This window comes from Ruegeria sp. O6 (assembly GCF_056535045.1).
The window spans coordinates 1-57671 of record NZ_JBQERM010000004.1; the positions used below are offsets into that span (position 1 = coordinate 1).

The 57671-nt window shown below is 57.3% G+C and carries 52 protein-coding genes (1 of these 52 running past the window's edge); 27 read left to right on the forward strand and 25 right to left on the reverse strand.

Going from position 1 to position 57671, the window contains the following annotated elements:
- Nucleotides 1–98: 98 nt before the first annotated feature.
- The 6 genes from ACR0DY_RS06790 to ACR0DY_RS06815 all read left to right on the forward strand — a co-directional run bounded on the left by ACR0DY_RS06790 (nt 99) and on the right by ACR0DY_RS06815 (nt 3902).
- Complete coding sequence (locus ACR0DY_RS06790) at nt 99–290, forward strand: hypothetical protein (protein ID WP_480897987.1); 192 nt, start codon at nt 99–101, stop codon at nt 288–290.
- Nucleotides 287–1150 carry a carbohydrate ABC transporter permease gene (locus ACR0DY_RS06795; protein WP_209595792.1) on the forward strand — a complete coding sequence of 288 codons (864 nt, stop codon included), beginning with the start codon at nt 287–289 and terminating at the stop codon, nt 1148–1150. Before ACR0DY_RS06790 ends, ACR0DY_RS06795 begins: the two co-directional genes overlap by 4 nt.
- On the forward strand, nt 1147–1944 hold the full coding sequence (locus tag ACR0DY_RS06800) for a carbohydrate ABC transporter permease (RefSeq protein ID WP_155139158.1): 798 nt from the start codon (nt 1147–1149) through the stop codon (nt 1942–1944). Before ACR0DY_RS06795 ends, ACR0DY_RS06800 begins: the two co-directional genes overlap by 4 nt.
- A gap of 8 nt (nt 1945–1952) precedes the next feature.
- Nucleotides 1953–2357 carry a DUF2160 domain-containing protein gene (locus ACR0DY_RS06805; protein WP_480505706.1) on the forward strand — a complete coding sequence of 135 codons (405 nt, stop codon included), beginning with the start codon at nt 1953–1955 and terminating at the stop codon, nt 2355–2357.
- A 65-nt stretch (nt 2358–2422) separates the two neighbouring features.
- Nucleotides 2423–2818, forward strand: coding sequence for a BlaI/MecI/CopY family transcriptional regulator (locus ACR0DY_RS06810; RefSeq protein ID WP_209504337.1), 396 nt, complete (start codon nt 2423–2425; stop codon nt 2816–2818).
- Entirely contained in the window at nt 2805–3902 is a 1098-nt protein-coding gene (locus tag ACR0DY_RS06815; protein ID WP_480481607.1) for a M56 family metallopeptidase, read from the forward strand. The genes ACR0DY_RS06810 and ACR0DY_RS06815 overlap by 14 nt, the downstream gene beginning before the upstream one ends.
- A gap of 9 nt (nt 3903–3911) precedes the next feature.
- Here the strand turns inward: ACR0DY_RS06815 and ACR0DY_RS06820 are convergent, their stop codons facing one another.
- From ACR0DY_RS06820 to xylF, 5 genes are all read right to left on the reverse strand, one after another.
- The gene (locus ACR0DY_RS06820; protein ID WP_480897989.1) at nt 3912–5249 is read right to left on the reverse strand and encodes an MATE family efflux transporter; all 1338 of its coding nucleotides are present in this window, start codon (nt 5247–5249) and stop codon (nt 3912–3914) included.
- Nucleotides 5250–5464: 215 nt separating this feature from the next.
- Nucleotides 5465–6772: a xylose isomerase gene (gene xylA / locus ACR0DY_RS06825; RefSeq protein WP_480481609.1), complete on the reverse strand. Its 1308-nt coding sequence runs from the start codon at nt 6770–6772 to the stop codon at nt 5465–5467.
- 10 nt (nt 6773–6782) lie between these two features.
- Complete coding sequence (locus ACR0DY_RS06830; protein WP_480481611.1) at nt 6783–7580, reverse strand: ATP-binding cassette domain-containing protein; 798 nt, start codon at nt 7578–7580, stop codon at nt 6783–6785.
- Nucleotides 7580–8878, reverse strand: coding sequence for a sugar ABC transporter permease (locus tag ACR0DY_RS06835; protein ID WP_267364641.1), 1299 nt, complete (start codon nt 8876–8878; stop codon nt 7580–7582). The genes ACR0DY_RS06830 and ACR0DY_RS06835 overlap by 1 nt, the downstream gene beginning before the upstream one ends.
- Nucleotides 8879–8954: 76 nt before the next feature.
- Complete coding sequence (gene xylF / locus ACR0DY_RS06840) at nt 8955–9974, reverse strand: D-xylose ABC transporter substrate-binding protein (RefSeq protein ID WP_267364640.1); 1020 nt, start codon at nt 9972–9974, stop codon at nt 8955–8957.
- Nucleotides 9975–10126: 152 nt separating this feature from the next.
- On the opposite strand from xylF, the gene ACR0DY_RS06845 reads away from it, so the two are divergent.
- Both ACR0DY_RS06845 and ACR0DY_RS06850 read left to right on the forward strand, forming a co-directional pair.
- Nucleotides 10127–11344, forward strand: a complete 1218-nt coding sequence (locus ACR0DY_RS06845; RefSeq protein WP_480537525.1) for an ROK family transcriptional regulator — start codon at nt 10127–10129, stop codon at nt 11342–11344.
- On the forward strand, nt 11334–12845 hold the full coding sequence (locus tag ACR0DY_RS06850; protein ID WP_480897991.1) for a CRTAC1 family protein: 1512 nt from the start codon (nt 11334–11336) through the stop codon (nt 12843–12845). The genes ACR0DY_RS06845 and ACR0DY_RS06850 overlap by 11 nt, the downstream gene beginning before the upstream one ends.
- Here ACR0DY_RS06850 and ACR0DY_RS06855 read toward each other — a convergent pair whose 3' ends face one another.
- Genes ACR0DY_RS06855 through xylB form a run of 3 tightly spaced genes read right to left on the reverse strand, consistent with a single transcriptional unit; the run spans nt 12846 to nt 16545 of the window.
- Nucleotides 12846–14144, reverse strand: coding sequence for a cytochrome-c peroxidase (locus ACR0DY_RS06855; protein WP_480897992.1), 1299 nt, complete (start codon nt 14142–14144; stop codon nt 12846–12848).
- Entirely contained in the window at nt 14141–15091 is a 951-nt protein-coding gene (locus ACR0DY_RS06860; RefSeq protein ID WP_480897994.1) for an aldose epimerase family protein, read from the reverse strand. Before ACR0DY_RS06860 ends, ACR0DY_RS06855 begins: the two co-directional genes overlap by 4 nt.
- Nucleotides 15088–16545 carry a xylulokinase gene (gene xylB / locus ACR0DY_RS06865; protein ID WP_480545699.1) on the reverse strand — a complete coding sequence of 486 codons (1458 nt, stop codon included), beginning with the start codon at nt 16543–16545 and terminating at the stop codon, nt 15088–15090. The genes ACR0DY_RS06860 and xylB overlap by 4 nt, the downstream gene beginning before the upstream one ends.
- A gap of 342 nt (nt 16546–16887) precedes the next feature.
- On the opposite strand from xylB, the gene ACR0DY_RS06870 reads away from it, so the two are divergent.
- On the forward strand, nt 16888–19317 hold the full coding sequence (locus ACR0DY_RS06870; RefSeq protein WP_480481623.1) for a GcvT family protein: 2430 nt from the start codon (nt 16888–16890) through the stop codon (nt 19315–19317).
- A gap of 28 nt (nt 19318–19345) precedes the next feature.
- A complete protein-coding gene (locus tag ACR0DY_RS06875) occupies nt 19346–20359 on the forward strand; it encodes an Ldh family oxidoreductase (RefSeq protein ID WP_480481625.1) in 1014 nt (337 codons plus the stop codon).
- A gap of 164 nt (nt 20360–20523) precedes the next feature.
- On the opposite strand, the gene ACR0DY_RS06880 is transcribed toward ACR0DY_RS06875, so the two are convergent.
- A complete protein-coding gene (locus tag ACR0DY_RS06880; RefSeq protein ID WP_480897996.1) occupies nt 20524–22452 on the reverse strand; it encodes an FAD-dependent monooxygenase in 1929 nt (642 codons plus the stop codon).
- A gap of 135 nt (nt 22453–22587) precedes the next feature.
- On the opposite strand from ACR0DY_RS06880, the gene ACR0DY_RS06885 reads away from it, so the two are divergent.
- The 12 genes from ACR0DY_RS06885 to speB all read left to right on the forward strand — a co-directional run bounded on the left by ACR0DY_RS06885 (nt 22588) and on the right by speB (nt 35468).
- The gene (locus ACR0DY_RS06885; protein WP_480481629.1) at nt 22588–23031 is read left to right on the forward strand and encodes a MarR family winged helix-turn-helix transcriptional regulator; all 444 of its coding nucleotides are present in this window, start codon (nt 22588–22590) and stop codon (nt 23029–23031) included.
- Between the two features lie 337 nt (nt 23032–23368).
- On the forward strand, nt 23369–24409 hold the full coding sequence (locus ACR0DY_RS06890) for a TRAP transporter substrate-binding protein (protein ID WP_480476338.1): 1041 nt from the start codon (nt 23369–23371) through the stop codon (nt 24407–24409).
- Between the two features lie 58 nt (nt 24410–24467).
- On the forward strand, nt 24468–25052 hold the full coding sequence (locus tag ACR0DY_RS06895; RefSeq protein WP_480486114.1) for a TRAP transporter small permease: 585 nt from the start codon (nt 24468–24470) through the stop codon (nt 25050–25052).
- Nucleotides 25049–26362 (forward strand): TRAP transporter large permease, encoded by a 1314-nt coding sequence (locus ACR0DY_RS06900; protein WP_209504353.1) that lies wholly within the window; start codon nt 25049–25051, stop codon nt 26360–26362. Before ACR0DY_RS06895 ends, ACR0DY_RS06900 begins: the two co-directional genes overlap by 4 nt.
- Before the next feature lie 91 nt (nt 26363–26453).
- Nucleotides 26454–27218, forward strand: a complete 765-nt coding sequence (locus tag ACR0DY_RS06905) for an SDR family NAD(P)-dependent oxidoreductase (RefSeq protein ID WP_480481633.1) — start codon at nt 26454–26456, stop codon at nt 27216–27218.
- Nucleotides 27219–27228: 10 nt separating this feature from the next.
- Entirely contained in the window at nt 27229–27996 is a 768-nt protein-coding gene (locus ACR0DY_RS06910; RefSeq protein ID WP_480897997.1) for a crotonase/enoyl-CoA hydratase family protein, read from the forward strand.
- Nucleotides 27997–28000: 4 nt separating this feature from the next.
- Nucleotides 28001–28483, forward strand: coding sequence for a MarR family winged helix-turn-helix transcriptional regulator (locus ACR0DY_RS06915; RefSeq protein ID WP_480897999.1), 483 nt, complete (start codon nt 28001–28003; stop codon nt 28481–28483).
- Nucleotides 28484–28485: 2 nt separating this feature from the next.
- Nucleotides 28486–30303: a feruloyl-CoA synthase gene (locus tag ACR0DY_RS06920; protein WP_480898001.1), complete on the forward strand. Its 1818-nt coding sequence runs from the start codon at nt 28486–28488 to the stop codon at nt 30301–30303.
- Between the two features lie 15 nt (nt 30304–30318).
- Nucleotides 30319–31194 carry an amidohydrolase family protein gene (locus ACR0DY_RS06925; protein ID WP_480481641.1) on the forward strand — a complete coding sequence of 292 codons (876 nt, stop codon included), beginning with the start codon at nt 30319–30321 and terminating at the stop codon, nt 31192–31194.
- A 118-nt stretch (nt 31195–31312) separates the two neighbouring features.
- The gene (locus tag ACR0DY_RS06930) at nt 31313–32842 is read left to right on the forward strand and encodes an acyl-CoA dehydrogenase family protein (RefSeq protein WP_480486125.1); all 1530 of its coding nucleotides are present in this window, start codon (nt 31313–31315) and stop codon (nt 32840–32842) included.
- 69 nt (nt 32843–32911) lie between these two features.
- A complete protein-coding gene (locus tag ACR0DY_RS06935; RefSeq protein ID WP_480486127.1) occupies nt 32912–34201 on the forward strand; it encodes a flavin-dependent oxidoreductase in 1290 nt (429 codons plus the stop codon).
- A 289-nt stretch (nt 34202–34490) separates the two neighbouring features.
- Complete coding sequence (gene speB / locus ACR0DY_RS06940) at nt 34491–35468, forward strand: agmatinase (RefSeq protein ID WP_480481699.1); 978 nt, start codon at nt 34491–34493, stop codon at nt 35466–35468.
- A 30-nt stretch (nt 35469–35498) separates the two neighbouring features.
- Here speB and ACR0DY_RS06945 read toward each other — a convergent pair whose 3' ends face one another.
- The 9 genes from ACR0DY_RS06945 to ACR0DY_RS06985 all read right to left on the reverse strand — a co-directional run bounded on the left by ACR0DY_RS06945 (nt 35499) and on the right by ACR0DY_RS06985 (nt 45710).
- Nucleotides 35499–36719: an aminopeptidase P family protein gene (locus ACR0DY_RS06945; protein WP_480545703.1), complete on the reverse strand. Its 1221-nt coding sequence runs from the start codon at nt 36717–36719 to the stop codon at nt 35499–35501.
- A gap of 162 nt (nt 36720–36881) precedes the next feature.
- Nucleotides 36882–38093, reverse strand: coding sequence for an ABC transporter permease (locus ACR0DY_RS06950; protein ID WP_209504363.1), 1212 nt, complete (start codon nt 38091–38093; stop codon nt 36882–36884).
- A gap of 5 nt (nt 38094–38098) precedes the next feature.
- Nucleotides 38099–39373, reverse strand: a complete 1275-nt coding sequence (locus ACR0DY_RS06955; RefSeq protein ID WP_209504364.1) for an ABC transporter permease — start codon at nt 39371–39373, stop codon at nt 38099–38101.
- A 70-nt stretch (nt 39374–39443) separates the two neighbouring features.
- Nucleotides 39444–40535: an extracellular solute-binding protein gene (locus ACR0DY_RS06960; protein WP_480481704.1), complete on the reverse strand. Its 1092-nt coding sequence runs from the start codon at nt 40533–40535 to the stop codon at nt 39444–39446.
- Nucleotides 40536–40638: 103 nt separating this feature from the next.
- Entirely contained in the window at nt 40639–41739 is a 1101-nt protein-coding gene (locus ACR0DY_RS06965; RefSeq protein ID WP_480486135.1) for an ABC transporter ATP-binding protein, read from the reverse strand.
- A 136-nt stretch (nt 41740–41875) separates the two neighbouring features.
- The gene (locus tag ACR0DY_RS06970; protein WP_480545704.1) at nt 41876–42586 is read right to left on the reverse strand and encodes a maleate cis-trans isomerase family protein; all 711 of its coding nucleotides are present in this window, start codon (nt 42584–42586) and stop codon (nt 41876–41878) included.
- On the reverse strand, nt 42583–43728 hold the full coding sequence (locus ACR0DY_RS06975; protein WP_480481710.1) for a M24 family metallopeptidase: 1146 nt from the start codon (nt 43726–43728) through the stop codon (nt 42583–42585). The genes ACR0DY_RS06970 and ACR0DY_RS06975 overlap by 4 nt, the downstream gene beginning before the upstream one ends.
- The gene (locus ACR0DY_RS06980; protein WP_480481712.1) at nt 43725–44768 is read right to left on the reverse strand and encodes a pyridoxal-phosphate dependent enzyme; all 1044 of its coding nucleotides are present in this window, start codon (nt 44766–44768) and stop codon (nt 43725–43727) included. Before ACR0DY_RS06980 ends, ACR0DY_RS06975 begins: the two co-directional genes overlap by 4 nt.
- 69 nt (nt 44769–44837) lie before the next feature.
- Nucleotides 44838–45710, reverse strand: a complete 873-nt coding sequence (locus ACR0DY_RS06985; RefSeq protein WP_480898003.1) for a LysR family transcriptional regulator — start codon at nt 45708–45710, stop codon at nt 44838–44840.
- A gap of 107 nt (nt 45711–45817) precedes the next feature.
- Between ACR0DY_RS06985 and ACR0DY_RS06990 the strand changes: the two genes are divergently transcribed.
- From ACR0DY_RS06990 to ACR0DY_RS07010, 5 genes are read left to right on the forward strand one after another with little or no spacing between them, the layout of a single operon-like run.
- Complete coding sequence (locus ACR0DY_RS06990) at nt 45818–46417, forward strand: amino acid synthesis family protein (RefSeq protein WP_480481716.1); 600 nt, start codon at nt 45818–45820, stop codon at nt 46415–46417.
- Nucleotides 46389–47177 (forward strand): alpha/beta fold hydrolase, encoded by a 789-nt coding sequence (locus ACR0DY_RS06995; RefSeq protein WP_480481718.1) that lies wholly within the window; start codon nt 46389–46391, stop codon nt 47175–47177. Before ACR0DY_RS06990 ends, ACR0DY_RS06995 begins: the two co-directional genes overlap by 29 nt.
- Nucleotides 47174–48091, forward strand: coding sequence for a flavin reductase family protein (locus ACR0DY_RS07000; protein WP_480481720.1), 918 nt, complete (start codon nt 47174–47176; stop codon nt 48089–48091). The genes ACR0DY_RS06995 and ACR0DY_RS07000 overlap by 4 nt, the downstream gene beginning before the upstream one ends.
- A gap of 3 nt (nt 48092–48094) precedes the next feature.
- Nucleotides 48095–49129: an LLM class flavin-dependent oxidoreductase gene (locus ACR0DY_RS07005; protein WP_480481722.1), complete on the forward strand. Its 1035-nt coding sequence runs from the start codon at nt 48095–48097 to the stop codon at nt 49127–49129.
- Nucleotides 49130–49138: 9 nt separating this feature from the next.
- Nucleotides 49139–50617 (forward strand): aldehyde dehydrogenase, encoded by a 1479-nt coding sequence (locus tag ACR0DY_RS07010; protein ID WP_480898005.1) that lies wholly within the window; start codon nt 49139–49141, stop codon nt 50615–50617.
- A gap of 61 nt (nt 50618–50678) precedes the next feature.
- Here the strand turns inward: ACR0DY_RS07010 and ACR0DY_RS07015 are convergent, their stop codons facing one another.
- From ACR0DY_RS07015 to ACR0DY_RS07045, 7 genes are all read right to left on the reverse strand, one after another.
- On the reverse strand, nt 50679–52415 hold the full coding sequence (locus ACR0DY_RS07015; RefSeq protein WP_480481726.1) for a SulP family inorganic anion transporter: 1737 nt from the start codon (nt 52413–52415) through the stop codon (nt 50679–50681).
- A gap of 135 nt (nt 52416–52550) precedes the next feature.
- Nucleotides 52551–54233, reverse strand: a complete 1683-nt coding sequence (locus tag ACR0DY_RS07020; RefSeq protein WP_480481728.1) for a bifunctional protein tyrosine phosphatase family protein/NAD(P)/FAD-dependent oxidoreductase — start codon at nt 54231–54233, stop codon at nt 52551–52553.
- Nucleotides 54234–54248: 15 nt separating this feature from the next.
- Nucleotides 54249–55133, reverse strand: coding sequence for an MBL fold metallo-hydrolase (locus tag ACR0DY_RS07025; protein WP_209504912.1), 885 nt, complete (start codon nt 55131–55133; stop codon nt 54249–54251).
- A 92-nt stretch (nt 55134–55225) separates the two neighbouring features.
- Nucleotides 55226–55846 (reverse strand): hypothetical protein, encoded by a 621-nt coding sequence (locus ACR0DY_RS07030; RefSeq protein ID WP_480545707.1) that lies wholly within the window; start codon nt 55844–55846, stop codon nt 55226–55228.
- 150 nt (nt 55847–55996) lie between these two features.
- Nucleotides 55997–56662, reverse strand: a complete 666-nt coding sequence (locus ACR0DY_RS07035) for a Crp/Fnr family transcriptional regulator (protein WP_480481734.1) — start codon at nt 56660–56662, stop codon at nt 55997–55999.
- Nucleotides 56659–57129, reverse strand: coding sequence for an Rrf2 family transcriptional regulator (locus ACR0DY_RS07040; RefSeq protein ID WP_480537509.1), 471 nt, complete (start codon nt 57127–57129; stop codon nt 56659–56661). The genes ACR0DY_RS07035 and ACR0DY_RS07040 overlap by 4 nt, the downstream gene beginning before the upstream one ends.
- Nucleotides 57130–57425: 296 nt before the next feature.
- A protein-coding gene (locus tag ACR0DY_RS07045; protein ID WP_480486156.1) for an IS6 family transposase crosses the window boundary here: on the reverse strand, nt 57426–57671 show its 3' portion. The gene runs 462 nt beyond the window's last position; the window shows 246 of its 708 coding nt (coding positions 463–708); its start codon lies off the right edge, out of view; its stop codon occupies nt 57426–57428.

Below are 57671 nucleotides of genomic sequence, written 5' to 3' on the forward strand. Positions count from 1 at the left end.
CGCCGATCCTGATCGTATCGCTGGTGAAACGGCCAACCGAGACCAGCGGCACACCTGCCTGACCCGCCGCGATCATCAACGCCTCGGCCTGATCAAAGTTGCACGCGACCAAGGTCGCCGATATCGGCCGCCACTATGTGGTCAGCGCAGTGGTCGGCAACACCGCCCTCAAGGTCGTGACCGAACACAGTGTACCGGAACCGGGATCACAGGTCTTTTTGCAATTCAAACCCGAACAATCCCGCGTCTACCGCGACGGCTGGATTGCAACTCAGGAGCGGGCGCAATGAGAACGGAAAACCAAAAAGCATGGTTCTTTGTCCTGCCCGTTCTTGCACTGGTGGCGTTCAACGCGCTGGTGCCCATGATGACGGTGGTCAACTACTCGGTGCAGGAAACCTTCGGCAACAACCAGTTCTTCTGGGAAGGTTTGGGCTGGTTCGAACAGATCCTGCGATCCGACCGTTTTCAGGCAGCACTTGGACGGCAATTCCTGTTTACCTTCCTGATCCTGCTGATCGAGGTGCCCTTGGGCATCATCGTCGCCCTGTCGATGCCGCGCAAAGGGTTCTGGGTGCCGGTCTGTCTGGTGCTGATGGCCTTGCCGATGCTGATCCCTTGGAATGTGGTTGGCTCGATGTGGAACATCTTCACGCTGCCCAAGATCGGATTGCTGGGATATTTCCTGAATGACGTGCTGGGTATCAACTATGATATGACGCAACAGCCGCTGTCGGCCTGGATAACCGTTATCGTCATGGACGTCTGGCACTGGACCTCGCTGGTCGTGCTGCTGTGCTATGCGGGCCTCGTATCGATCCCGGACGCCTATTATCAGGCCGCCAAGATCGACGGCGCCAGCCCATGGTCGGTGTTTCGTTACATCCAGTTGCCCAAGATGAAGACGGTTCTGACCATCGCGGTTTTGCTGCGGTTCATGGACAGCTTCAACATCTATACCGAGCCCTTTGTTCTGACCGGGGGTGGTCCCGGCAACTCGACCACCCTGCTGTCGATTGACCTTGTGAAAATCGCGCTGGGACAGTTCGACCTTGGCCCAGCGGCAGCGATGAGCCTGATCTACTTCGCCATCACTCTGCTGGTGTCGTGGCTCTTCTACACTCTGATGACAAAGGACGACGCAGAATGAAAAAGCGGTCCATCATCCCGATCCTCTATATCGCGTTCCTGATGCTGCCGATCTATTGGCTGGTGGCGATGTCCTTCAAGACAACGAACGAGATCCTGTCGGGCTTTTCCCTGTTTCCCCAGACTTTTACGCTGGAAAACTATATCACCATCTTCACAGACCCAACCTGGTACTGGGGTTACATCAACTCGATTACCTATGTGACTCTGAACACAGTGCTTTCCGTCTGCGTTGCCCTGCCTGCGGCTTATGCGTTCTCACGCTATCGGTTCCTCGGTGACAAGCAGCTGTTCTTCTGGCTGTTGACCAACCGTATGGCTCCGGCGGCCGTGTTCGCCCTGCCATTCTTCCAGCTTTATTCGTCGATCCACCTTTTCGACACGTATCTGGCCGTGGCTTTGGCCCATACGCTGTTCAACGTGCCACTGGCGGTGTGGATTCTGGAAGGCTTCATGCGTGGCATCCCAAAGGAGCTGGATGAAACCGCCTATGTGGATGGATATTCGTTCCCGCGTTTCTTCGTGACGATCTTTCTGCCCAACATCAAGGCAGGTGTCGGTGTCGCGGCGTTCTTCTGCTTCATGTTCTCATGGGTAGAAATGCTGCTGGCCAAGACCCTGACCGCGGTCGAGGCCAAACCCATCGCTGCCGTGATGACCCGCACAGCATCCAGTGCCGGGTACGAATTGGGGCTGCTGGCCGCCGCGGGCACCCTGACCATCATCCCCGGTGCCATCGTCATCTGGTTTGTTCGCAACTACATCGCGCGTGGCTTCGCGATGGGACGTGTGTGAGGTTCAATATGCGAAAACTGCTTCTCACCCTGCCCTTCCTGCCCTCAGCAGCCTTTGCCCAGGCCAAGGCCGGATGGGGCAATGTCGGACAAGAGGCCGAAAAAGGGTTCTCGTGGACGGACCCCCTTTGGCCCGATTTCTGGATGGCATGGACACCTGCCACGCTGGCCGTGTTTGTCGGTATCTTCTCGGCCATTGCATGCATTGGCTTGCTGGAAGGCTTCAAATTCCGCGACGGGATCGAGCGACGCGGGGTTCTGGGGCTGACGACCACGCTGGGGGATCGCCTGTTCATCACCCTTCTGGGGGCCGCATATATTTTCCTGGCGTGGCTTGGATTGATTGGGCAACCCGTCTGGACACCACTATTCCTGTCCATTGGCTGGGGCGTTTTTGTGTTCTGGAAAGTTTAGACTTTGAGAAATCGCGAAAGGATGCTTGTCTGTCAGGCATAATAACGATGACGACACCGAGACCGATGCGAAAGAAAAAGACAACAAATCTGCTGACCGAGGTCGAACTGGAGTTCATGAACGAGCTCTGGGCCCTCGGGCAAGGCTCGGTGCGTGATGTCCTGGACCGCCTGCCGTCAGAACGCAACCTGGCCTATACATCCGGGGCCACGATCCTGCGCATTCTGGACGAGAAGGGTTTTGTGGAAAGCCACAAGTCGGGAAAGACCCTGATCTATACGCCGCTTCTGGAAAAGGACAGATATCAGGCCCGTTCGCTTCAAAATCTGTCGCGCACGCTTTTCGACGACACCCCCGCCACACTGGTGGCGCGGCTGGTCGACGACGCGGGGCTGAGCGAAGCCGACCTGGAGGAAATTCGAGCACTGGTAGAGAGGAGACTGCAAAATGACAGCGGTTAGACCGGTTCTCGACGCATTCATCGAACTCAACATCGTGCTGGCCTTTTCGGCGGTGATCTGGCTGGTGACCCGCACGGCCCTAAGCCGCACCGCCCTGCGCAATGGCTATGTCGCACAGTTGCGGGCGCTCAAGACCTTGTGCATCTGTGTTCTTGCCAGTCCTTTTCTCGCGGTTTGCGTGTCGTCGCTGGCGACTTACGCTTGGCCGGGCAGTGCCGTGGCCCTTGGCGATATCGCCGTTGCAGCCTATCTGCGCGGTGACATCGCAATGCCTGCCACGCAGTTCGAAGCACTGCTGAACACCCGCGAAAGGTGGGTTGATCTGGCATTGTCCGGACAGCAGCCTGTGATCACCCTCGTTGCCGCCATACTTGCCTGTATCGCAGCCGTGTACGCTGCGCGTGCCTTGCGGGACGCAATGACGATCCGTCAGACTGTCAATTCCAGTTTTCTTTGGCGGCGGTCCGCCAAGGTGGATATTCGACTTTCCGATCGCATCACTGTGCCCTTTGCCGTGCGAGGACTTCGCCGCCGCCACGTCGTTCTACCCAGCCATCTGCTGGACACCCCGCGCGAGTTGCGTTTTGCACTTGCCCACGAGTTTCAGCATATCCGTACGGGTGACGTCGAATGGGAACTGGGGTTTGAGCTGCTGCGTCCGCTGTTGTTCTGGAACCCCGCCTATCTGATGCTCAAGTATCAGTTCGGCCGGCTGCGCGAGTTGGCCTGCGACCAGTCGGTTGTTGCGCGCAAACGGATTGATGCGCGGGAATACACGGCGTGCCTGCTGGACTATTGCGCCCGGACAATCTCAACCAACAGCCCACGCGTTCTGAATGTTGCCTTTGTGACAGGCGGCAAGGCAAAACGCGTGTTGCGGCAACGTGTAATCGCGCTGACCGATGTTCAGCCATCGGTACCTGCCCTACCGGCAGTGTTCCTTGGAATGACGCTGATCTTTGGTGCGCTTTTGGCTCTGGGGTCGGCCTCAATCCAGCAGACACGGGATTGGAGCCATGACCGCCTGATGCTGTCGACAGTGGTCAACCTGGAACGGCTGGAAGCGCGCAATCAGGGGAACTGACCTGATCGCTTACCAGCCGCGACGCCCGAACAGCGAGTGAAGCCGCCCCTGATCGGCAAAAGGCTCGGGCGTTTGCACGCGTTCCAGCCGTGCCACTACGCGCGCGACAAGAACCCATCCTATGACAGCAAAGATGACGCCCCCAAAAGCCTGACCCAGCAGAACGCCCGAGGCCCCGGCGATTTGTGAGCCAATCATGGCAAACACCCATGTGCCAATAGTGTGACGACCCCAGTTTATCCATGTGGAATAGACCGGATGGCCCAGATTGTTGAAACTGGCATTTGTCACAAAAATCACACCGTTGAAGAACGAAGCCAATGCCAGCGGGCCGCAGAACAGATAAATCAGTACGCGCGTTTCCCCCTGGGCTGCGAACAAATTCGCAATTGGCGAACGCAGTAAAAACAAAATGGCCGACATGCAAAGAACGTAGATTGCGGTGAACTTGATCCCGGCCAAAAACGCGGCACGCACGCGATCAAATTTTTCTGCCCCGAAATTCTGCCCGATGATTGGCCCTATCGCGCCGGACAGCGCAAAGATGACCGAAAACGCCACCGGCAACAGCCGCCCAATCACCGCCATGCCCGCAACCGCATCCGTTCCAAACTGTGCAATTTCCCGCACTACGATGGCATTCCCGATCGGCGTGGCGACATTCGTCAGAACGGCAGGGATTGCGATGGCCCGCACGGGCCGAAAATCCTGTGCCACCTGTTTCAGCGATGGGCGTGCAAATCCCTGATGCACCCGCAGCGCGGGCCACAATGCTGCGCCTAACATACATAGCCGCGCCAGGACCGAGGCTATCGCGGCCCCATCCAACCCCAGCCCGACGGCAAAGATCAAAATCGGGTCAAGAACTGCATTCACAACGCCGCCGTAAATCGTTGCCATCATTGATCGGCGCGCATCGCCGTGCGCGCGCAGCACAGCCATCGCCGCCATCGCAATCGACATCACCCACATGGTCGGCAGAATGATCGACACATAGCGCGTCGCCAGCCGCAAAACCTCGCCTTCTGCGCCAAGCAGCGACAACAGAAAGCTGACGTTCAGCAACACTAGAACAGAGGTAACCAACCCGACGATCAGCCCCAGAACGGCGACACTGGATGCGTATTGCCTTGCCTGTTCGGCCCGCCCGCCGCCCAACTCACGCGCGACCAGCGCCCCGGCAGAAATCGACAGACCGATATTGATTGCGTTGGTGAAAAACAGCAGCGTCCCGGCATAACCTACCGCTGCGGCCAGCGCGTCGTTGCCCAGCATCGAGATAAAGACCATATCGACAAAATCGACAGCAAATATCGCCATCAATCCAATGCTCGTGGTCAGCGACATGCGCGTCACATGTAGCATCAGGTTGCCACTTAGAAAGATTGCCTTACCTGCCGATTTTTCCACCAAGTCTTTGGTCGTCCCACCTGCGCGACCCGGACGGGCCCATGATGCCACTGCGTTCGACAAGGGAAAGCCCCGGACAACGCCTAAGTAAACTCACGCGTTTCCGGGGCTTTGTACATCGAATATTTCAGTTCAGGCTCAGCCGATCGGAATTACACAAAGCGGTTCACGTAGTTCTCAAGCACTTCCTGACGCCCCGAGCGTGGCTGAGGATTGAGGTCTTCGGCAAGTACCCGCGCTGCAATCTCGTCGAGGCCAGAGGTTAGCATCGCCTGAGCTTTAGGCGTTTTCCAGCCTGCATACCGGTCGGCCAGCGCCTGTTCCAGACCACCATCTTCAAGCATCGCAGCTGCCGCCTTCAGGCCCCGGGCGCAGATATCCATCCCGCCCACATGCGCCGCGATCAGGTCTTCGGCATCGATGGATTGCCTGCGAAGCTTGGCATCGAAATTGGTACCACCCGTGGTAAACCCGCCCGCTTTCAGGATGTGATAATAGGCCAACGCAACCTCGGGCGTGTTGTTGGGGAACTGATCCGTATCCCACCCGGACTGGTAGTCGTTCCGGTTCATGTCGATGGATCCAAGCATACCTTCGGCCGAGGCAACAGCGATCTCATGTTCAAAGCTGTGTCCTGCCAGGATTGCGTGCCCTTGTTCCAGGTTCAGCTTGACCTCATCCTCAAGGCCGTACTTGCGCAGGAAACCGATGCAGGTTGCCGCATCGAAATCATATTGATGCTTGGACGGCTCCTGCGGTTTGGGTTCTACAAGGATCGTGCCTTTGAAGCCGATCTTGTGCTTGTACTCGACCACCATGTTCAGGAACCGGCCCATATGATCCAGTTCAGCCTTCATGTCGGTATTGAGCAGCGTCTCGTAGCCCTCGCGCCCGCCCCAAAGCACATAGTTCTCGCCGCCCAGCTTGTGGGTCGCGTCCAAACAGGATTTCACCGTTGCGGCGGCAAATGCAAAGACATCAGGGTCGGGGTTGGTGCTGGCACCGCCCATCCAGCGACGATGGCTGAACATATTGGCTGTACCCCACAGCAGCTTGGTGCCGGACACTTGCATCTTTTCACCGATATAATCGGTGATCTCGTTCAACGTGCGCAGATTGTCGGCGAAGTTCCCCTGCTCAGGGCGGATATCGGCATCATGCCAGCAGAAATAGGGTTGGCCAAGGATCTCGAACATCTCAAAGGCGACGTCGGCCTTCACTTTGGCGCGGCCCATGTCGTCTTGCGGATGCCATGGGCGCTCAAAAGTCGAGCCACCAAACGGATCCCCTCCTTCCCAGGCAAACGAGTGCCACCACGCCACGGCAAAACGCAGGTGATCCTCCATACGCTTACCCATCACGATCTCGTCCGGGTTGTAGTGACGGAATGCGAGCGGGTTCTTACTGTTCTCGCCCTCGAACTGGACCTGCTCGATCCCCTGAAAGAAACCGCTCGTCATCTCGTTTACCTCATTCCGTCTTTTCGCCGGGCTTCTTGCCCAAAATGATCATCGACAACAGATCGTCATCCGTGACATCGGCGATGTCGACAGTGCCAACCAGTTGCCCGTTTTTCATGACCGAAGCCCGGTCGCACAACTCCATCACTGCATGCACATCATGGTCGATCAGGAATATCCCGATCCCCTGCGCCTTGAGCTGTTGGATCAGGTCCGCCACCATCTGAGTCTCGTGCGGGCCAAGCGCGGCTGTGGGCTCGTCCATGATCAGGATACGCGCGTTGAAGTATACCGCCCGCGCGATGGCCACCGACTGCCGCTGACCACCGGATAGCGCCGACACCGGGTCATTGAACTTCTGAAAGTTCGGGTTCAGCTGTGCCATGATCTTGCGGCATTCGGCCTCCATCGCGGCATCGTTGACCAACCCGAAGGGCGTGACCATCTCCCGCCCCAGGAAAAGGTTCGAACTTGCATCCAGATTGTCCGCCAAGGCCAGCGTCTGATAGATCGTCTCGATATTGTTTGCACGCGCATCGCGGGGGTTGTTGATCTCAACCCTCTTGCCGTCGATCAGGATCTCTCCGTGGTCCTTCTGATAGGCACCCGAAAGCACCTTGATCAGCGTAGATTTACCGGCCCCGTTGTGGCCCAGAAGGCCCACAACCTCGCCCGGGTACAAGTCGACCGAGACACGGTCCACCGCCTTGATGCCGCCGAACGAAATCGAGATATCGCGCATTTCGACAAGCGGAGGCTGGCCGGACCCACGGCCCGAAGTTTGGTTCTGTGTTTCTTGTGCTTGCATCATTTCGCTCCCAGACGTTTGCGATAGACGATGTCGATATAGACGGCCAAAACCAGAACGGTGCCCACGACGATGTTCTGAAAGGGTGCGTCCACGCCAACCATGGCCATGCCCGATTGCAGCGCCTGCATGATCAGCGCGCCTAGGATCGCGCCGTAGATCGTACCAATACCGCCGGACAAGGCGGTGCCGCCGATCACGGCCGCAGCAATCACGCGAAGCTCATCCAATGTGCCGATATCGTTCGAGTGGTTGGCCAGACGGGCCGAGGCCACGACCGCCGACAGCGCACACAGGAACCCCATCAGCGCAAAGATCTTGACGGTCATCATGCGGGTATTGATGCCCGACAGTTCCGCCGCATCCGGGTTGCCCCCCGTGGCAAAGATATAGCGGCCAAATCGGGTTTTGCGGGCCACAACAGTCAAGGTTACTGCAACAAGGATCAGGATCAGAACCGAGATCGGGATACCGTAACCCACAACAAGCCCTTCAGGCATGGTCTCGCCCCGCGCTTCGAACATACGTTCCAGCCTGCGTGTGGGGATCGAGTAACTGTTGACGATCAAGACATAGCCCATAATGGCGATGCCAATGATCCCCGCCAAAGTTGTTTCGGCCCAAACCGGTTTCACAGGGAACCCATGGGCAGCCTTGGAGCGGCGTCCGCTCCACAACGCCCAGACCGCAATAGCGGTGGCGGCAAGGCCGAACAGAAGGCTGACCGTTGTTCCCAACGTCCCGTTGGTTCCGCCAAATATCAGGAACGTGCTGTCCAGCGGGCCGATTGTCTGGCCGTCTGTCATGTACCAGGCGACGTTGCGCCAGACCAGAAAACCGCCAAGCGTCACGATAAAGGCCGGTATCGTCAGATAGCCTACCATCCAACCGTGGAATGCGCCGATCAAGGTTCCGACTGCGAGACCGACAACAAGGGTGATTGCCCAAGTCGCCGGGTGATTTAAACCTAACCCCAGCACGTTCGGCAAAAGCTCGGTTTGTGTCATCGCCATGACGGCGGATGTGGTCGCCAGCAGCGCGCCGACCGAAAGATCAATGTGGCGCATCACGATAATGAACACCATGCCGCAGGCCATTATCGCGACCGAGACGGTCTGGATCGACAGGTTGAACAGGTTTCTGGGCGTCAGAAAACGGCCATCCGTTACGATGTTGAAGCCGATGCAAAGGATGATAAAGGCGCCGATCATGCCCAATAGCCGCATGTCCAGTTCCAGTTGCTGGAACAGGTTGGCCTTTGCTTTTTGGGGTACCGGCTGAGACGAAGTTTCGGTCATATCCGATCTTTCATGTTCAGCTATGGTCTCTGGCCCGGCCTTGCGGGCCAGAGACGTTATGGTTTGGAGACTTGACTTAGTTGCAGGGTGCAGGGCCGTTTTCGACGCCCTGGCACAGGTCTTCCAGCGGAATCCAGCCAGCATCGACCACAACGGAAAGGTTGTCTTTTGTGATCGGCACAGGCGCCAGGAAGACAGACGTCATCTCAGTCCCACCGGGCGAAGTCCAACTGACCGCGCCTTCGACGTCCGCCGCAGCCGTTCCACCGCTCAGCGCGACCGCGATTTCACCTGCGGCCTTGCCCAGCTCACGTGCGTCTTTCCAGACCGAAACGGTTTGCGTGCCTTTGGCCACCCGGTTCAGCGCCGCATGGTCGCCATCCTGACCCGACACCGGAATGCCGTCCATACCTTGTGCGGTCAGTGCAGCAACTACACCGCCTGCGGTTCCGTCATTTGACGCGACCACAGCATCAACTTTGTTTTCGTTGGCGGTCAGGATCTGTTCCATGTTGCGCTGCGCGTTCGCAGGCAGCCAGCCGTCGGTATAGGCTTCGCCCACGATCACAATGTCACCACTGTCAACAGCGCCCTGAATGATCTCCTGCTGACCACCGCGCAGGAAATCCGCGTTCGGGTCGGTGGGCGAGCCCTTGATCATCACATAGTTGCCCTTGGGCATGGCGTCGAACACCGCGCGCGCCTGCATACGACCGACTTCGACATTGTCAAAGGTCAGGTAGAAGGCCCGATCATCTTCGATCAGACGGTCATACGCGATGACTGGGATACCTTCGTCGGCCGCTGCCTGAACAGCTGGACCGATGGCCTGGGAATCCTGCGCCAGAATGATCAGCGCATCAACGCCCTGGGCGATCAGACTTTCAATATCCGACAACTGCTTGGCCGACGACGATTGCGCATCTGCCGAAATATATTCGGCACCGCCCGCCTCAAGCGCGGCTTTGATTGCCGCTTCGTCGGTTTTCCAGCGCTCTTCCTGGAAGTTCGACCAGCTGACACCGACCGTGGTTTCTGCAAACGCAACCGTCCCCATCAGGACGGCCACAGCAGAAGCGCTGAGAATTCGTTTCATGATTTCCTCCCGGTTTATCGAGCCATCGCTTCATGATTCGTGGCTCTCACAATTCTGAGTAGCATATTTATTTCAGTCAGTAAAATATTTATGCTACCCGAAAGAAGAAAAACCGCTTACGCTTGGGAAATCATCAGATTCGCGAGGGCAGGATGCTGAAAAGCAAGGTTTCTTCAAACGCTACGGATCAACGAAACATCACCCGTTTGCGCGTGCTGGAACAAATCCGATCGACCGGATCGATATCGCGGATCGACATTGCAAGCGCTCTTGAGACCAGCCCGGCGACAGTGACAGCGGCAACGTCAGACCTGCTTTCAGCTGGTTTGATTCAGGAAATCGAAAGCGAAACACCGTCAAAATCCGCGCGCCGCGGCAGACCACGTGTGTTGCTGAAACTGCATGGCGGAAGTCACCTGATTGCCGGTGTGAAAGTGGCCCGGCACCAGATTTCAGTCATCCTGGTCGATTTTGAAGGCACTGAGATCACCTCTTACACTCATCCGCTGGAAGAGGCCCGGATGGCCCCGGAGTCTTTTGCAAAAAAGATATACGCGGCGCTGGAACAGGCCTGCACCTCTGCAAGCAGGTCCCTGACAGAGGTTTCCGGCGTCTGCATCGGAATTGCCGGACTGGTCGACGCAGAGCGGAATTTTGTACATTGGTCATCTTCGCTGACAGTGCGCAATGTGGATCTGAGCCCGCTTCTGTCCCAAGTGCTCCCCTGCCCTGCGTTTATCGAGAATGACGCCAATCTGGTTGCAAAGGCCGAACAGCTTTTCGGGCTTGGCAAAGGGCTGAAGAACTTTCTGGTTGTCACGATAGAACACGGCATTGGTCTGGGCATTGTGTTGGATGGCAAGCTTTATCGCGGCGAGCGCGGTTGCGGCGCGGAATTCGGGCATGTCAAAGTTCAGCTGGATGGCGCATTGTGCCAGTGCGGGCAACGCGGATGCCTTGAAGCTTATGTTGGGGAATATGCCCTGATCCGCGAGGCAACCATTGCCAGCCAGGCTACTGACCCGCACACTCTTGCTGATATTCACGCCGCCGCCCAATCCGGTGATGCCCGGTCCATTTCAGTTCTGTCCCGCGCTGGACAGATGTTTGGAATGGGGCTTTCCAACTTGATCAATCTGTTCGATCCGGAATGTATCATCCTGTCCGGCACCCGAGGCAGCTTTGAATACCTGCATTCTGAGGCAGTGATGACCCGTATCAAAAACGGTGTCGTCAGCGTTGACGCGCCACTGCCTGAAATCAACGTAAACCATTGGGGGGATTCAATGTGGGCAAAAGGGGCAGCAGCCTATGGGATCGAACAAGTCTCGATCCTGAAAGTCAGGGAACTGGCGGAAAATGCGAGTTGAACTGACGATCCTGCTAGCGACAGCGTCTGCCGCCACGGCCGACATCAACCTTCCGCAGTTTCACAGCATCGACGTCCCCAGCCATGTTTACGACGGCGGATGGGAGCACTTCGTGGGCGGAGGCATCGCCGTTTTCGACTGCAATGGCGATGATCGGCCCGAACTGTTTGCCGCAGGGGGAACCAACCCGGCGCAATTGTTTGTCAACACATCAGGACCCAATGTCAGTTTTCGGCCAGAAACGCCAAGCGCGCTATCCCTGACCGGCGTGACCGGCGCCTACCCAGTGGATATCGACGGGGACGGATTTGTGGACTTGGCGGTTTTACGCGTTGGCGAAGACGTTTTGTTGCGTGGCAAGGCGAATTGCGCATTCGAACCGTTCACCTCGTTGAATTTCCAGTCTCAGGAACACTGGACCACCGGTTTTTCCGCCACTTGGGAAAGCGGTCAATCCCTGCCGACACTGGCTTTTGGAACATATGTCGACCGAACCAATCCCGATGGCCCGTTTGAAGCCTGCGGGCCGACGCTTTTGTATCGCCCCGAAGGGACGGCCTATGGCCCACCTCTCCACCTGGTACCGGGACATTGTTCCTTGTCCATACTGTTTTCCGACTGGGCGCGCAGCGGGCGCGCGGACCTGCGTGTCAGTAACGACCGCCATTACTATGTACGCGGCGGGCAAGAGCAGCTTTGGGCTATGGAAAACACGCCACGCCTTTACGCGCCGGAAGATGGGTGGCTGCCCTATTCGATCTGGGGCATGGGGATTGCATCAAGGGATATTTCGGGGGACGGCTTCCCGGATGTTTACCTGACCTCGATGGGGGATCAGAAGTTTCAGATCTTTGATCCCACTGCAGAGGGGCCGACATGGCGCGACGCGACTTATGACCGGGGGACAACGGCGCACAGGCCGCATGTCGGTGGCGATGGTCGCCCCTCAACCGGCTGGCATGCGCAGTTCGGCGACGTCAATAACGACGGGCGCGACGACATATTTGTCGCCAAGGGCAATGTCGAACAGATGCCTGATGCGGCGCAAACCGACCCCAACAACCTGTTGCTGCAATCCGCAAATGGTCAGTTTTTCGAAGCTGCCTCAGCGGCGGGTGTCGCCTCAATGGGAAAGTCCCGCGGTGGCGCCCTGGCGGACCTGAACGGGGATGGATCGCTTGATCTGGTCGTGGTCAATCGCGGGTCAGCGCTTGAGGTATTTCAGAACGAACAACAGCTTGGAAACTGGATTCAGGTTGATCTTGGCCAGGATCGACCCAACCGCACAGCTGTCGGCAGCTTCATCGAGGTCAAAACCACCGACGGAATTCAAACGCGGGAAGTGACCATTGGCGGCGGTCATGCAAGCGGAATCTCCGGGCTTCACCACTTTGGCTTGGACCAAGCGGACGAACTGGAGCTGCGGGTTACCTGGCCAAACGGCACGGTTGGTGATTGGCAGACCTTCAGAAGCAACCAAGTGCTTCGCATCGACCGCTGATCATTGATCAACAGGCAAACCGCTGGGAACATGCGCTGGCACACCCAGCCGGACCGCCGGGTCTTCCAATGTGCTGAGAAAGCTCAAAATGGCGTTTACTTCATCATCACTCAGGCTGATTGGGGCCAGATCATTCGACACGGCAATCGCCTCGGTCAGCGTGGGGTCGAGCAAGGCTTTTTGATCTTCCGCGCCCGGAAACTCTGGCAACGCTGCTTTTTCGACCGAATAGCTGCGCAAAGCTGCGACCGGATCCAGATGATGACGGACAACATCTTCAAGCCGCGCGTAGGCTCCGTTGTGACCATAGGGTGCCGTAAGGGTCACATTGCGCAAGGATGGCGTGCGAAATGTGAAGGCGTCATCCGCATTGCCCGTCACACGCAATCGCCCGTCATCGCGAACATGGTTCTCGAACCGGGCGGCTTTTCCCGGCCCGATTTGCGGCATGGCGATAGAATGAAATCCATGATCCGTCTGGAACCAGCCGGAATGGCAGGTGCTGCACCCGGCTTTGCCGTAAAAAAGGTCGAGCCCCATCTGTGCCTGCTCGGGCAGCGCTTCTTTCCCCTGCATCGCGCGATCAAACAGGCTGTTGTCAGCGCGCCATTCAAAGGCGATGAAATCGGCAATGATATTGGCGATTGCGGTAAAAGTAATCTCTTCTCCGGGCGCGAGCTGGTCAAAGCGCGCCCTGTATTCCGGGATTGCGGCAACACGCGCCGCGATAAGGTCCCATGCGCCGTCCTTTTGGGTCAGCAAACCAAGACGTACGGCTTTGCTCACTTCGTTTTCCGAATAGTGGCCGGCCATTTCGTCAGCCGACAAGACCGGGAACATTGCTTGCGCGGCCAGTGCAGATTGGAAGCCCGGCCTCATATCTGTGCCCAAGGGCGTTCGGAACCCGTCAGGCTGGGACGGGTCTGCCTCAAGACGCCCGTCATGAAAGAAGGTGGTGAATTCCAGCGCCCCAAGGTTCCACAGCCCTGGTGCATTTCGGGGAATGCGCTGCTCGGGCCTGTTTTCCTGATCAAGCCTGCGCGCGGCCCCCAGCCCCACACCGCCCTCGCCGATACCCAGAGACAGCGCATCTGACGTTCCCAGTTTAGGATGATGGCAAGTGGCGCAGCTGATGTTTTTGTTCCCCGACAGGATCGGGTCGTAAAACAGCAACTGCCCCAGTTCGACCTTGGCAAGATCCGGTTCTACAAATTGAGGAAGCGGCCCGAGGTCTTGCGCCTGCGCCGCCTGTAGTGTCACGCAAAGGGCTAGAGCGTATACCGATATCGCAACTTTCATACCTGATCCTCTGGGATTTCCAACGTCAGAACTTGTTTATACGGACGGTCCGGAGAATAGATGACGGACGGAAACAAGGGGTGGTTCACAGCGTCCGTGTAACCGGAAGGCTCAATGCAAAGCCCTGCGCATGGTGTGAAAGGATCAGACAGGTACGACGCGGAATAGACCTGCGCGCCGGGCTGATCAGAGTAAACATTCATGCGCAAACCTGACGGTGTTTCAACCGTTGCAACCGGTCGATTTAATTTGCCCGCCTCTTCAAACACGAAGTAGTGGTCAAGGCCACGCCCCTCATCACCGATAACGCGCACGGATGAGAAATCCAGCCCTTGGTTTTCGATCTCATTCACGACGCCTGTCGGAATGGAGCTGTCGTCCAACTCCAGTACCCGCTTGGAATTCAGTGTCAATCGGCTGTCAAGAATACCGCTTTGGCGCCCAAGAGTATAGTAATTGTGCTGCGCAATGCTGATCGGCGTAGGCCGGTCCGGCCATGCGGTGATCGTGTAAGTCAGCCGTGGAAAAGCCAGCTCGACATGAATCACGAACCTGATTTCTCCGGGAAAACCGTCAGCGCCGTCAGGTGACGTCAAGGACAGAACCGCACGGTTCGACTTGGTCTTCCTGATAATCCAGTGGCTGCGTGACAGCCCGACCACACCGCCATGCAGCGTGTTTTCCCCCTCATTCGCCGTCAAGCGATAAGCGGCATCCTGCATATTAAACTTTGCGCCACCGATCCGATTGGCGACGCGACCCACGATTGCACCCAGATAATATGGGTCCGTCAGATATTCCTGCGGGTTTTGATAGCCCAGGATCAAGGGCGTTTCACCGATCCACCACCCTTGTGTGATCGCCCCATAGCTCAGCAGGGAAACCGACATCGCACCATCTTCCAGAACAACCTGTTCGATGGGTAGGGAAGTGACGCCCTTCATCATGGCGCAGACAAGGGGGATAGTGCCGCATAAAACTGGCGGTATCTTTGATATTCAGCCTCATAGGCGTCGAATAACCCCGCGCGCGGCTGAACAATTTCAGAGATTTCTGGCGATGTCATGAGCTCCACCGGGTCTGCGCCGTTTACTGCACAGGCAGCAAGGCGTGCCGCGCCTATGGCGGCTCCGAATTCACTGCCTTTAGGCAAGGCAAGCGGGACGCTCAGAACAGTTGCCAGCGTCTCGACCCAGAACCGGGATCGTGCGCCCCCGCCCACGACCATCAGGCTTTCAGGTTTTGTTCCCGTGCTCCTGAGAGCCTCAAGGCAATCGCGCAGCGCGAATGAGACACCTTCCATCACGGACTGTGCAAGATCCGCTGGATCCGACGCAATATCCAACCCAAGAAACGCCCCCCGGATGGCGCTGTCATTATGAGGGGTACGTTCCCCCGACAGGTATGGCAGGAACTTGGTCTTCGACGGCCCGGTGACGGTATCCGGCAAAGCCGATGCGAGTGCACCAACGGATTGGCCGAGATTCCGGGACAGCCAGTTCAGGCTGTTGGTCGCCGACAGGATGACGCCCATTTGAATCCAGCGCTCCGGCACCGCGTGGCAGAAGCAATGAACCGCCGTTTCTGGTGCGGGCGCGTAACTGTCCTTGGCAACCAGCAGCACACCCGACGTTCCCAGTGATAGAAAACCGCTGCCTTCGGCGATGCTTCCAATACCACAGGCCGCCGCCGCGTTGTCGCCTGCCCCGCCGGCAACAACAACGGGTCCGGTCAGGCCCCAGTGCTGCAAAATCTCCGCCCTCAGCTCGCCCCCGGCGGCGCTGCCTTCGACCAGTACGGGCATCTGATCCCGACGCATGTGGCTGAGTTCAAGCGCTGTTTCCGACCATTCGCGGCATCCGACGTCCAACCACGCGGTACCCGCGCTATCGGACATGTCGCTGATGTAATCTCCGGTCAGCCAGAAGCGCAAATAATCTTTGGGGAGCAAGACTTTGGCCGTCTTTTCAAAAACGTCAGGTTCATGCCTGCGCACCCATTCCAGTTTAGGCGCAGTGAAGCCGGGAAAAACGATGTTTCCGGTGATCGATCGCATCGCGGAAAGCGCATCCAGTTCGGCAGCTTCACGGGCAGACCTTGTGTCGTTCCAAAGGACACAGGGCCTCAATACGCTACCATTTCGGTCCAGAAGCGTTGCGCCATGCATATGCCCGCTCAGACCTATGCCCCGCACTGCCGAAAACGCAGCGCTGTTTTGCCCCTGCAACTGGGCAACGACCTTTTGACACGCTTCAACCCAATCCGCAGGTTCCTGCTCTGACCAGCCCGGATGCGGTGTCGATGTGTTCACGCTCGCTTCGGCCTCGGCAACGACGTCACCGCCTTCACTGACCACAATTCCTCGAAGACCTGACGTCCCCAAATCAAGACCGAGATACACCTGCTCCTCCCATTTGTAGGCCGCAATACTGTAGGCAACAGAAACCTAGTTTTGCAAAGGCATCAGGTTTCACTGGCACAGTTTGCGCTAACATCACAAGGTGAAACAAGACAAGGAATAAAAAAATGATGTCGTCCTGGACAGCACTGAATGACCCGGACCCAGACAGCGACCAATACGAAGGTGCCCGATAAGAGGTGACCTGAACTAAGCCGCGGGAGAAATTTTTTGCGATTGTCTGGCAACATGTTTCCGTAAAAACTTCGGAACGTTCTCATCTTACTGATTTCGGGCAGGCAGAGCGTCTGACACCATGATCAGTCGCAAGAAGGAAATCGGCGAATGAAATCACATGCCAAAGTTGTTGTCGTTGGCGGCGGATGTGTGGGCTCGTCCATTCTGTATGGGCTGACACAGCACGGCTGTAGCGATGCGGTGATGCTGGAACGAACCACGTTGACCTCAGGCTCGACCTGGCACGCCGCAGGTCTGCTGGTCACCTTCGTGCGGTCCCGAAACGTGTCGAAGATGACGATGGAAACCATCCGCATCTATTCCGAAGTCGAACAGAAGATGGGTGCGTCGGTAGGCTTGCGCAAAGTGGGTCAGCTGCGCGTTGCCAACACCCAGGAACGTTGGGATGAATTCCAGTCATATATCTCGATTGCCGAGGCCGCCGGTGTGCCCTGCAAACTGTTGACGCCGGCGGAAATTGCCGATGTTCACCCCCTTTTGAGCCAGTCCGAGCATATTCGCGGCGGTATCCTGCATACCGAGGACGGCTATGTGAACCCGGCCGACATCACCATGGCAATGGCAAAACTGGCGCGGGATGCAGGCGCCACAATCTGTCAGAACACCGAAGCACAGGCGTATGAAAGGCTGGAAAGCGGTCATTGGAAAGTGACCACCAATCAGGGTGAGATCACGTGCGAGCATCTGGTTTTTGCCACCGGCAACTATGCCCGTGAAAATGCCCGGCGCGTTGGGCTGGACCTGCCCTGCATTCCTATCGTTCACCAGTACTGGACCACGGAAACCGTTCCACTGCTCAAGGAACGTCGCGCGCAGGGTTTGCCCGAGTTCCCGATCCTGCGGGATGAGGATTACGGCGCATATCTGCGCGAAGATGTCGGTGGCATTCAGTTCGGGCCCTATGAATTCACCAAGGACCTGAAACTGTTTGCCGAAGACCGCGTGCCACCTGACTTTGGCGCAGACCTCTTGCCCGAGGATTTCGATGCCGTGGAAACCCAATGGGAACGGGCGATCGAACGGGTGCCAGTGCTTGGCGAGGTGGGCATCAAGGCGAACACGCGCGGCCCCTTCCAAATGACGCCGGACGAATTGCCACTTGCCGGGCCAGCGCCGGGGCACAAAAACCTGTGGTTGGCCGAAGGGATGCCCGGTGGCATTCTGTGGGGCGGCACCGTGGGCGAACGGCTGGCCCGCTGGATCGTCGACGGTGATCCGGGCATGGACATGTCGGAACTGGACCCGCGCCGTTTCTCTGACTACGCCTCCAAACGCTGGACCATGGATAAGGTTCGCGAAACCTGGGGCACACATATGAACGCGCATATCCCCGGCGAAGATTTCCCGGGCGCGCGCCCAATGAAAACCGTGGGGTCTTACGATCTGCTGACGGCGCATGGCGCAGTCTGGACCAGCTTCAACGGCTATGAATTCCCGCGCTGGTTCGCCAAATCGCCGCAAGAGGCGATCCCCGAACATTCTTTCCGCCGCACCAACCACATGGAACGCGTTCAGGAGGAAGTGCACACCACCCGCGAAGAGGCCGGGTTCATCGAGATGTCGCCGATGACCAAGTTTACTATACGCGGTCCCGGCGCTGCGCGGTGGCTGGATGGTCTGATGGCAAACAAATTGCCCAAAGTGGGCCGGATGAACCTGTCGCTCTTGTTGAATCCAAAAGGTGGCATGGATGCGGAATACACAGTTGTCCGCTATGCGGAGAATGATTTCTATCTGGTCTCGACCCCGAATTGGCGCGCCTATAACTGGGATCAGCTGCAACGTCTGTTACCACAAGATCAATCGGTTATCCTTGAAGACGTTTCGGAACAGTTGGGTGTGATCGCTCTGGCCGGTCCCAAGGCGCGCGAGATTTTGCAACCGCTGACCGACAACGATTTGTCGAATGCTGCTTTTCCCTGGCTCTCTGCGCAAAAGGGTGAAGCGGGCTATGCCAAAGACGTAAACCTGCTTCGGGTATCTTACACAGGCGAGCTGGGTTGGGAACTGCACCATCCTGTCGGGTATAACCGACACCTTGTCGACCTGCTTTTGAAAGCCGGTGTAAAACCCTTCGGGCTTGAGGCGTTGGAGTCCATGCGCCTTGAAAAGTCCTATCGCGCCATCAACCGCGAGATTTGCAAGGACATGACACCGTATGAGGCCAGCCTTGATCGGTTTGTCGTCACCGAGGGGCGAGAGTTCATCGGAAAAGCGGCGCTGGAGAAGCAGAGAAGCGAGGGCAATCACAAACGGTTGGTCACGTTGAAGCTTCCCTTTGGCGAAACATCGGTGATGTTCGATGAGGGTGTTTATGCAAACGGTGAACTGATCGGGCGCGTTACGTCGGGTGGGTTCTCTTATTATTGCAACCACGACATAGCGATGGCACTTGTACCAAACGATATGACCGCGCCGGGTACAAGGATGCAGGTGTTGGTCCATTACGAAATGCGCGATGCCGAGGTGATCGATACTTGCGCCGTTGATCCCACCAACGCGCGTGCGCGTGCCTAACCCCTGAAGTAAAAAGACTGGATTTGAAATGATGACCGAACAATCGACCAAAACGCTTACTCTTGCCGAGGTTCGGGCGCTGGCGAAATCCGTACTTGTTTCTGCCGGAGTTAATGCACAGGGCAGCGATATTTTGGCCGACATTGTTACCCGGTCCGAGCGGGACGGACCGCGCAGCCACGGATTGCGTATGCTACCGGTCTATGTCCAAAGCTTCACCTCGGGCTATGCAAACGGCAATGCGAAACCCAAGGTAGAAAAGGCTGCCCCGGGCGTTTTGCGCGGTGATGCCGATAACGGATATTATCAGGTCGCCGCAGCAGAAGCCCGCGACACGTTGATCGAAATGGCGCAGGAATACGGCATTGCCGCGTTCACCTGCGCAAATTGCCACCATCTGGGCGCGTTGCGGTTTGACACCGAACCGCTGGCCGAGGCTGGTCTGGTAGCTTTCGCCGTGATCAACTCATTGTCCATGGTGGTGCCGCAAGGCGGGGTGCGCCCGGTTTTTGGCACCAACCCGATGTCTTTTGCCTGCCCGCGCGAGGACGGTGCGCCGATAGTCTGGGATCAGGCGTCTTCAATGGTTGCTTTGATGGATATCCGCATGGCCGCAGCCGAGGGGCACGACCTGCCCCGCCCCGCCGGGCTGGATCCTGACGGCCAACCCAGTACGGACCCGAACGCCATCCTGGAAACCCGTAGCCTGTTACCTTTTGGCGAGCACAAGGGCGCCGCAATCGCTTTCATGGTTGAGGTGTTGGGTGCCGCCCTGGCTGGTGGAACCCTTTCCGTGGACAATCAAGAACGCGAGACGTTCGGAGCCCTTAACATCAAAGGCGGTGCGACACTGATTGCGATTGATCCGACGAGGTTCGGCAACGCGGCCTTCAATCAATATATCACGCGCATTTGCGCAGAAATTGTCGGCAATGGGGAAGCCCGTGTTCCGGGTGACGGGCGTCTGGCCAAACGGGCGGCAGCCGAAGCTGACGGTGTTGTGGTCAGCACCGAGGTTCTGGCCGCGTTAAACGCGTCCTGAAATACCCGCGCTTAGCTTCCTGGCTAGAGAGCCTTCCTGCGACATGGGCGGCTTCAGGCGCCAATCCAGATTTGCCCAGGCGGCAATCCTGCAGAACCAAGCACGGATGCGACAAACCATTCTCCCCTCGGAACGGCGGTCCGTTGTGACCTGAGACGTCGTACTTATCGACCGCCGCCCGAAACAAATAGTCTGGAGAAGAAATCAAACAGGTCAGCGTGACACTCCAGAGGCAAAACATGCGCCACATATTGGTCCGGTCTGACGACGACCATACAGCCCTTTGTCCGGTCAATTCCGCGCATTTCGTAGATGTCTTCGCGCCTCTTGTGATCAACGCAAAAAACCTTCTCGAAGTCGCGCAGACCATACCTGCCTTTCTCGGGTTTCAAAAGAGACGGCATATCCTCATAGGCCAGCGATTTGAAATCCTGTGGGAAGATGGCCCGTAGATCTATCAAACCGTCGATGTCTTCGTCAGGGCGCGTAAACCGTCGCAGAGGAGAGTTCGGATCGCTTTGCAAAGCCTCGCAAAGGTGATGGATCGATCCGTCTTGCCTACCTGCGTCTCCCTGTTCTGCGAAGGCATAGAGCCTCCAGCGCGCATCCGCTTCGGCCACATGTCCCAATTGCATAGGCATGGCATCCGCAAGCCGGACAACTGGTGCGGAATGAAATCGCTTGCCTATAACCAGCCCACGCGCCAGATGCTGGTGAACCGGTTCGGCGACCAAGTCCGAAGGCCCATAGTGAACCGAAAGCCCGCCGGTGAATTCCAGATTTTCGATAAACTGTTTTTGAAATCGGGGCATGTCGGTGCCGTCAAGCTCTGACTCGCCCGGTGGCGCACTCATGATCCGGGCCCATTTATGGTCGGTTTCGACCAGTCTTTTGGCCTCTTGCAAACGCTCGGCCGAGTAGCTGTGAAGAAGGTCAGGCATTGACCTTCCTGTCAGCACATGCACCAGTTTCCAACCCAGGTTGAATGTATCGCCCATCGACACGTTCATCCCCTGACCCGCCTTGGGGCTATGGGTGTGGCAGGCGTCGCCCGCCGTGAACACGCGTGGGGTACGTGTTGCAATTTCATGCTGCGGGACATCGTCGAACTTGTCGGTCAACCTGTGGCCGATCTCGTAGACCGACCACCAAACGACTTCTTTTACGTCGATGGAATAAGGACGAATGATCCGGTTCGCGGCAGCGATGATATGGTCAGCCGTTAGATTGCGGTTGGCGACCCGCTCATCCGGGTTCAGCTTGTCAAGCTCGACATACATTCGGAACAGGTATCCGCCTTCGCGTGGAAGGATCAGAACGTTTCCCTCCGAAGCCGATTGAACAAGGCATTTCCGCCGCAAGTCGGGGAAATCGGAATTCGCCAATATGTCCATAACGCCCCACGCCTGGTGTGCGGCGTCGCCTTGCAGCTTACCCCCGATAGCCCTGCGCACATTGCTGCGTGCACCGTCACAGCCTACGACATAGTTCGCACGTACTGTAAGCCGTTCAATCACGTCGCCATCATCGCCCAGGCGTTCAAGCTGGGCTGTGACGGAGTGATCTGTGGAACCGGCATCAATCGTCAAATCGCTGACACGAAGCCCGTAATGGGGTTGCAGCCGCGTTGGAGCGTTTCTCATCACCTCCAGAAACAGCTCATGAATCCGGGCCTGATTCATCAAGGTATGTGGCATCTCGGATTGATCGTCGGCCACGTCCTGCACCGTGCCCGCCCGGCGGATGTGGTCCGGGTTTGCGGGATTGGGCGTCCAGAATGCCGTTTGGTTGACCCAATACGCTTCGCGCTTCACTTTCTCAGCGAAACCAAACGCCTGAAACATCTCCATCGAACGGACGTTGACACCGTCCGCCTGGCCTTTCTCCATCGGACCCGGTTTTTGATCCACGATCATTGTCGAAATTTCGGCGAACCCGGCCAGTTGCGCCGCAAGGCAAAGCCCGGCCGGTCCACAACCCGCGATCAGAACATCAACCTTTTCGGGGAGGGTTGTGGGGTGGATGTGGTGACCGAACGCAGCCGGTTTGATATCCGGATCACCCGGACGAAATCCATCAACGTAATATTGCATTGTCCCCTCCTCCGCAGGTTCACGCAATTTTAATAACTATACTTACTAATTCCTGTCAACAAAGATATGTACACTCACTAATTGCCGCGGTAGTTCTGAAAAAGTGACGGCGTAAAGTGATTTCGGAGGTTTTGAATGAGTATTTACGGAATGGCGGGGCACCTCATCCGAAGGCTCAATCAGATTTCAACCCACGTGTTCTCGGTCCGGATGCAGGAGGCCGGGATCGACCTTACATCCGTTCAGTACGCAGCACTTGAAACAATTCGCGCCGAACCCGGCATTGATCAGGCGACAGTCGCAGCGAAAATCGCCTATGACCGCGCAACAATCGGCGGGGTTATCGACCGGCTGGAGCAGAAAAACTATGTCAAACGCTCGGTCAGTCAACGTGACAGACGCGCGCGAGAGGTCACCTTATCCGAAAAAGGAAAAGACATCCTAGCGGCAGCTGCGCCAGTCGTAATTGACCTGCAAAACGAGATCCTCGAAGGGCTAACTCCGAATGAACGCGAAACTTTCCTGAAGCTCGCAGGCAAGGCAGTTGAAGCTGTCACCAACGATAACACACGGTCTTGAATTCCACCGCGGGCGCTGGTCCAATTGAAACAGGGAAAGCAAATCCACCGTTTTCGCGCTTTAGTTACCGAAAACAGAAACTAAAATCTAAGAAATCTCAATTTACCTTTGAGCCAACCGAGGGCAATGTAATCCTGAGAGGATAACTTGGCGTCCGCGCATAACCTGTCTGTTGCGTAGCGTTTCGACGAAAAGGTTCACATGTGTGAGCATTCTGTTTTCCGAAAAGGACCTGAAACCAAACACTAAGAAAGTGGATCAAAATCGTTATAAAACATAACTAATATGAGCAATCATGAACAGGGATGATACTCATAGGTCATCTAGGGAGGAGACCATGACCAACTTGCGCAGAACCATACTCAAATCTGCAGTGGCGGCGATTGCTTTTGGCGCCATGTCAACCACTGCCATTGCGGCCGAAGTGACACTGCGGATGCACCAGTTCCTGCCGGCACAAGCCAACGTACCCAAGAACGTTCTGGATGTCTGGGCCGACAAGGTCGAAGCGGATTCGGATGGCCGGATCGAAATTCAAAGGTTTCCGTCCATGCAGCTTGGGGGCAAACCCCCCGAACTGATCGACCAGGCCATTGATGGTGTGGCCGACATTGTCTGGACGGTGTCCGGATATACGCCGGGCCGCTTTCCCCGGACCGAAGTGTTCGAACTGCCGTTCACCATGACGAATGCAGAAGCCGTCTCACGCGCCTATTGGGATCTGGCCGAAGAAACTATGATGGACGATGACTTCAAGCAATTCAAAGTTCTCGGGCTCTGGGTGCACGGGCCCGGTCTAATCCATTCAAAGGAGCCGATCGAAAGCATCGAAGATCTGAACGGTGTAAAGCTGCGCGCACCGACACGCGTAACGAACGGCCTTTTCAGCTCGCTTGGGGCAACCCCCGTTGGCATGCCTGTTCCCGCGGTACCTGAAGCGCTGTCTAAAGGCGTGATCGACGCAACTGTGATTCCCTGGGAAGTGACAGGCGCCCTGAAGGTCAACGAGCTGGTCGGGAACCACACGACCTTTGGCGACGACACGCTATATACCACCACCTTCATCTTCGCGATGAACAAGGACCGCTGGGATGCACTGCCGGATGATCTGAAGGCCGTCATCGACGCCAACTCGGGCGCTGAATTCTCGGCCTTCGCAGGCAAGCAGATGCAGGCCGATGATGACGGACCGCACAAGCAGGCAATGGAACGCGGCAACAACATCATCACGCTGAGCCCGGAACAGGTTGCGGAATGGAAGGCAGCATCACAGCCGACCACTGACGCCTGGATCGCCGAGATGGATGAAAAAGGTCTGGACGGAACCGGCTTGCGCGCCCGCGCGCTCGAACTGATTTCGCAATACTCCGGCAACTGATCCGGTCGCTCTTCCGGCGCTATTTCCCGCTGGGAGAGCAATCCCTTTGGAGTTGATCATGCAGAAACTGGTTGAGCGCATCGCGCGCTTCATGGCCGTTCTCGGCGGTGTGGTTCTGACTGCGCTGGTCCTGCTGACCTGTGTCAGCGTGCTGGGGCGCGGCTTGAACACGCTGGGTCACTCGGACATTCTGACGTCACTGTCGGAAGCAGCGGCAAATGCGCTGATTGCATCGGGCGTCGGGCCGGTGAATGGCGATTTTGAACTGGTCGAAGCCGGCGTTGCATTCGCCATATTCTCGTTCCTGCCGATCTGCCAGCTCTACGGCTCTCACGCCACGGTCGATGTATTCACAAACGCCCTTCCGGCTAAGGTGAACAAGGTGATCATCACGTTCTGGGAAATCGTCCTGTCGCTTGTCATCCTTTTGATTACATGGCGCCTGTTTGTCGGCATGCAAAACAAGCTGGACTATGGTGAAACGACCTTTCTGCTGCAATTTCCTGTTTGGTGGGCCTATGGGCTAAGCTTTGTTGCCGCCCTTGTCGCATCACTTGTTGCTGTCTATTGCGCCGTCGCGCAGGTCATCGAGCTTGTCACCGGGCGTCATATCCTGCCCTATCGCGGGGAGGCCGCACATTGACCATGCTCGAACTGGGCTACGTGTCCTTTCCCGTACTTCTTATAATGATTTTCCTGCGCGCACCGATTGGCCTTGCCATGTTGCTGTGCGGGATTGGCGGGCTGTATTTTGCCATGGGTGGCACCAGCATGTTCATGGCCAAGCTCAAAACCGAAACCTACTCTACCTTCTCCAGCTATTCGCTGACGATCATTCCGATGTTCCTGCTGATGGGGCAGTTCGCGACATTATCGGGCATGTCTTCGGCCTTGTTCAAAGCGGCCGAAAGCTGGTTGGGCCACCGTAAAGGGGGCGTCGCCATGGCGGCAGTTGGCGCTTGTGCCGGATTTGGCGCAATCTGCGGGTCCTCCCTGGCCACCGCCGCGACGATGAGCCGTGTCGCGCTGCCCGAACTGCGCCGCTACGGCTATTCCGGCGGGTTTTCGACCGCAACGCTTGCTGCTGGCGGCACATTGGGCATTCTGATCCCGCCTTCGGTGATCCTTGTGATCTATGCAATCCTGACGGAACAGAATATCGCCAAGCTGTTTCTCGCGGCCTTTGTCCCCGGCATTCTGGCAGCGCTCGGCTATATCATCACGATTTCGATCTATGTGCGCATGTATCCTGACGCCGCCGGCACCCGCGAAGCGATCCCTTATCCTGAACGCGTACGGGCACTGCTGGATGTCTGGCCTGTCCTGCTGGTTTTTGGCCTTGTTGTTGGTGGCATCTATCTTGGCTGGTTCACCCCAACCGAAGGCGCAGCCGTGGGGGCGGCGGGAACCGGGTTGATCGCTCTGATCTCGGGCAATCTGAACTGGCAGGTCTTCGTCGAAAGCATCATTGCCACGGCCTCAAGCACGGCGATGATCTTCTTCATCGTGTTGGGCGCAGGGCTGTATAACAGTTTCCTAGCGCTCACTCAGGTACCGCAGGAACTGTCTGGCTGGGTCGTTGGACTTGGGCTCAGCCCGTGGATGGTGTTGTGCCTGATCCTGGTGTTCTATCTGATCTTCGGATGTCTTATGGACAGCCTGTCAATGATCCTGCTGACAATCCCGATCTTCTTTCCGGTCATCAGCGCACTGGATTTCGGCATGAGCCCCGAACATGTGGCCATCTGGTTCGGTATTCTGGTTCTGATCGTTGTCGAGGTCGGGCTGATCACCCCTCCGGTCGGAATGAATCTGTTCATTATCAACGCTATGGATCGTTCAACCCCGATGACCCAAACTTACAAGGCAGTGATGTGGTTTGTCACCTCTGACATCATTCGGGTCATGATCCTGGTGCTGTTTCCAGCCATTACCCTGTTCCTGATCCCCTAGCTTAGACACCAACAGCGGTCCGGAGCAGGCCCATCCGAAAATAGGTATGAGATACAACAATGATTGAGCATAATAAATTGGAGAGAGCACCATGCAGCTAAGTGGATGTATCGCCCTGGTCACCGGCGGTGGAAGCGGACTGGGCGCTGCAACGGCAAGGCATTTCGCCGCCAGCGGAGCAAAGGTTGCCGTTTTGGATTTCAATGCTGACGGTGCGAAGGCAGTCGCTGACGAAATTGGTGGCCTTGCCCTGCAAGCCGATGTCAGTGACGAGGCCTCCGTCAGTGCCGCGTTTGAGACGGCAGTATCCCATTTCGGGTCGGCGCCCAGAATCGCCGTCAGTTGTGCAGGCGTCGGCATGGCGGCCAGGATCGTTGGGCGCGAAGGCAAGCTGTCATTCGACGTGTTCGAGAAAACTCTGCGCGTGAACCTTTTTGGCACCTACAACGTGATGAGCCACGCGGCGAGACACATGGCCGGTCTCGACCCGTTGGCTGACGGTGAACGCGGTGTGATCATCAACACGGCGTCGGTTGCGTGGCAGGACGGTCAATTGGGTCAAGCCGCTTATGCCGCGTCCAAAGGGGCAATCGCTTCGATGTGCCTGCCTGCCGCGCGGGAACTCGCACAGTCGGGTATTCGGGTGATGGCCATCGCACCCGGCCTGTTCCACACGCCAATGATGGAAGGCTTGCCGGAAGAGGTCACTGCCAAGATCACTGCGAACATTCCTTTCCCTGCCCGCCTTGGCGAAGCGCGCGAGTTCGCAATGCTCGCCGAACAGATCGTTGAAAACCCGTTTTTGAATGGCACCACTATTCGACTTGACGGCGCCGTTCGTCTGCCGCCCCGGTAAGGAGTTCCCCATGGACAGCCAAATCCTGAACATTGAGGTCAACGGATCCATCGCGACCCTGACCATGAACCGCCCAGACAAGCGAAACGCGATGTGCGAGGAACTGTTGGGCGCGCTGGATGATTTCTTTTCTGCACCACCCAAAAATGTGCGTGTGGTGATCCTGACCGGAACTGAAGGGCACTATTGTTCCGGGTTGGACCTGTCCGAGCATGTTCATCGTACAGCCGAGGAAAACCTGCATCATTCCCGTCACTGGCACAGCGTCATGGACAAGATCCAGTTTGGTGGGCTTGCGGTTGTCTCGGCCATGTTTGGTGCCGTGATCGGCGGCGGGCTGGAGCTTGCAGCGGCAACACATGTTCGCATCGCTGAACCTTCGACGATCTTTCAGCTTCCCGAAGGCCGCCGCGGAATATTTGTCGGCGGCGGTGCGACCGCGCGGGTCGGTCGCCTGCTGGGGGCCGATCGGATGACCGAGATGATGCTGACCGGCCGCAAATATCGTGCCGATGAAGGGGTATCGCTGGGGCTGGCACATTATAGCGTTGGTGAAGGCGAGGCTTTGGCGCTGGCCCAAACGCTGGCAGGTAAGATTTCCCGAAACGCGCCACTGTCAAACTATCTGATGATTCAGGCGGTCGCACGGATCAATGAAATGTCGCAAAACGACGGGCTGTTTACTGAATCTCTGGCTGCGGCCCTGTCGCAAACAACACCCGATGCGCAGGAGGGGCTGCGGGCCTTTCTTGAAAAGCGCGCCCCGAACTTCAGGTGAACACATGAAAAGGAAACATGAACACACGCCAGAAGACGGCGCGCCAAACACGATTAGCGATGCTACGCTGCGGGGGTTTGTCGGGTATCGCATGAAACGGGCCTTCAATGTGGTGCAGGAAGATCTGACAACAACTCTGCGCCCCTTTGATCTGCGAATGCTGACGTATACGGCACTGGTTCTCATCGTCGATAACTCCGGATTGCGGCAGTCCCAACTGGCTGATGCAATGGATATCGAGCGCCCGAACCTTGTCGTTATCATTGATGAACTGGAGCGCAGGGAACTGATCGTCCGCGACCGGGTACCCACCGACCGGCGCGCCTATGCCCTCAGGACGACATTGGCGGGAAGGCAATTATATGAAAAGGCCGTCGCCGCGGTTACCGCCCACGAAGGCAAGCTGCTGGCCGGTTTGGATGACGCAACCATCACCACCGTTTTCGATGCCCTCAGGACGATCGAAAAAGCGAGGAAAAGGGGCTGATCATGCAACGCACATCGGAATACCTGGTGCATTCTGTTTCGCGCGAAGATCGGGCCGACGGCTCCATCCTGCTAAAATCGAACCACACTCTTGGTCCTGTCGTCGACAAAACCGGTGTCTGGCTGCACGCCTGGGCCTCGGACGCGCCTGACCGCACGTTCATTGCTGAACGCAGCGGCGCGGGATGGCGCAAGGAATGCTATGCGACCACGCTTGAAAAGGTGCGAGCCATCGCAAGCTCGCTATTGGGGCGTGGGATGGGGCCAGACACACCGATCCTGATCATGAGCGGTAACGGCTTGGATCATGGCCTTCTGAGTCTGGCTGCTCAGTATATCGGCATACCAACAGCCCCCGTGGCTGAGCAGTACGCGTTGATCCATGGCGCGCACGGCCGCCTGCGCCATGCCATCGAACTGGCGCGCCCGAAGATGGCCTATGTCGTCGATGCGGATAAATACCGAGAGGCGCTGGAACTGGATGCGCTTCAAGGGGTCGAAATCGTAGCCAGCCGACAAGGCAGGAACAGTCAGGTCACAGCGTTCGACGAACTTCTCAAAGGGGATGTCAGTGTCGATCTTGGGGCCGCCTATGAACTGGTTGGCCCCGCCTCCGTCGCCAAGATCCTGATGACCAGCGGTTCAACCTCGGCCCCGAAAGGGGTCATCACGACCCAACGCATGATGTGTGTGAACCAAACCATGCTGGCCGACGCGTTGCCATTTCTGCGCACGCGTCCGCCCCGAGTGGTCGATTGGCTGCCATGGAACCACGTCTTTGGCGGATCACATAATTTCAACATGATGCTCGCCAACGGCGGAAGCTTCTACATCGACGACGGCAAACCGGTAGCTGGTCTGTTTGAGAGGACGCTGGAAAACCTGTCCATGGTCACCGGCACGCTCAGCTTCAATGTTCCCGTAGGTTACGGCATGCTGCTGGGCGCATTGCAGCGGGATGGCAATTTGCGGCGGCGGTTCTTCGAAGAACTTGATCTGATCTTTTATGCGGGCGCTTCACTGCCACAGGACATCTGGTCTGGATTTGAACAGATGGCGCTGGATGTCAAAGGTGAGATACCGCTGATGACCTCATCCTGGGGACTGACCGAGACAGCGCCCGCCACAATGATGCAGTCCGAGCCCATTGATCGTTCCGGGGTTGTTGGCGTTCCGATGAACGGCGTGACACTCAAGCTGATACCGGATGAAGACATGCGGTGCGAAATGCGCATCAAAGGGCCAAACGTGATGCCCGGGTATTTCAACGAACCCGAAAAGACGGCCAGTGTTTTCGATGAAGAAGGGTTTTTCATTACCGGCGACGCCATGCGGTTCATCGACCCGCAGGACGTAAACAAAGGTATGAAATTCGATGGCCGGATTTCTGAAGATTTCAAGTTGCTGACCGGTACATGGGTGCGTGCCGCGCAATTGCGGATGGACTTGTTGACCTGTCTTGCGCCTCTTGCTTCAGATCTGGTCATTACAGGTGCCGACCGAAATGAGATCGGCGTCCTGGTCTTTCCCGATGTCGCCGAGTTGAAGCGGGAAGGATTTGACCTGAGCGACGACAGTGGCGCCTACCGCTGCGCACTGTTGCAAGGCGAAATCCACCGCCGCCTGACAGAGCGCGCACGCGAGTTATCGGGCAGTTCCACACGGATCGGGCGCGCCATTGTCCTTAGCGAGCCCGCCTCGATGCCCGAGGGCGAAATGACCGCCAAGGGGAACCTCAATTTCCGCAAAATACTGACACGGCGGCAAAATTTACTTGTGCGTCTTTATGACGACGCCGACCCGGCAATCGTAAAGATCTGAGAAAGGAACGAACAGATGGTCGATATCTCCAAGGTTCGCGCAATCGACATTCACACCCACGCTGAAGAACCCTGCGGGTGCCACTCGGATGATGGCTATGACGACCTGCAGGCAACCATGGCCAACTACTTTGGCGCTCCGTGGAGCCACCCGCCTACGGTTCCCGAAACTGCACAGCACTATCGTGAGCAAAACATAGCCGCGGTGATCTTCCCGGTCGATGCCGAGCGGGAGACCGGCTATCGGCGCTACAAGAACGAAGAAGTTGCCGCTTTGGCGGCGGAAAATGACGATGTGCTCATCCCGTTTGCGTCAATCGATCCGCACAAGGGCAAGATGGGCGCACGCGAGGCGCGCCGCCTGATCCGCGAATTTGGTATCAAAGGGTTCAAGTTTCATCCGACGATGCAGGGGTTCTACCCCAATGACCGTATGGCTAATGACCTTTACGAGGCAATCGCCGAGGAAGGCTGCATCGCCCTGTTTCACACGGGCCAGACCGGTGTCGGTTCGGGCATGCGCGGCGGTAACGGAATGCGGCTTAAATACTCGAACCCGATGTTCATGGATGACGTCGCCGTCGATTTTCCGGATATGAAGATTATCCTCGCCCACCCGTCATTTCCCTGGCAGGAAGAGGCTCTGTCCGTGGCGCAGCACAAGCCCAACGTCTATATCGACCTGTCCGGTTGGTCACCAAAGTACTTCCCCGAGATCCTGGTGAAATACTGCAACTCGATCCTCAGGAAAAAGGTTCTGTTTGGGTCCGACTGGCCAATGATCACTCCTGAACGCTGGCTGTCGGATTTCGAGAAGATCAATATCAAGGACGAACTGCGCCCGGACATCATCAAAGGCAATGCCGCGCGCCTGCTGGGACTGACCCCGTGATGCTGCCCCCTGCCCCATCGCGTCCCTACCCAGTCACTTTGAGATTCGACAGTGCCAAACCGCCAGAACCGGGCCGCGTCGTGACCGCCGAACTTACCAGCTGTCGGGTGATATGATCATGAAGCCATTCGAAGCCCCGCTTACGGACATCTTATTCACGTTGAACCACGTAGCCCGGGCTACCGAGCTTCCAGACTGGGACGCTGACCTGGCTGGTGAGATCGGCGAACATTTTGCCGCCTTCGCACAAGGTGAAATTGCCCCGCTGGACGAGCCGGGAGACAGGCAGGGATGCACGCTGGAAAACGGTCGCGTATCCATGCCGGCTGGCTTTGCCCAAGTTTATGCCACGTATTCGGAACAGGGCTGGCCCTCTCTCACCGTGCCTGAGGAATATGGCGGTCAAGGGCTTGGAGCCTTGATGCTGGCCATCACGTCCGAGGTTTTTTCGGGCGCAAACCACAGCCTTCAGATGGTTACGGGGTTGGTTCCGGGCGCGGTGCGTACCTTGTTGCGCTTTGGCACAGAGGATCAGCAATACCGGTACATTCCGTCTCTGGCCTCGGGTGAAACTCTGGCCACCATGTGCCTGACCGAACCCGGGGCCGGATCTGACCTTTCACGCGTGCGCTGCCGGGCGGAACCTGCCGAGGATGGCTGGAAGGTCACGGGCGGAAAAATCTTTATCTCTGGCGGTGACCAGGACATGAGCGATCACATCCTGCATCTTGTGCTTGCGCGCACGTCCGATGACGGCGTCAGAGGTTTATCGCTGTTTCTATGCCCCAGCTCCTGCACAGACGGCAGCCGCAACCAAGCTACCGTAACGCGCATCGAGGAAAAGATGGGCCTGCATGCCTCGCCCACGTGCCAGCTGGCATTTGATGGTGCCAAAGCCGAATTGATTGGGGCCGAGGGTGAAGGTCTGATGGCCATGTTCACCATGATGAACCACGCCCGGCTTGATGTCGCCCTACAGGGCGTCGCGCACGCCGCGCGGGCTTATGACATTGCCAGTACTTATGCCAGTGAAAGGGTACAGGGACGCAATCCCGACGGTCAACCGGCAACACTGGATCAACATGCCGACATCCGCCGCATGCTGGATCAAATCGATTGGCTGGCGGTCAGTAGCCGCAGTCTTGCACATCTTGCATTTGTCACCATGGAACGGGGCACATCGCCTGACCTGGTCGATTTTCTGACCCCGGTCGCCAAGGTCTATTGCTCCGACGCCGGTATCAAGGCCGCCGAATTGGGTATGCAGGTTCTGGGCGGCTATGGCTATTTGCGCGAATACCGGCTGGAGCAGACCTATCGTGACGCCCGAATTACCTCGATTTACGAAGGGGCCAACGGCATACACGCGCGTATGCTGGCAACACGTCTGGCCGCAGGGCCTGCGGGCGACGCCTTTGCCGAATTTGTTTCACAAGAAGCCGAGCATTGGACATGCAATGCAATTTCGGACGCACTGGACACTTGGCAATCCGCTCGCAGAAAGCTGAAACATGGTGACAGCGCGGCGATGGCGCATGGGTTCATGCAAACGACGATTGATACCGCTCTGATCTGCTTGCGGGCGCGGCTGCGCAACGCCGCGAGCCTCCACCCATCCCCGGAACGGATCAAACGCATTTGCGGTTGAGGCTTGATCCACACGCACGGATTATCGACAACCAATACCCATCGCCAGTCGGACAGAAAGGCAGGCAACATGACAGATCCAAAAGTGCTGATCGCGGGCGGTGGTATTGCCGGGTTGTCGCTGGCGCTGACACTGCATCAGATTGGCATCGACTGCACCGTCTTTGAAAGCGTTCGGCACCCGCGCCCGCTGGGTGTTGGGATAAACCTGCAACCCAACGCAGTGCGTGAGTTGTACGATCTGGGTTTCACGGCTCGGGACTTGGACGGGTTCGGCGTCCCAGCGCGGGAATGGGCGCTTGTTGGTTTGAATGGGCATGAGATTTATTCGGAACCGCGCGGAACTTTTGCCGGTTACAACTGGCCGCAATACGCGGTGCATCGCGGCGCGTTTCACATGGCGCTTTACAAGCGGTTTGTCGAACGCGCAGGCCCGGATGCCGTACGCCTTGGCGCTCGGGCCACTGGGTACCAGATCAATGCGGACGGGACGGTTACAGTGCGGCTGCAAACTGACGAGGGGGCTAACCGCGAAACCGGTGCCATTCTGATCGGTGCCGACGGTATCCATTCAGCCATCCGCGCCCAAATGCATCCAAGCCAACCTCCGATCCATTGGGGAGGTGCCGTCATGTGGCGCGGCACAACACTGGCAAAGCCTGTGCGCACGGGTTCCTCCTTTGTCGGACTGGGTACGCATAAGAAACGAATGGTGATCTACCCGATCTCGCACCCCGACCCCGAAACCGGCTTGGCGCTGATAAACTGGATTGCCGAAGTCACCCACGATGACCCGGCCGCGCATGCGGCAACCGGATGGTTCCGGCAGGTTGAGGCCAAGGATTTTGCGCACCATTTTGACGGATGGACCTATGACTGGCTGGATGTTCCAGCTCTGATCCGCGGTGCGGGTGTGACATACGAAAACCCGATGATCGACCGCGATCCGGTTGAAACGTGGGTTGACGGGCCGGTTGCCTTGATCGGAGACGCCGCCCATCCGATGTACCCCACCGGTTCGAATGGGGCCAGCCAGGCGATCATGGACGCCCGCGTTTTGGGGGCCAGCTTGCTCAAGCATGGCGTGGGTTCAACCGCGCTGGTGGCTTATGATGACACGCTGTGCGGTCCGGTGTCAGACCTTGTCCTTCGCAATCGGGGTGCCGGGCCTTTTGGCCTGTTGAATTTGGTCAACGACCGCTGTGCCGGTGTGTTCGACGATATTGAAACGGTCATTCCCTTGGCTGAAAGGGCCAGTTTCATGGCCAAATACAAAGCTGCCGCCGGTTTCGCGCGTGACGCCCTGAACAGTGCACCGCCAACGATTGCGCCCGGCTCGCAACTTGTGCGGCAGGTGTAATGTATGAGCCGTCGGAAATAGAACACCTGCGCCCATGACAACAGCGTTTCGCCGGGCCTGTGTATCGCTCGCAAAATCACGCGCTGCCGTGAACGATTTTGCGGGACCACAGCTTGCCCCTCTGAATTTTCGTTTGTGGCGAAACGACCAACAGCTAAACGGAAAGAATGCACCGGATCAGACCTGTCTGAACGCCAGACATGGTTTGATCGAAGAAAATTAATTTCATTGCACCGCCTTCTCATGTTCAATTGCACGCAAGGCGGCATGACCAGCGAAAGGATTGATAATGCAGGATCATGGATATGCGTCAGGACGACTGAACCTACCTTTCGTTGGAATATCGACCTTTGGAAAATCTCCGTATGTCGAGGATTGGGACAAAATTGATGCGGATGTTTGTGTCCTAGGTGCCCCCTTTGATTTCGGCACCCAATGGCGCGCCGGGGCAAGATTCGGCCCTCGGGCCGTGCGCGAGGCTTCGACCCTGTTCAGTTTTGGACATGCCGGTGCTTATGACCACGAAGACGATGCTACCTATCTGGACAGTTCCGTGCGCATCGTGGATTTGGGGGATGCAGATATCGTCCACACAAAGACCGAGGTCAGCCACGAAAACATCGCCTATGGTGTTCGCAAAATTCTGTTCGCCGGGGCGCTGCCGCTTGTGATCGGCGGCGATCACTCTGTCAACATTCCCTGCATTTCCGCGTTTGAAGATGATTGTGCACAAAATGGCCCGATCCACGTGGTTCAAATCGATGCGCATCTGGATTTCGTAGACGAGCGTCACGGTGTCACCAATGGCCACGGCAACCCCATGCGACGGGCGATCGAGAAAGACTATGTCTCGGGGATGACCCAGTTGGGCATTCGAAACGTCTCGTCAACCGCCAAGGAAGGATACGAGGACGCACGCGCACGTGGATCAGACATCCTGTCCGTGCGTCAGGTGAGAAAGCTGGGAACCGGGGGCGTTCTTGAACGCATTCCTGAAGGTGCTCGGTACTATGTGACAATAGATATCGACGCCTTTTGCCCCTCTATCGCGGCGGGGACCGGGACACCCAGCCATGGCGGATTTCTGTATTATGACGTACTGGAAATCCTTCAAGGCCTCGCTAAACGCGGCAATGTCGTCGGCATCGACCTTGTCGAAGTGGCACCAGCCTATGACCCCAGCGAAAGCACGCAGATTCTGGCTGCGCAGCTATTGTTGAATTTCCTGGGTTTCATCTTTCACGAACGCGCCGGTCGCGAAAAATGAAGGGGGAACGTATATTCCCCCTTCTTTGTATCAGGCACCGATGATGTTGTGGCCGGGCCCATATGGGAAGCCGGTGATGTTCTCGGCCCCGTCTTCGCCCACCACCAGAATATCATGCTCGCGGTAGCCCCCTGCACCGGGTTGCCCTTCGGGGATCCACAGCATGGGCTCGATTGAAACGACCATTCCAGGTTCCAGCACGGTGTCGATATCCTCGCGCAGTTCCAGACCCGCCTCACGCCCGTAATAGTGGCTGAGAATGCCGAACGAGTGGCCATACCCGAACGAGCGGTATTGCAGTAGCCCCTCATCGGCAAAGAAACGGTTGATCTCGGCGGTGATGCCTGAACAGGTCGCACCGGGTTTGATCAGGCTCAGGCCCAGTTCATGGGCCGCCACATTGGCCTTCCAAAGGCGCAGGCTGTCAGCGTCCGGCTCACCCAGAAACAGGGTACGTTCCAGCGCGGTGTAATAGCCCGAGATCATCGGGAAAGTGTTCAGCGACAGGATATCGCCTTTTTGCAGAGCGCGTTTTGTAACCGGGTTATGTGCGCCATCGGTGTTCAGCCCGGACTGGAACCAAACCCAGGTGTCGCGATATTCGGCGTCTGGATAAGCGCGCGCGATTTCCTCTTCCATTGCGTCTCGGCCCGCCATGGCAATCTCGATCTCAGTTGCGCCTTCACGGATGGTGGCATGGATCGCCGCCCCGCCAACATCCGCGGTGCGAGCCCCACCCTTGATCAATTCAATCTCTTCAGCGGATTTGACCATGCGCGCGGTCATTGTATCCGGCGCGATGTCAACCAGCTCGGGGGTACCCAGCATCCGCAGGGCGGTGTCGCGGGCGGCCAGCGTCATGTGGTCGCCTTCAATGCCGATCCGCTTGGCGTTGCCGATCAGACTTGCAACCGCACGCCAATAGTTGTCGCGCTTCCAGTCAGTATAAATCACGTTGTCTTCGACTGACCGGCGCCACGGTTGCCCGGCGTCGATGTTGGCCGAAACGGTGGTGCAGGCCTCTTGGGTGACCACGCAGCCATACGGACGGCCAAAGGAACAATACAGAAAGCCCGAGTAGTAGGCGATATTTTGCATCGATGTCAGCAGAACCGCAGGAATATCACGTGCGGCCATGATGCTGCGAAGCCTGCTGAGACGGCGATCATACTCACCCTTGCTGAACGGCAAAGGCGCTTTGTCACCATTGTGACAGGTAAAGAATTCGGGGCGTTTTGATGTGTCGGTCATCACTTGGTCTCTCATCTTTGCCGGGCGACAAATCCCGGCCACATGTCCCGGCGTTCAGGACAGGCGGTCTCGGGGTCCGAGAGCCGATCATCCCCTTAAACGCCGCGACGCCATCGCAGCGGAGATGAACACGTGAATCGTTAGATCAGACAGAATGCTCCGTCAAGCGGGTGAAAGCCCCCGCAAACGTTCGGACCGACGCCGCAGCAACTCAACCGTAGTCAGCAGCGCAATCGACAGAACCACCAGGATCGTCGCAACCGCCAGAATGGTCGGGCTGATCTGTTCCCGCAGGCCCGTGAACATCTGCCACGGCAGAGTCTTCTGACTGGCTGAGCCAACGAACAGAACCACCACAACTTCGTCGAACGAGGTGATGAAGGCGAACAGGCCACCCGAGATCACACCCGGCAGAATCAGCGGCATCTGGATCTTGAAGAAGGTCCGCACCGGCCCTGCCCCCATATTCGCAGCCGCCCTCGTCAGCGAACGATCAAAGCTCACAAGCGTGGCGGTCACAGTGATGATCACGAACGGGATACCCAAAACGGCGTGCGCCAGGATGACTTTCAGATAGCCCACAAAGTTCTTGTTCATGCCCAGCGTCCCTTCAAGGAACCGTCCGATATCGCTGTAGAAAAAGAACATGCCAGTGGCCGATATAATCAGCGGAACGATCATCGGCGAAATCAGGATGCCCATGATAGCACGGCGGCCGGGTACGTGGCTCTGGCTGAGGCCAATGGCAGCCAGAGTGCCAAGCGAAACCGAGATGATTGTGGCAATCGGGGCAATGATCAGCGAGTTCTTGAAGCTGCGTTGCCATTCGTTGTTGGTAAAGAAATCACGGTAGTGCTTGAGTGAATACCCTTCAGGGTCCAGTCGCAACATCTCGGGCGTGAAGGTAAAGAAATCCTGCGCATTGAACGACAGCGGCAGAACCACAAGGATCGGTGTGATCAGGAAAACGAAGATCGCACCGCAGATCACCCGGAACAGGTAGTGGTAAAACACCTGCTGCGCGGTCAGGTATGGCAATAGCTTGCGCCGGTATCGCCCTTCGTACAACCAATAAGTAAACCAGGCGAAGAACCAGCCGCCCAGCAGGCCAAGTACTCCGCCCATTGGGCCCGACATCAATAAGCCCGCTATGCCAAAACCAATGATGTTGATCCAGCGGGCCATCTTCTCGTTCTTCAAAACGGTGATGTAGACCCAAGCGAGCGCAGAAATCAGGACAGCGCCGCCAATGATGCCCAAAAGAACCGAGCCGTTACCCGCGCCGACAAAGACACCGGCGAAGGCGCCTGCCAGCGCGACACTTGGCAGAACCATGGACAAAGGTTTGCGGGATATCGGAGTAAGTGCGGCCATGTCGATTATCCCAGCTTCACGTTATCAATGCCCACGATCTTGTCGTAGACCCAGTAGAGCAGCAGAACGACCGCCAGAAGTATCGTTCCCAGCGCCGCCGCCAGTCCCCAGTTCAGTGAGGACGAGATGTGATAGGCGATCCGGTTCGAGATGAAGACACCTTTGGTACCGCCCACGATTTCAGGCGTGATGTAGTAGCCAATCGCCAAAATGAACACGAGGATTGAACCCGCGCCGATACCCGGAATAGATTGAGGGAAGTAGATGCGCCAGAACGTCGTCCAGTTGGTCGCACCCATGGATTTCGCGGCACGCGTGTAGGATTCCGGAATGGTCTGCATCACCGAATACATGGGCAGAATCATGAACGGCAGCAGGATATGCGTCATTGCGGTGATCGTACCGATCTGGTTATTGATGATCACCAGTCGCGCATCGTCAGCCACCAACCCCAGCCAGACCAGCGTTTCGTTGATCACGCCCTGTTGTTGCAGCATCACCTTCCACGCCGACGTCCGCACCAACAGTGACGTCCAGAACGGCAGAAGCACAAGGATCATCAGCAGATTTGAGACACGCATCGGCAACGTCGCCAGCAAATAGCTGACCGGATAAGCCAGCAGGATACAGGCACCCGTTATTACCAGAGACATAAACAGCGTTCGACCGAACAGCTTAACAAGGATTTGCTTGTCTTCGGGTTGTGCCTGCGCGCCGTCGGGGGTTCTGCGCATATCTACCGCGTTCAGAAAATACCCGTTGGTGATCTTCGGCGAATGGGTTTTGATCACGCGCCACGTTTGTGTATCGCCCCATCCGTCGTGAATATCTATTAGTTGCTCTTTAAACGGACCATCCGTTTCAGGATCCAGTTTCTTGATCTGACGACCTGACTTGCGGAACATCGAAGACATACCGGTTTCTTCGTAGTTCAAACGCGAACCAAGCCGTGTGTGCTCTTTATTGTCAATCGCAACAATCATGTCCCGCACAAAGGCATCATACACGCCCTCGCCCGGCAATTCTCCAGACTGTTCATCCCAGTTTTGAAGCGCCTCGACGGTAAGAGGCAGAGTGTCAGAGACGATGTTGTTTTCTACTGAACGGAATAGCATCGCAGCTATTGGAACAATAAAGGAAAACAGAACGAACAGAAGCAAAGGAGCGATCAACAGCAAGGCACGCAGCTTTTGCCGCCGCAACGAGCGTGCCAGCGATAGCTTGAGCGGTGTTCCATCCGCTGCCAGCATGGGTCCGGCATTTTGGCTTGCGTCAGTCATTGGAGCCCCTTGGATCTGTCTTGGTTCAGGGGCGGCGCACCGCCCCCGACTGTGTCATGAAATCAGACGCTCATTGCGCCAGCCACGCCTGGAATTTGGCGTCGATGTCATCACGGTAATCCGCCCAGAACTCGTAGTTATACAAGAACGTGTTCTTGGCGTTTTCCGGATCGGTCGGCATATGCGGGGCCATGTCGATCCCCAGATCGGCGTGCTGACCAACCAGCGGAGCCGACGAGGCGCGGGCCGGACCGTACGAGATGTACTTGGCCTGATCCGCCAGACGCTGAGTGTCGGTTGCGAACATGATATAGTCCAGCGCGCGCTGCTTGCGCTCATCACTCAGACCGGCAGGAATGATCCAGCCATCCAGATCGAACACCTGCGCGTCCCACAGCATTGCAACCGGCTGTTTCTGCTCTTCAATCACGCTGAACAGACGGCCGTTATAGGTCGAACCCATGATGACTTCGCCGTCAGCCAGCAGTTGTGGCGTGTCCGCACCGGCAGACCACCAGACAACGCTGTCTTTGATGGTGCCCAGCTTGGCCAAGGCCTGATCCTGACCTTCCGAAGTCGCCAGAACGTCATAGACATCATCCTTGGCGACACCATCACACAACAGCGCCCATTCCATGTTGTTGATCGGACGCTTCTCCAGCGAACGTTTGCCCGGATAGGTTTCCAGATCGAACACTGCACAGATGTCGGTCGGCGGGGTGTCACCGACCAGATCAGTGCGGTAGCCGAATGTGGTCGAATAGACGATCTGCGGGATAAAGCAGTCGCTGACCAGCAGGTCGCCGAAATCCTCAGAGGCGGGCGTGCCATCCGGAGCTGCGGCCAACTGGCTGTCGAAATCGATCTCGAGGGCCAGACCTTCGTCGCAAAGACGGATCGCGTCAGCGGCCACAACATCTACCACATCCCATGTGATGTTGCCCGCTTCGTTCATTGCGCGCAGTTTGGCAACGGCTTCGGCCGAGCTGTCATCGTTCAGAATGGTGATACCGGTCTTTTCCGAATAGGGCTCGTGATACGCCTTCAACTGCGACTTTGAATAGGCACCGCCCCAGGAAACGATGGTCATCTCCTCGGCTGAAACAGTGCCCGCAGCCGTCGCAATTGCAGCCGCAGTGAGCATGATCTTGGTTGGTTTCATGTGTTACTCCCAGTTCATCCCGTTTTATGTGGTGGTCAGCCGATGCACGGGTTTTCACCGGCCGGTCCCTCAGCTTAACCGCGCTTGTCCCGCGCGGTTTGGTCTATGCGTCGAGCGCACGACAATCCTGTGCCAGCCAGCCGATCTCGATCTCTTGACCTGGGGTCAGGCGTACGGCGTCAGGCGCATTTCGAGTTTTGGCGATGAATTCGTTGTTTCCGGCAACGGACATGCGGAACCGGAATACGTCGCCCATGTAAATGAACTCTTCGACCCTTGCTTTCAAAGTATGCGCGTCAGCATGCAGTCGGTCTTTGTTGAATTCCACACGTTCAGGGCGGATCGAAACTTTGGTCCGGTCGCCTGCGCTGTGGACGTTGATCGGAACCGCGTCGATTTCCGAGCCATCATCCAGACGTACGACGCAAGTGTCGCCGTCAATTGATTTAACAACACCTTCCAACGTGTTGTTTTCACCAATGAATTGCGCGACAAAACTGTTTTCCGGCTCTTCGTAAAGCTGATCAGGCGGCGCCAGCTGTTGAATGCGGCCGTCATCAAATACAGCCACCCGATCTGACATGGTCAGCGCTTCGGTCTGGTCGTGGGTCACGTAGACTGTTGTGATCCCAAGCTCATGGGCCAGACGCGTGATTTCGAACTGCATATGTTCACGCAGCTGCTTGTCCAATGCCCCCAATGGCTCGTCCATCAAGACCAGTTCGGGTTCGAATACCAAGGCACGAGCCAGAGCAATCCGCTGTTGTTGCCCGCCCGACAGCTGAGCAGGACGTCGGCCACCAAAGGCGCCCATCTGAACCATATCCAGCGCGCGCTTGACCTTTTCATCCCGCTCCGACTTGCCCAGTTTACGGACTTCCAGTGGAAACGACAGGTTTTCGGCTACCGTCATATGCGGGAACAACGCGTAGTTCTGAAAAACCATGCCAATACCGCGCTTGTGCGGCGGGATATTGTTGATGGGCTTGCCGCCCAGGAGGATTTCACCGTGCGTGGCGGTTTCAAATCCGGCGAGCATCATAAGGCAAGTCGTCTTGCCCGAGCCTGACGGCCCAAGCATTGTCAGAAACTCACCTTTGGGCATTGCAAGGTTTAAGTCTTTTACGACGAGGTTCTCGCCGTCATAAGACTTCTGTACGCGTTGGAATTCGACAAACGCGGCGTCGTTCATTGTATCGGCCACAAGACCCCCTGTTACGTCAAATGATTATCCGTCTTCTGCGGATTTCATTGATCTGTAGCCGTTAGTTAAGACCAAGCGATGTTCACATTGCAACAGTGAATCCTGATTTTGTTACACAATATCGGGATTTAACAGCTCACCCGGCTTCGTTCAGAGCACGCATATGCCACGCAAGACTTTGATTACTGGACAGAACCGGCTTGCCGATACGCGCGCGAATCTCGGGAATAGCCTGTTGCGTGCGAAGGTTTGTGCAACTTAGAAAAACCGCATCAACCGACGGGTCCGAGCCCAGTTTTGTGGCAGCGTCAATGACGGATTGCACCGAAATCCGAACAACTTTGGCCTCTTCTGATTCCCCGAATGTCCCAAAAACATCCATCTCCACTCCGCCTTGGGCAAAGGCCCGGCGCAGGGGAAGGTTTACCTCTTCAATATAGGGCGACAGCAGCGCGAATTTCGAAACGCCCAAGTGTCGCGCACAGGCCGTTGCCGCACGCAAAGGGTTTGTAACCTCGGCGGTCTGGCATGTCTGTTTGACAAGTTCTGCCACGCGGTCGGACCCGATAACCGAGCTTGCAGACGTGCACCCGTACCCGACAACGCGATAAGGTCGCGCGCTGGGCAGCAATCCGGCGGCGGCCGGCAGCGCCTTCTCCATTTCCGCAAGGCTTTCCGTCGTCACCTCGATCCCGCTGGGAATTCGCGTCACGTAAATTGGATACTTGCGGTCCGAAAAATACGAGCTGAATTCGGGCTCCAACGTTTCATCTGTCTGCAACACGATCAGACCAAGCGGGGTGGCCTTGGGATCGTCTTCATCAAGAGCGTAATGGATCCGGGTCATATCTCGATCACCTCTGGCCCTATGCGTGGGCTTAGAAAACGTGGGGTGCCTTCGGTGATGACAATGTTTTCTTCATGGACAAGTATTTTTGTACCAACGGCGATGCCCGGCTCCAACGTCAAAACCATGCCGGGTTCCAGCACGGTCTGGTCTGCCGGGATAAGGGACGGCCACTCTGTCAGTGACATCCCCAACCCATGACCCAACCGCCCCGCATCTGTGCCTTCGGCCTCTTTGGTCAGAACCGTGTTCATGGCATGAAACAAATCCGAGGCAGTAGCACCGGGCCGTGCGATCTCGAGCGCGGCATCCGAGGCTTCTACCAGTCTGGCGTGCGCTGATTTCACCTCGGGCCGGGCTGGGCCGACGGACCAATTGCGATCAAAATCACAGAAGTAGCCATCCCAAACCAGACCTGTATCCAGCATAAGCACGTCGCCAGGTTCCAACGGCGCCGAAGTTGCAGGTGATATTACATCACTGTAACCGCCCTGCTCTGCCCCGCCTGCAAGATACGGCACCCAATCGGCCCCTTCCTCAAGGCAGAGCATCTGGAACCGGCGAAAAACCATGTCCAAAGGCACTCCTGCGCGGGCAACCTCGGGAACGCGGGCGAACGCGCGTCCAGCGATATCGCAGGCTGTTTGGATCTTCGCAATTTCAGCCTCGGATTTGATCATGCGCAACCGGCGCAGGATACTCTGATCACCGGTAATGCGACGCGAACCGAGAGCGCCGCGCAAGCGTTCAATGTCCGCCATGGGCATCCGCACATGTGTCTCATGACCATCCGGCACCCCGATATTGCCCGAAACGGGCGTCAGTTCGGCCAAGACGTCGGCCAGAAGCGAGATACCGTCGTCCTGCAAGTCGGGCGCACTCCAGGTTCGGATGTCATCGATCCAGGTCTGCCCCATGAGCGCGGCCCCGATCGAAGGGATCACGGCCACCGGTTTGCCCGCGGCAGGCACTACCAGAAACCATGGCCGGGTTGGGCTTTCCCAAAATCGGGTGAGATAGCCGGTAAAGTAGCGCACATCAGTTTCTGTCGTCAGCAGCAGCGCCGATAAATCCGCGACTCGCATCAACTCCTGCGCGCGTTTGGTACGCGCCTCGAATTCTGCCTGATCGAACCCCCTCATTCCGCGATCTCCGACAGAAAGCACAAAACGCGTGAGTATTCGTCGATCCCTATGGCTTTCCGCGCGGTTTCGTTCATCACTGCCGCAAGGCCTGCCCCGCCGGACGCCGTGGTGGCCAGCCCGGCCTTTGCCATTGCGTCAAGCTTTGCCGCCACATCGTCGTCTGACAGGGTCAGGAACAGGTCTGCGTCGCGAGCCAATCCGTTTAACGCGATCAACGATGGTTCCTTGCAGTCCAGACGCCCCATAATGCTGTCAGGGCCATCCGCGAAAACACATTTTCCGGCGGCTATGCTGGCCTGCAACGCGGGTGCCGCTTCGGGTTCAACCACAACGATCTTCGGTGCGTCGCCCCAGATGTTTCGTGCATAGGCAGCAACGGCACCGGCCAGCCCGCCCACGCCTGCCTGCAACAGAATATGCGTCGGAACCTCGGGACACTGCCTGACAGCCTCTGCCGCCATTTGCAGATAGCCTTCCATAAGCGTCCATGGCAGGTCATAATATCCTTCCCACGAACTGTCCGACAGCAATATCCAACCGTTTTCGTCGGCAGCCATTCTCGCGGCCTCCATGCTGGCGGCATAGTCAGCACCACTTCGAACAACTTCGGCTTTTTGGCCTTTGAGACGTTCCGCAAAGGTTTCGGGCACAGTTTCAGCAATGTAAACAACAGCTTTCGCACCGAAAATTCTGGCACCCGCCGCAACACTCATGCCGTGGTTCCCGGCGCTGGCGGTCACATAGGTTGCGCCTGCCAGAGTTTGTTCACCCGGCTCACCTGTCCTCTCGGCCGCATGACGCGCAATTACATAGGCCGCCCCTAAAGCTTTGAACGAACCAAGGTTCATCCGCGCCCGCTCATCCTTCACCCAAAGCTGGGCTACAGGGGCCAGTTTCCCAACATCCACCAATGGCGTTTCTTTCGCGACAGGGCACTGAGAAAGCAAATCTTCAACACGGGCAGCATTTGTAGAAGGATACGGCGCAGACGGTGCAAGCTTTTGGCCCGCCCGATGTGGATTGGTGATGACCTGCATACTTCTCCCCTGAGTTTAGGCCCGTTGACGTGATCCCATCGGTGGAACACTGTCAACCAACGTCTGACGTCAATCAGGGACGTTGACGGTATTCGAGGCCTGTTCTGCAACCAACGCCAACAGCCAGTCGTGAAACAGCCGGGCAGCCGGATTGGCAGCGTTGGACGAAAGGTAGTACCCTTCGTTGCTGTCCACCGAACATTCATGCACGCGTACGACCAGACCCGCGGCAATCGCATGGGTCGTCAGTAATTCGCTGACCAAGGCGACACCGCTACCATGAACGGCCAGTTGCAGGGCCATCCCAAATGTATCGACAAAAACACCGGGTTGGCGGCGCAAGCCCTGTTTTTCAAACCATGTGCCCCACCCACTTGATGTCCCGACAGCCTCGATCAGCGGCAGGTCAAACACGTCTCCTGCGACTGCCGGGGATTTCACAGCAACCAGCCGGTCAGGTATCAGTCGGACAGCGCCATGCCCTACCTGTTTCTTTGACCCGAACCGAGCCTGAACATCAGCGTGAGACGCGTGGAAATCATCGGGCCAGATCGCACTGAGAAGCCGAACGCGTACTTCAGGATGGCGTCTGGTAAAATCTGACAGGTATGGGGCAATAACCCAATGGGCGATGCTAACAGACGTGGCGACAGTCAAGATGTCTCCGGAGGCACTGGCGTCCACGCGCCCGGCAGCCGCGGCAAGCGCTTCAAGCGCGCTGCCAACCTCGGGCAATAGTTTACGCCCCGCATCCGTCAGCGCCAAGCTTCTGGGGTGCCTCACAAAAAGAGCTGTCCCCAAACGCATTTCGAGCGATTTCACCTGCTGACTGACCGCCGATTGCGTCAACCCAATCTCTTCGGCAGCCGCCGTAAAGCTAAGCGTTCGTGCAGCCGCCTCGAAGGATCGGAACCAGGTCAGTGGTGGAAGAGATTTACCCATTTGGTCAAGCTGTCCATTAGTCTTTTTAATGGCAAAGCACATAATTCAATCATTTGTCAAAAACCCTGTCCGTTTTTAACGTTTGCGAGCGCGACAGGAGAGCTTTGATGCAACCGGAAATACGTAAGATTGTCACCTACGATGAGGAGGTCCTTGTCGAGGGCTTCCAAGCCGCCAAAACCCCATGGCGCATGTTTGCCGTGGCCGCAGTGGTTCACAACCCCTGGGCAGGACGGTTTGTGGAAGACCTTAAACCCGAGATACAAGCCTATGGCCCTGTTCTGGGTGAGATGATGACGAAACGCATGATCAAACTGGCCGGGAGTGGAGAGGCAATCGAAGCCTATGGCAAAGCCGCTGTGGTCGGGCTGAATGGTGAGGTCGAGCACGCTTCGGGCCTTATTCACACCTTGCGATTTGGTAATCACTACCGAGAGGCCGTCGGCGCGAAATCCTATCTGGCGTTCACCAACACACGTGGCCCGGCAAACGCACCGATCATGGTGCCGTTGATGGATAAAAACGATGCCGGGCGGAGGTCGCACTACCTGACAATTCAGTTCTCGATTTCTGACGCACCGCGCGATGACGAAGTTGTGGTCGTATTAGGCGCAGCAACCTCGGGCAGACCGCACCACCGTATCGGTGACCGCTATCAGGATCTTAAGGATTTGGGCCATGACCTGGACAACCCGGCCGCGGTCTGAGATCGGCGGGCTGGCGGCCATCCAGACCGGTTCGGGTCAGAATATCCTTCTGTTGCATGGTGTTGGCTTGCGGGCTGAAGCCTGGGGCGCGCAATTGGACGGGCTGGCTTCTGAAGGTTGCATGACCGCTCCGGACATGCCCGGACATGGAAACAGCCCTTTGGCTGACATGAGGTTGGGGTTGTCGGCGTACACCGAAGCGGCACGGGGTGTTCTGGACTGCCTGAGTGGTCCGGTCGTTTTGGTGGGCCACTCGATGGGGACCATGATCGCGCTGGATCTTGCCGCCAAAGCGTCAGACCGGGTATGTGGGATCGTCGCATTGAACGCGGTTTTTGAGAGAGACGCGAATGCGGCACAGACCGTGCGCGACCGTGCGGCGCAGCTGGATGGCAAGACGATCGCTGATCCCACCAGCACATTGCATCGATGGTTCGGAGACGTCGCCTCGGCCGAGCGCGATGCCTGCCGTAGTTGGCTGACGGCGATGGACCCGGCTGCGTATAAAACGGCCTATTCCGTCTTCGCCCACAGTCAGAGCCCTCAGCGCGACGCGTTGGAGAAACTAAGCTGCCCGGCGCTTTTTCTAACCGGCAGTCTTGAACCCAATTCGACCCCGGAGATGTCACGCGCCATGGCGGACACCGCAATGAACGGACGCGCGCAAATCATTGAAGGCGCTGCACATATGATGCCAATGACGCATGCACCTCAGGTCAACGCCGCCATTTCCAGCTTTCTGAGTGAGCTGCGCCAATGACCGCGCTTGATCCTCGTGACCTTCGTCGTGCTTTTGGACGGTTCATGACCGGTGTGACGGTTGTGACGACGCGCGATGACACAGGCAATCCACTCGGCTTCACGGCCAATTCCTTCACTTCGGTTTCTCTCGACCCGCCGCTGCTTTTGGTTTGTCCGGGAAAAAACCTGTCTTCTTATCACGAATTCGCAACCTGCGCCCGTTTCGCGGTGAACATTCTGGCCGAGGGGCAGGAAGATGTATCCAATACGTTTGCCGGGTTCAAAGGTGATCGATTTGCCAAAGTCGATCACTGCTTTGATACGCACGACGTCCCTTTGATCAGAGGGGCAGTCGCAACGTTTTCCTGCCGTACTCATCAGGTTGTCGAAGCCGGGGACCATTGCGTTTTGATCGGTCAGGTCGAAACGTATTCTCAGGACGATGCCCCCGGGCTTGGCTATGCGAACGGGCAGTATTTCAGCCTCGGGCTGGAACGTGGCGCGCTGGAACCATCCGGGCGAAACGTGGTCTGCGGCGCAATCATCGAACAGGACGGGCACGTCTTGCTGGAGAGAACAGAAGCCGGTTTCCGTCCGCCGCAAGTCACGCTGTCAGATCGGCAAGATTTGCGAAACAGCCTTGTGCAAGACCTGACGGCTAAAGGTGTCGATGCACGCCTTGGGGTTGCGTATTCCGTCTATGACGATGCCAACACGCATCATGTTTACATTCTTGCGTCTGCGCCGTCCCTGCCCCGGCATGGCACGCTTCAGGAGATCGCAATCAAAGAACTGGCGACCCTGCCATACGCGTCAGCACCCATCGCCACAATGATGGCTCGTTTTGCGCTGGAAAGCCGAACCCGCAATTTCTCGCTTTATCTGGGTGACGCCCAGCGGGGCGATGTGCACAGCCTGTCGGAAAGGACCTGAAGAATGGAGTTTTCCCTTTTTGCCCATATGGAACGGCTGGGCCCCGAAGAGTCGCATGAGAAGTTGTATGAAGAGTTCATCGAGCTGTGCAAGATGGCTGATCAGGCAGGGATGCGTGCGGTCTGGACCGGTGAACACCACGGGATGGATTTCACCATCGCACCCAACCCGCTGATGTCGCTGGTGGACATCGCGCATCATACCAAAAACGTGCGCCTTGGCACCGGCACTGTGATCGCACCGTTCTGGCATCCGATCAAACTGGCGGGAGAGGCAGCCGCGGCGGATATCATGACCGGTGGCCGGATCGAACTGGGCATAGCGCGCGGTGCCTACTCTTATGAATATGAGCGGCTTATGCCCGGTCTGGACGCATGGGCCGCCGGTCAGCGAATGCGAGAGATCGCTCCTCTGCTGCCCAAATTATGGGAAGGCGACTGCGCGCATGACGGAGAGTTCTTTCAGTTTCCCGCCACCAGTTCGGCCCCAAAGCCGGTGCAACCCGGCGGCCCGCCCATCTGGATTGCCGCGCGGGATCCGAACAGCCACGAATTCGGCGTTCAGAACGGGTTCAACATTCAGGTCACCCCGCTGTGGCAAGGTATCGAAGAAATTGAGACACTGATGACTCGCTTTGAGACCGCCTGCGCCAATCACGGCGGAGCGCGCCCGAAGATCATGCTGCTTCACCACACCTATGTCGGGCGCGATGACACTGAACTGGATCAGGCTGCGCGGGATTTGTCCCGGTTTTACAACTATTTCGGCGCGTGGTTCCAAAACAAGCGACCAGTCCAACAGGGATTGATTCAGGCGCTAACCGAAGAAGAAATGGCAGCCAACGCAATGATGGCACCCGAAAATCTGGCGCGCGATCTGACAATCGGCACGGCGGACGGGGTAACAGAACGTCTGAAACGCTATGAAGACCTTGGATATGATGAATACTCGTTTTGGATTGACAGCGGCATGAGCTTCGAACGCAAACGCGCATCGCTTGCCCGTTTCATCGACGATGTAATGCCAAAGTTTCAGTGAGGGGCCGCAATGCACCAGAAGCCACATTACCAGCTATTTATCGACGGCACTTGGACCGAAGGCGCACGTGGGCAAGTGATGGCCTCGTTGAATCCGGCAACGGGCGAGGAATGGGCCAGTTTCGCCTGTGCCGCAGCCGAAGACGTAGAGCGCGCCGTTTCCGCGGCGCGCCGGTCACTTGATGATCCGGCGTGGCGGGACATGACGCAAACTGCACGCGGCAAACTGTTGTTCCGGCTTGCAGAACTGATCGAACAGAACGCAGGACACCTTGGCGAGATCGAGACGAAGGACAGTGGTAAGCTACTGGCGGAAACCGCGACCCAAACGGCATATGTCGGCGATTACTACCGCTACTATGCGGGGTTGGCGGACAAAATCGAAGGCGCGGTCCTGCCGATCGACAAACCGGACATGCATGTCTTTACGCGGCGCGAGCCCATTGGCGTGGTGGTCGCAATTGTCCCCTGGAACGCGCAGATGTTTCTCACGGCTACCAAGCTTGGGCCAGCTCTGGCCGCGGGGTGCTCTGTTGTGCTGAAGGCGTCAGAGGTTGCGCCCGCCCCAATGCTGGAATTTGCCCGCTTGATCGACAAAGCGGGATTCCCACCCGGCGTCGTTTCCGTCATTACCGGGGACGCAGAAAACTGTGCGATCCCTCTCACCCGACATCCTGACGTAGACCGGATCGCATTCACTGGCGGCCCGGAAACGGCGCGTCATGTGGTGCGCAACTCGGCTGAGAACTTTGCCGTAACCACGTTGGAATTGGGTGGAAAATCCCCGATCATAGTATTCGATGATGCCAATCTGGATGGTGCGGCCAACGGACTGATCGCGGGCAATTTCGGCGCCTCAGGTCAAAGCTGCGTCGCAGGATCGCGCGGGCTGATCCATCGTCCTCTTATGGAATCTCTTATCGCCAAAATCGAAGAAAAGATGACGGGTATAGTCATCGGCGATCCATTGGAACCTGAAACCCATATTGGCCCGCTGTGCACCAATGCCCAGATTGTCAGAATTCAGGCGACACTGGCCAAGGCCAGGGAACAGGGTGCCCGTATTCGTTTCGGGGGCGCGCCACTGGATCGGTCAGGTCATTTCATGGCCCCAACGCTGGTGGAATGCGCCAGTGCCGAGACAGAGACTCTGAAAGTGGAAATGTTCGGCCCCGTCATGTCATTGCTGCCCTTCGACACCGAGGAAGAGGCAATCACACTGGCCAATGACACACCGTTCGGGCTTGGCTCGGGTATCTTCACCGAAAATGTCGCCCGTGCTCACCGTGTTTCATCCCGCCTGAAATCGGGCATCTGCTGGATCAACACCTACCGCGCGGTCTCGCCCATCGCGCCCTTTGGCGGCTTCAATCAATCCGGTTATGGCAGGGAAGCGGGAATAGAGGCCATTCACGATTACACGCGGACCAAGACCGTTTGGCTGAATACATCGGACAAACCGATGTCGAACCCCTTTGTTATGCGCTGAGGTGATCTGCACCACGATCAGCATAACCCAAGGGGCGCTTATCTGAATGCGGCGGCTCCTGTTACTCTGCCGCCGTTCTCACCCTCTCCGGCGCGATCAACCGCTGCCAAGCGTCGTACTGGGCCAGAAAGATCTGCCCGTTGAGGTCGTCGAGGAAATGCGATTGTTTCAAGCGGTCCATGACGGGGCCTTTGACTTCGGACAGGTGCAGACCAACGCCCATGTCACGCAGGCGATGGTTAATGGCCTCAAGGCTTTCGAGGGCTGAAAAGTCGACCTCGTTCACCGCCGAGAACATCAAAACCACGTTGCGGATTTCGCAGCCTTCGGTCACTCGCGCCTGGATCAGGTCTTCGAGGAAACGGGCGTTCACGAAATACAGGCTTTCATCCACCCGCAGCGTCACCAGTGACGGCTCGGTGGCGACCTTGTGGCGATTGATGTTGCGGAAGTGTTGCGTACCCGGCACAAGCCCGACCTCGGCCACATGTGGGCGCGAGGTTTTGTAGAGATGCAGAAGGATCGAAATTGCCACGCCGCTGGCCACGCCGGTTTCGACCCCGGCCAACAAAGTCAGGACGATGGTGGCGGCCACCGCTGTAAAATCGGCGCGCGAATATCCCCAGGTCTTTTTCAGGATTGACAGGTCCACAAGGCTCAGCACCGCAACAATGATCGTCGCGGCCAGCGTGGCCTTGGGCAAAAAGTACACCAGCGGTGTCAGGAACAGTGCGGCGATCGCCAGACCACCAGCGGTATAGATGCCTGCCGCTGGAGTTTCCGCCCCCGCATCGAAGTTCACCACCGAGCGTGAGAACCCGCCGGTGACCGGAAAGCCGCCGGTAAACGCCGCGCCCAGGTTTGCTGCACCCAGACCGATCAACTCCTGATCGGGGTCCACGCGCTGGCGTTTCTTGGCAGCCAGCGTCTGCGCAACCGAGATGCTTTCGACAAAACCGATGATCGAGATCAGGATCGCTGGCACCAGCAATGCACCGATGAGGTCCGAGGACAGCCCCGGCAAAGTCAGCGGCGGAAGGTTCTGGGGCACGTCGCCAACAATCTTGACGCCCCGCACATCCAGCCCGAACCCCCAGACGACCACTGTGGTCACCACCACGGCAGCCACTGGTCCGGCCTTGGTCAGCACGTCAGCCAGCAGGGGCGGCACCCCCATGCGCCGCAACGCGGGCTTGAGGTTCTTGCGCACCCAGAACAGAAACGCAGTGGCCAGCACGCCGATGATTACCGTCAGCCAACTGATTTGCCCGAGGTTTTCGAAGATTGAACCCAACATCCCCGGCAGGGTATGCCCATGGGCGTCGACACCCAGAATATGCTTCAACTGGCTGGTCGCGATCAGGAGACCCGATGCGGTAATAAAGCCTGCGATGACAGGATGGCTGAGGAAATTGGCCAGAAAGCCCAGTCGAAAAACGCCCAACAGCACCAGAAACCCACCCGACAGGAAAGCCAGCGTCAGTGCCGCCACCATGTATCCGGCCGTGCCCTGCTCGGCCACCTGCCCCACGGCGCTGGCTGTCAGCAGCGACACAACCGCGACAGGCCCCACCGCCAACGCCCGACTGGTGCCAAAAACCGCATAAAGGATTATCGGCAATATCGAAGCATAGATCCCGGCCTCGGGCGGCAGCCCTGCCAGCAAGGCATAGGCCAAGGACTGTGGGATCAGCATTATCGTGACGATCACAGCGGCGATCAGATCATTCGACAGCGACGCACGGCTATACCGGCGACCCCAGTCAAGAATAGGAAGGAAACGTAAAAGGCTCTGCATGGGTTCACGTCCTGAGAAAGCGGCGGCCAGAGCGTGGGAGGCTCTGACCGCCATACCTTGGCCGGTCGCACTTTTGGTGAAGGCGGGACAGGCCAGAACTTACGCCGGTTCTTCCGGTGTCAGTTTCGAAAGGAGTTAATCGGTCGCCACCTTCAATGGTTCGGGCTTGGCCAACCACTCTTTGCCCTTCAGCATCGCAGACCAGTAGATCGGCGGCAGCAACTTCTCCTTCAACAGCCACGCCAACCGGCTGGGTTTGGTTCCATCGATCAGGAATTTCGGGAAACTGGGCGTCATCACCCCACCATAGGCGAACTCGGCCAGAACGATCTTGCCGCGCTCGACCGTCAACGGGCACGAACCGTAGCCGTCATAGGCGGCAACCGGGCCACGGCCCTGAATGTCTGCTACGATATTATCGGCCACGGTCGGTGCCTGTTTACGCGCCGCCGCCGCGGTTTTGGCGTTGGGCGCGTTCATCACGTCGCCCAGCGACCAGATATTGTCAAAGCTCTTGTGGCGCAGCGTCGCCTGATCAACATCGACCCAGCCACCCGCATCCGCCAGCGGCGACACGCGAATAAAGTCCGGCGCGACCTGTGGTGGGCAGACATGCATCATGTCAAACTCGACTGTGACCAACTCGGGCTCGGCATCCGGCATTGCAACCTTAAAGGTCGCTTTTTTCGCCGCCCCATCTACCGACACCAGATTGTGAAAGAAATTCAGTGAGGCGTCGTATTTTGTGACGTATTCCATCAGCGCCGGGACATAGTCCTTGACCCCGAACAGCACGCCGCCCGCGTTCATGAACTGGATGTCGATATCCTTCAGAACGCCGCGCCGGAACCATGCATCACCCGACAGGTACAGCGCTTTTTGTGGCGCGCCCGCGCATTTGATTGGCATCGGCGGCTGCGTGAACAGCGCCCGGCCTTCCTTAAGCCCTTCGACAAGCTGCCATGTGTAGGGCGCCAGATCATAGCGGTAGTTCGAGGTCACCCCGTTACGGCCCAAGGTTTCTTCCAGCCCTTCGACCGCGCCCCAATCCAGCTTGAGCCCCGGAGACACGACAAGACGGTCGTATTTCACCACGCGACAGCCGTCCAGAATAACTGCATTGTTTTGCGGCTCGAAGGCCGCAACTGCCGCCTTGATCCACTTAACACCGCGCGGGATCAGGGATCCCATCGTCTTGGCGGTCTGTTCTGCCGAGAAGACACCCCCGCCCACCAACGTCCAGCCGGGCTGATAATAATGCACGTCAGACGGATCAATGATGGCGATCGACAGGTCGGATTTGCGCGCGTGCAGGCTGGCCGCAGTGGCAATACCGCCAGCCCCACCGCCCACGATAACCACGTCGAAGGATGCGTCGCCCGTGTCGGTCGGCGTTTTCCCACCATTGGCAATGCGGCGGGCAACGCCGCTCATGTCATAACCGGCGACCTTGGTGGCTGACAGGATCTCGGACACCGGACGCTTGTGCGCCGCCTCGTTCAGCGACCACAGAGTGGCCGAACGCGTGCCGGTCCGGCAATAGGCCAGAACCGGCCCCGGCAACTCGGTCAGCGCGCGGCCAAAGGCATCGGCGTCTTCGTCCCTGACGATCCCGGTTTGCACTGGAACATAGCGTACCTCGAGACCCAGTTTCTCCGCTGCTACCTCGATTTCCTCGAATGTCGGCTGATCGGCACCTTCGCCATCGGGGCGGTTGCAAATGATGGCACGAAAGCCCGCGCCTTTTATCGCCTCGATGTCATTTGGCGTAACCTGCGGCGACACCGAAACTGAGCCTGATATCTTTCTGATGTCCATGGGTGCCTCTTGCGTTCAGAGCTTGTTGACTGGAACTTTGAGCATCTGGTTCCCATCCTGGTCCGTTGGAATGCCGCCCGCCCGGATGTTGACCTGAATCGAAGGTACGATCAGCGTCGGCATCGCCAGCGTCGCGTCGCGCTCGGACCGCATCTTGATGAACTCGTCCCTAGTCTTGCCACCGCCCACGTGAATGTTGTGGGCCTTCTCCTCGGCCACCGTGGTTTCCCACTGGATGTCACGCCCGTTGGGACCATAATCGTGACACATGAACAGCCGGGTTTCGTCCGGCAGGCTGAGCACCTTGTGGATCGAGTCAAATAATGTCCCCGCGTCGCCACCGGGGAAATCGGCCCGCGCCGAGCCACCATCAGGCATGAACAACGTGTCGCCCACAAAGGCTGCATCCCCGACAACATGAACCATGCAGGCGGGTGTGTGGCCCGGTGTATGCATGGTAAAGGCGGTCATGTTGCCGATCTTATAGGTCATGCCATCGACGAACAGGGCATCAAACTGGCTGCCATCCCGCTGAAATTCGGTGCCTTCATTGAAGATTTTGCCAAACACGTCTTGCACGATCTTGATGTTTTCACCGATGCCGATCTTACCGCCCAGCTTTTGCTGGATGTAAGGCGCGGCTGACAGGTGGTCGGCATGGGCGTGGGTCTCAATGATCCATTCCAGCTTGAGCCCCCTCTTTTCAACCTCGGCAATCAGCATGTCGGCATGGCCAAACGTAATGCGGCCAGCGGCATAATCGATGTCCATGACACTGTCGATAATCGCACAGGAATTCGAGGTCGGGTCCGCAACGATATAACTGATTGTCGCCGTTGCCTCGTCGTAAAAACCCTGAACATCGGGTTTCACGCTCAGATCCACTGGGTAGCTTCCAATCGGCGTCGCTATCGCGTCGGCCATCTTTTGGTTGTGTATCTCGATAGACTTCTGATCATTCATGATCTTGCCTCCTAACTGGCGCGGATCCGTTACCCGTTTCCGCCGCGTGTCATCATCATTTCGTGGACGGCGTCCATGCCGCGATCCGCCATCGCGCTCACTTCGGCCGCATGGATATGCATGGCTTTGGCTATTTCCGGATCGTCGGATGTTTGCACCACTACGATCCCTTCAGAGGTCACTTCGATATCCGAGGTGATCTTGTCGCCATGTTCAAAAAATATGTCGAGGGTCGGGCTCTGAATGATGATCATCGGATCATCCTTGCGGCCCACCCGATCGATCATCCCGGCAACATGGGAGACCAGAGCATCCATGACATCCGGGTCGGAAGATCTCGTGACAGTGCGAATACCATTGGGAAGGTTTTCAACCTCGCGCGTGATCGTATCGAAATTGCGGAACATCACAGCCAGCTCGGCGCTTTCCTCGGGCGTTGCGTTCTCGCCCCGCAGCCCCGGCATGTTGACCTCGTCGTGGCCTTGCCCGTCTGCACCATGACGATGCTCTGCCCGATCACCGGCCATGCCCTGGCGATGCCCGTGCCCGAACGTCAGAAAGATGTAACTGCCAGCCGCGCCGACCAAAGCAGCAACAAGCAACGCAATGGCGATGCCGCCGAACGTCCGGGCGGGATTGCGGTCCTTCATCTTCGTCTCCTCCGTTTCTGCCAACCCACATCCGGCCTTCGCGTGAGACCTGCAATCACCGTGGCGGCATGAAAAGTTGAGGAGTAAATATAACTTTGAAACCCCGACTTCAGTGACAAAGTCACGAAACCGGAAAATTTCCCGAATTGGTCAGGTGCTTTGCGCCAACTGTTCCAAAGCCGCCTTGTCGGTTATCGCAATGCGCCCCCGCGATTGGGTAATCATCTCGCGCTTTTGAAAGTCCTGCAATATCCGCGAGACAACTTCACGCGCGGTGCCCAGTTCGCTGGCGAGTTGCTGATGCGTTGCCTGAATGTCTTCCCGCCCCCCGGCCAGAACCAGAAGACGTTCAGCAAGGCGAATATCCAAGTGCCCGAATGCCACGTCATCCACCACCCGCAACAGATCAATCAGCCGGCGTGAGTAGGCCTCAAACACAAACTCGCGAAATGCGTCTTCTTCCGAGACCAGACGATCGAAAGCATGTTTCGGCAAGGTCACCGCCGTTACGTCGGTTTCGGCAATACCTTCAGCGTTATATGCTTCTTCTGCCAGCATGCAGGCCGTCGTCAGCACACAGCTTTCCCCCGCCTCGACCCGATAGAGCACGATCTCGCGGCCCGAATCCGAACTTTGAGAAACGCGTATCCGTCCGTCATACAAGAATAACAGGCTGTCGGGGACGTTGTCTGGTCCGAAAACCTGGCCACCTTTAGGACACCGCACGATACGGGCCGCCGTACGCAACCTATCCCGCACAGCTTTCGGAAGGCGACTTGTCCCGTGAAATCGCTCAGTCCAGTCCAAAATTGTCATCTTGCGTTGCGCATGGGTGCCACGATGCCCTCCTCAATCGGCGCGATACGGTTCAACAACTCGTTTCTGTTTGAGGCGATGTCAGCCAGCGTCAGATCATCAAGCACAGCCATGAATGCCCGTGTTGCCTTTTGGATCGCTTGAGACAGTTTACATATCCCGATCAAAGGGCAGGTGTTTTTTTCAGGGTTAAAGCATTCGACCACATCCAGGGGCCCTTCAGTCAGGCGAATTACATCGCCGATTTTGATCTGTTCCGCTGGTTTGGCCAACCGGAAACCACCGCCTCTGCCGCGTGCTGTTTCCAGATACCCGGCCCGACCCAACTCGTGCACGATTTTTACGATATGCGGCCGGGCAAGGCCATGCACCCGCACGACATCGTCAACGCGAATGCGATCTGGGGCCTTGAGCGCGGCCAGCTGCAAAGACCGCAGCGCATAGTTGGAATAGGATGTCAGTTTCATGCGTGCCTCCGGCAAAAGCTGTAGGCGCAATATAACTTATTTGCAATTTCTGTGTGTTTTCACGGACCATGTGTTTTGCAGAGGGTGAAGTCAGGCCAACATACCCGAACTTCACGTGGACTGAGTGGATGACTGGGACCCCGCGTGCATCGCGTCATCTTTGCTCGGGAAGCTGTCGGCATCTGACCGGAACGGCAGTTCAATTCTCTGCAAAAACCGCTGAACAAAGACGGTATGAGTGGCGGTGCTGTCAGACGAATTCGAACCAGTCTCAGTTTGCCGCGGAAACCGCGAACCTATCCGGAACAAAGTTGACGCCACTCGGCGAGAGCGGCGGTGCGGGTCAGCTTGAAGGTGTCTCGACTGGCTAGCGATCTTTCCTGGTTGAAGTGATTGTAGACAGAGGAATGGACGGAGGCGAATTTCTGCAAACTTCGCATTCGCCTGAAACGCTGCATCGCGCGTTCGCGTCGTCGAAACGGCAGGTGCGAATTCTCGACGCGGTTGTTGAGCCACCTTCCCGTCTGTTGTTTTTCGAGCGC

Excerpts from the sequence above, each read along its gene's own strand:
- ACR0DY_RS06980 (WP_480481712.1), bottom strand. The coding sequence starts at position 44,768 with ATGCAGGTCATCACCAATCCACATCGGGCGGGCCAAAAGCTTGCACCG.
- ACR0DY_RS06845 (WP_480537525.1), top strand. The coding sequence starts at position 10,127 with ATGCTGAAAAGCAAGGTTTCTTCAAACGCTACGGATCAACGAAACATC.
- ACR0DY_RS06945 (WP_480545703.1), bottom strand. The coding sequence starts at position 36,719 with ATGACCGACACATCAAAACGCCCCGAATTCTTTACCTGTCACAATGGT.
- speB (WP_480481699.1), top strand. The coding sequence starts at position 34,491 with ATGCAGGATCATGGATATGCGTCAGGACGACTGAACCTACCTTTCGTT.
- ACR0DY_RS06850 (WP_480897991.1), top strand. The coding sequence starts at position 11,334 with ATGCGAGTTGAACTGACGATCCTGCTAGCGACAGCGTCTGCCGCCACG.
- ACR0DY_RS07035 (WP_480481734.1), bottom strand. The coding sequence starts at position 56,662 with ATGACAATTTTGGACTGGACTGAGCGATTTCACGGGACAAGTCGCCTT.
- ACR0DY_RS06795 (WP_209595792.1), top strand. The coding sequence starts at position 287 with ATGAGAACGGAAAACCAAAAAGCATGGTTCTTTGTCCTGCCCGTTCTT.
- ACR0DY_RS06975 (WP_480481710.1), bottom strand. The coding sequence starts at position 43,728 with ATGAGGGGGTTCGATCAGGCAGAATTCGAGGCGCGTACCAAACGCGCG.
- ACR0DY_RS06855 (WP_480897992.1), bottom strand. The coding sequence starts at position 14,144 with ATGAAAGTTGCGATATCGGTATACGCTCTAGCCCTTTGCGTGACACTA.
- ACR0DY_RS06990 (WP_480481716.1), top strand. The coding sequence starts at position 45,818 with ATGCAACCGGAAATACGTAAGATTGTCACCTACGATGAGGAGGTCCTT.
- ACR0DY_RS07010 (WP_480898005.1), top strand. The coding sequence starts at position 49,139 with ATGCACCAGAAGCCACATTACCAGCTATTTATCGACGGCACTTGGACC.
- ACR0DY_RS06920 (WP_480898001.1), top strand. The coding sequence starts at position 28,486 with ATGCAACGCACATCGGAATACCTGGTGCATTCTGTTTCGCGCGAAGAT.
- ACR0DY_RS06875 (WP_480481625.1), top strand. The coding sequence starts at position 19,346 with ATGATGACCGAACAATCGACCAAAACGCTTACTCTTGCCGAGGTTCGG.
- ACR0DY_RS06885 (WP_480481629.1), top strand. The coding sequence starts at position 22,588 with ATGAGTATTTACGGAATGGCGGGGCACCTCATCCGAAGGCTCAATCAG.
- ACR0DY_RS06955 (WP_209504364.1), bottom strand. The coding sequence starts at position 39,373 with ATGACTGACGCAAGCCAAAATGCCGGACCCATGCTGGCAGCGGATGGA.
- ACR0DY_RS06895 (WP_480486114.1), top strand. The coding sequence starts at position 24,468 with ATGCAGAAACTGGTTGAGCGCATCGCGCGCTTCATGGCCGTTCTCGGC.
- ACR0DY_RS06880 (WP_480897996.1), bottom strand. The coding sequence starts at position 22,452 with ATGCAATATTACGTTGATGGATTTCGTCCGGGTGATCCGGATATCAAA.
- ACR0DY_RS06985 (WP_480898003.1), bottom strand. The coding sequence starts at position 45,710 with ATGGGTAAATCTCTTCCACCACTGACCTGGTTCCGATCCTTCGAGGCG.
- ACR0DY_RS06805 (WP_480505706.1), top strand. The coding sequence starts at position 1,953 with ATGCGAAAACTGCTTCTCACCCTGCCCTTCCTGCCCTCAGCAGCCTTT.
- ACR0DY_RS06860 (WP_480897994.1), bottom strand. The coding sequence starts at position 15,091 with ATGATGAAGGGCGTCACTTCCCTACCCATCGAACAGGTTGTTCTGGAA.
- ACR0DY_RS07000 (WP_480481720.1), top strand. The coding sequence starts at position 47,174 with ATGACCGCGCTTGATCCTCGTGACCTTCGTCGTGCTTTTGGACGGTTC.
- ACR0DY_RS06925 (WP_480481641.1), top strand. The coding sequence starts at position 30,319 with ATGGTCGATATCTCCAAGGTTCGCGCAATCGACATTCACACCCACGCT.
- ACR0DY_RS07005 (WP_480481722.1), top strand. The coding sequence starts at position 48,095 with ATGGAGTTTTCCCTTTTTGCCCATATGGAACGGCTGGGCCCCGAAGAG.
- ACR0DY_RS06810 (WP_209504337.1), top strand. The coding sequence starts at position 2,423 with ATGCGAAAGAAAAAGACAACAAATCTGCTGACCGAGGTCGAACTGGAG.
- ACR0DY_RS07030 (WP_480545707.1), bottom strand. The coding sequence starts at position 55,846 with ATGAAGGACCGCAATCCCGCCCGGACGTTCGGCGGCATCGCCATTGCG.
- ACR0DY_RS06800 (WP_155139158.1), top strand. The coding sequence starts at position 1,147 with ATGAAAAAGCGGTCCATCATCCCGATCCTCTATATCGCGTTCCTGATG.
- ACR0DY_RS06820 (WP_480897989.1), bottom strand. The coding sequence starts at position 5,249 with ATGTCGCTGACCACGAGCATTGGATTGATGGCGATATTTGCTGTCGAT.
- xylA (WP_480481609.1), bottom strand. The coding sequence starts at position 6,772 with ATGACGAGCGGTTTCTTTCAGGGGATCGAGCAGGTCCAGTTCGAGGGC.
- ACR0DY_RS06995 (WP_480481718.1), top strand. The coding sequence starts at position 46,389 with ATGACCTGGACAACCCGGCCGCGGTCTGAGATCGGCGGGCTGGCGGCC.
- ACR0DY_RS06935 (WP_480486127.1), top strand. The coding sequence starts at position 32,912 with ATGACAGATCCAAAAGTGCTGATCGCGGGCGGTGGTATTGCCGGGTTG.
- ACR0DY_RS06910 (WP_480897997.1), top strand. The coding sequence starts at position 27,229 with ATGGACAGCCAAATCCTGAACATTGAGGTCAACGGATCCATCGCGACC.
- ACR0DY_RS07040 (WP_480537509.1), bottom strand. The coding sequence starts at position 57,129 with ATGAAACTGACATCCTATTCCAACTATGCGCTGCGGTCTTTGCAGCTG.
- ACR0DY_RS07020 (WP_480481728.1), bottom strand. The coding sequence starts at position 54,233 with ATGGACATCAGAAAGATATCAGGCTCAGTTTCGGTGTCGCCGCAGGTT.
- ACR0DY_RS06890 (WP_480476338.1), top strand. The coding sequence starts at position 23,369 with ATGACCAACTTGCGCAGAACCATACTCAAATCTGCAGTGGCGGCGATT.
- ACR0DY_RS06970 (WP_480545704.1), bottom strand. The coding sequence starts at position 42,586 with ATGACCCGGATCCATTACGCTCTTGATGAAGACGATCCCAAGGCCACC.
- ACR0DY_RS06930 (WP_480486125.1), top strand. The coding sequence starts at position 31,313 with ATGAAGCCATTCGAAGCCCCGCTTACGGACATCTTATTCACGTTGAAC.
- ACR0DY_RS06950 (WP_209504363.1), bottom strand. The coding sequence starts at position 38,093 with ATGGCCGCACTTACTCCGATATCCCGCAAACCTTTGTCCATGGTTCTG.
- ACR0DY_RS06815 (WP_480481607.1), top strand. The coding sequence starts at position 2,805 with ATGACAGCGGTTAGACCGGTTCTCGACGCATTCATCGAACTCAACATC.
- ACR0DY_RS06915 (WP_480897999.1), top strand. The coding sequence starts at position 28,001 with ATGAAAAGGAAACATGAACACACGCCAGAAGACGGCGCGCCAAACACG.
- ACR0DY_RS06830 (WP_480481611.1), bottom strand. The coding sequence starts at position 7,580 with ATGCAAGCACAAGAAACACAGAACCAAACTTCGGGCCGTGGGTCCGGC.
- ACR0DY_RS06835 (WP_267364641.1), bottom strand. The coding sequence starts at position 8,878 with ATGACCGAAACTTCGTCTCAGCCGGTACCCCAAAAAGCAAAGGCCAAC.
- xylF (WP_267364640.1), bottom strand. The coding sequence starts at position 9,974 with ATGAAACGAATTCTCAGCGCTTCTGCTGTGGCCGTCCTGATGGGGACG.
- ACR0DY_RS06905 (WP_480481633.1), top strand. The coding sequence starts at position 26,454 with ATGCAGCTAAGTGGATGTATCGCCCTGGTCACCGGCGGTGGAAGCGGA.
- ACR0DY_RS07015 (WP_480481726.1), bottom strand. The coding sequence starts at position 52,415 with ATGCAGAGCCTTTTACGTTTCCTTCCTATTCTTGACTGGGGTCGCCGG.
- ACR0DY_RS06960 (WP_480481704.1), bottom strand. The coding sequence starts at position 40,535 with ATGAAACCAACCAAGATCATGCTCACTGCGGCTGCAATTGCGACGGCT.
- ACR0DY_RS06870 (WP_480481623.1), top strand. The coding sequence starts at position 16,888 with ATGAAATCACATGCCAAAGTTGTTGTCGTTGGCGGCGGATGTGTGGGC.